The sequence below is a fragment of the Marinobacter alkaliphilus genome (assembly GCF_055394375.1).
In genome coordinates, this window is the sequence record NZ_AP043751.1 from 2,392,539 (window position 1) to 2,450,209 (window position 57,671).

Annotated in this window: 47 protein-coding genes and 1 tRNA gene (2 of these 48 cut by a window edge); 35 read left to right on the forward strand and 13 right to left on the reverse strand. The window is 57.5% G+C overall.

Going from position 1 to position 57,671, the window contains the following annotated elements; genetic code table 11:
* Positions 1–760, reverse strand: partial view of a protein adenylyltransferase SelO gene (locus tag ACZ5Q2_RS10970; RefSeq protein ID WP_432210119.1) — the 5' portion only. 695 nt of this gene lie to the left of the window's left edge; only the first 760 of its 1,455 coding nucleotides appear in the window; the start codon lies at positions 758–760; its stop codon lies off the left edge, out of view.
* Positions 761–868: 108 nt separating this feature from the next.
* Here ACZ5Q2_RS10970 and ACZ5Q2_RS10975 point away from each other — a divergent pair, with 108 nt between their 5' ends.
* The 11 genes from ACZ5Q2_RS10975 (at position 869) to ACZ5Q2_RS11025 (ending at position 19,041) form a co-directional block, all read left to right on the forward strand.
* Positions 869–1,672, forward strand: coding sequence for an HAD-IIB family hydrolase (locus tag ACZ5Q2_RS10975; protein ID WP_061333608.1), 804 nt, complete (start codon positions 869–871; stop codon positions 1,670–1,672).
* A gap of 13 nt (positions 1,673–1,685) precedes the next feature.
* The gene (locus tag ACZ5Q2_RS10980; RefSeq protein ID WP_061333607.1) at positions 1,686–2,909 is read left to right on the forward strand and encodes a glycosyltransferase family protein; all 1,224 of its coding nucleotides are present in this window, start codon (positions 1,686–1,688) and stop codon (positions 2,907–2,909) included.
* Entirely contained in the window at positions 2,906–4,630 is a 1,725-nt protein-coding gene (locus ACZ5Q2_RS10985; protein ID WP_061333606.1) for a sugar phosphorylase, read from the forward strand. Before ACZ5Q2_RS10980 ends, ACZ5Q2_RS10985 begins: the two co-directional genes overlap by 4 nt.
* Before the next feature lie 153 nt (positions 4,631–4,783).
* Positions 4,784–7,186 carry a hypothetical protein gene (locus ACZ5Q2_RS10990; protein ID WP_061333605.1) on the forward strand — a complete coding sequence of 801 codons (2,403 nt, stop codon included), beginning with the start codon at positions 4,784–4,786 and terminating at the stop codon, positions 7,184–7,186.
* Between the two features lie 30 nt (positions 7,187–7,216).
* A complete protein-coding gene (locus ACZ5Q2_RS10995; RefSeq protein WP_061333604.1) occupies positions 7,217–8,842 on the forward strand; it encodes a toxin-antitoxin system YwqK family antitoxin in 1,626 nt (541 codons plus the stop codon).
* Between the two features lie 58 nt (positions 8,843–8,900).
* Positions 8,901–10,997, forward strand: coding sequence for a YCF48-related protein (locus ACZ5Q2_RS11000; RefSeq protein WP_061333603.1), 2,097 nt, complete (start codon positions 8,901–8,903; stop codon positions 10,995–10,997).
* 128 nt (positions 10,998–11,125) lie between these two features.
* Positions 11,126–13,246: a type VI secretion system Vgr family protein gene (locus ACZ5Q2_RS11005; protein WP_082780647.1), complete on the forward strand. Its 2,121-nt coding sequence runs from the start codon at positions 11,126–11,128 to the stop codon at positions 13,244–13,246.
* Positions 13,243–16,617: a toxin VasX gene (locus tag ACZ5Q2_RS11010; protein WP_432210118.1), complete on the forward strand. Its 3,375-nt coding sequence runs from the start codon at positions 13,243–13,245 to the stop codon at positions 16,615–16,617. The genes ACZ5Q2_RS11005 and ACZ5Q2_RS11010 overlap by 4 nt, the downstream gene beginning before the upstream one ends.
* Positions 16,614–17,684 carry a hypothetical protein gene (locus ACZ5Q2_RS11015; RefSeq protein WP_432210117.1) on the forward strand — a complete coding sequence of 357 codons (1,071 nt, stop codon included), beginning with the start codon at positions 16,614–16,616 and terminating at the stop codon, positions 17,682–17,684. The genes ACZ5Q2_RS11010 and ACZ5Q2_RS11015 overlap by 4 nt, the downstream gene beginning before the upstream one ends.
* Before the next feature lie 381 nt (positions 17,685–18,065).
* Positions 18,066–18,479, forward strand: coding sequence for a TA system antitoxin ParD family protein (locus ACZ5Q2_RS11020; RefSeq protein ID WP_061333451.1), 414 nt, complete (start codon positions 18,066–18,068; stop codon positions 18,477–18,479).
* Positions 18,457–19,041 carry an AAA family ATPase gene (locus ACZ5Q2_RS11025; RefSeq protein WP_061333450.1) on the forward strand — a complete coding sequence of 195 codons (585 nt, stop codon included), beginning with the start codon at positions 18,457–18,459 and terminating at the stop codon, positions 19,039–19,041. The genes ACZ5Q2_RS11020 and ACZ5Q2_RS11025 overlap by 23 nt, the downstream gene beginning before the upstream one ends.
* A gap of 25 nt (positions 19,042–19,066) precedes the next feature.
* On the opposite strand, the gene ACZ5Q2_RS11030 is transcribed toward ACZ5Q2_RS11025, so the two are convergent.
* A complete protein-coding gene (locus ACZ5Q2_RS11030) occupies positions 19,067–19,963 on the reverse strand; it encodes a DUF1853 family protein (RefSeq protein ID WP_432210116.1) in 897 nt (298 codons plus the stop codon).
* A gap of 59 nt (positions 19,964–20,022) precedes the next feature.
* Here ACZ5Q2_RS11030 and ACZ5Q2_RS11035 point away from each other — a divergent pair, with 59 nt between their 5' ends.
* From ACZ5Q2_RS11035 to ACZ5Q2_RS11050, 4 genes are all read left to right on the forward strand, one after another.
* Positions 20,023–20,463, forward strand: a complete 441-nt coding sequence (locus ACZ5Q2_RS11035) for a VOC family protein (RefSeq protein WP_044384638.1) — start codon at positions 20,023–20,025, stop codon at positions 20,461–20,463.
* Positions 20,464–20,624: 161 nt separating this feature from the next.
* Positions 20,625–23,258 (forward strand): DUF6351 family protein, encoded by a 2,634-nt coding sequence (locus tag ACZ5Q2_RS11040; RefSeq protein WP_432210115.1) that lies wholly within the window; start codon positions 20,625–20,627, stop codon positions 23,256–23,258.
* 203 nt (positions 23,259–23,461) lie between these two features.
* The gene (locus tag ACZ5Q2_RS11045; RefSeq protein WP_432210114.1) at positions 23,462–24,874 is read left to right on the forward strand and encodes a hypothetical protein; all 1,413 of its coding nucleotides are present in this window, start codon (positions 23,462–23,464) and stop codon (positions 24,872–24,874) included.
* On the forward strand, positions 24,846–25,220 hold the full coding sequence (locus ACZ5Q2_RS11050) for a hypothetical protein (protein ID WP_072676890.1): 375 nt from the start codon (positions 24,846–24,848) through the stop codon (positions 25,218–25,220). Before ACZ5Q2_RS11045 ends, ACZ5Q2_RS11050 begins: the two co-directional genes overlap by 29 nt.
* Before the next feature lie 66 nt (positions 25,221–25,286).
* Here the strand turns inward: ACZ5Q2_RS11050 and ACZ5Q2_RS11055 are convergent, their stop codons facing one another.
* Positions 25,287–25,829, reverse strand: a complete 543-nt coding sequence (locus ACZ5Q2_RS11055) for a cold-shock protein (RefSeq protein ID WP_058090268.1) — start codon at positions 25,827–25,829, stop codon at positions 25,287–25,289.
* 150 nt (positions 25,830–25,979) lie between these two features.
* Here ACZ5Q2_RS11055 and ACZ5Q2_RS11060 point away from each other — a divergent pair, with 150 nt between their 5' ends.
* Complete coding sequence (locus ACZ5Q2_RS11060) at positions 25,980–26,198, forward strand: SlyX family protein (protein WP_058090267.1); 219 nt, start codon at positions 25,980–25,982, stop codon at positions 26,196–26,198.
* Positions 26,199–26,320: 122 nt separating this feature from the next.
* On the opposite strand, the gene dapE is transcribed toward ACZ5Q2_RS11060, so the two are convergent.
* From dapE to map, 6 genes are all read right to left on the reverse strand, one after another.
* Complete coding sequence (gene dapE / locus ACZ5Q2_RS11065) at positions 26,321–27,451, reverse strand: succinyl-diaminopimelate desuccinylase (protein ID WP_432210113.1); 1,131 nt, start codon at positions 27,449–27,451, stop codon at positions 26,321–26,323.
* Positions 27,452–27,564: 113 nt separating this feature from the next.
* The gene (dapD, locus tag ACZ5Q2_RS11070; RefSeq protein WP_061333443.1) at positions 27,565–28,593 is read right to left on the reverse strand and encodes a 2,3,4,5-tetrahydropyridine-2,6-dicarboxylate N-succinyltransferase; all 1,029 of its coding nucleotides are present in this window, start codon (positions 28,591–28,593) and stop codon (positions 27,565–27,567) included.
* Between the two features lie 126 nt (positions 28,594–28,719).
* Positions 28,720–29,061, reverse strand: a complete 342-nt coding sequence (locus ACZ5Q2_RS11075) for an ArsC family reductase (RefSeq protein WP_061333442.1) — start codon at positions 29,059–29,061, stop codon at positions 28,720–28,722.
* Positions 29,062–29,164: 103 nt separating this feature from the next.
* Positions 29,165–30,361, reverse strand: coding sequence for a succinyldiaminopimelate transaminase (dapC, locus tag ACZ5Q2_RS11080; RefSeq protein WP_061333441.1), 1,197 nt, complete (start codon positions 30,359–30,361; stop codon positions 29,165–29,167).
* Positions 30,358–33,003 (reverse strand): [protein-PII] uridylyltransferase, encoded by a 2,646-nt coding sequence (locus ACZ5Q2_RS11085; protein WP_061333440.1) that lies wholly within the window; start codon positions 33,001–33,003, stop codon positions 30,358–30,360. The genes dapC and ACZ5Q2_RS11085 overlap by 4 nt, the downstream gene beginning before the upstream one ends.
* Entirely contained in the window at positions 33,004–33,774 is a 771-nt protein-coding gene (gene map / locus ACZ5Q2_RS11090; RefSeq protein WP_061333439.1) for a type I methionyl aminopeptidase, read from the reverse strand.
* A 273-nt stretch (positions 33,775–34,047) separates the two neighbouring features.
* Here map and rpsB point away from each other — a divergent pair, with 273 nt between their 5' ends.
* The 17 genes from rpsB to ACZ5Q2_RS11175 all read left to right on the forward strand — a co-directional run bounded on the left by rpsB (position 34,048) and on the right by ACZ5Q2_RS11175 (position 49,530).
* Positions 34,048–34,800, forward strand: a complete 753-nt coding sequence (gene rpsB, locus ACZ5Q2_RS11095; protein ID WP_058090260.1) for a 30S ribosomal protein S2 — start codon at positions 34,048–34,050, stop codon at positions 34,798–34,800.
* Positions 34,801–34,894: 94 nt separating this feature from the next.
* Positions 34,895–35,764, forward strand: coding sequence for a translation elongation factor Ts (gene tsf / locus ACZ5Q2_RS11100; protein WP_061333438.1), 870 nt, complete (start codon positions 34,895–34,897; stop codon positions 35,762–35,764).
* A 180-nt stretch (positions 35,765–35,944) separates the two neighbouring features.
* Positions 35,945–36,673 carry a UMP kinase gene (gene pyrH, locus ACZ5Q2_RS11105; protein WP_058090258.1) on the forward strand — a complete coding sequence of 243 codons (729 nt, stop codon included), beginning with the start codon at positions 35,945–35,947 and terminating at the stop codon, positions 36,671–36,673.
* Between the two features lie 70 nt (positions 36,674–36,743).
* Positions 36,744–37,301, forward strand: a complete 558-nt coding sequence (frr, locus tag ACZ5Q2_RS11110; protein ID WP_061333437.1) for a ribosome recycling factor — start codon at positions 36,744–36,746, stop codon at positions 37,299–37,301.
* A 63-nt stretch (positions 37,302–37,364) separates the two neighbouring features.
* A complete protein-coding gene (gene uppS / locus ACZ5Q2_RS11115; protein ID WP_061333436.1) occupies positions 37,365–38,135 on the forward strand; it encodes a polyprenyl diphosphate synthase in 771 nt (256 codons plus the stop codon).
* A gap of 19 nt (positions 38,136–38,154) precedes the next feature.
* On the forward strand, positions 38,155–38,994 hold the full coding sequence (locus ACZ5Q2_RS11120) for a phosphatidate cytidylyltransferase (protein WP_061333435.1): 840 nt from the start codon (positions 38,155–38,157) through the stop codon (positions 38,992–38,994).
* Positions 38,995–38,996: 2 nt separating this feature from the next.
* The gene (gene ispC, locus ACZ5Q2_RS11125) at positions 38,997–40,181 is read left to right on the forward strand and encodes a 1-deoxy-D-xylulose-5-phosphate reductoisomerase (RefSeq protein WP_061333434.1); all 1,185 of its coding nucleotides are present in this window, start codon (positions 38,997–38,999) and stop codon (positions 40,179–40,181) included.
* Between the two features lie 49 nt (positions 40,182–40,230).
* The gene (gene rseP / locus ACZ5Q2_RS11130) at positions 40,231–41,580 is read left to right on the forward strand and encodes an RIP metalloprotease RseP (RefSeq protein WP_061333433.1); all 1,350 of its coding nucleotides are present in this window, start codon (positions 40,231–40,233) and stop codon (positions 41,578–41,580) included.
* A gap of 45 nt (positions 41,581–41,625) precedes the next feature.
* Entirely contained in the window at positions 41,626–43,944 is a 2,319-nt protein-coding gene (gene bamA / locus ACZ5Q2_RS11135; protein WP_061333432.1) for an outer membrane protein assembly factor BamA, read from the forward strand.
* A gap of 45 nt (positions 43,945–43,989) precedes the next feature.
* Positions 43,990–44,487 carry an OmpH/Skp family outer membrane protein gene (locus ACZ5Q2_RS11140; protein WP_061333431.1) on the forward strand — a complete coding sequence of 166 codons (498 nt, stop codon included), beginning with the start codon at positions 43,990–43,992 and terminating at the stop codon, positions 44,485–44,487.
* A gap of 45 nt (positions 44,488–44,532) precedes the next feature.
* Entirely contained in the window at positions 44,533–45,555 is a 1,023-nt protein-coding gene (gene lpxD, locus ACZ5Q2_RS11145) for a UDP-3-O-(3-hydroxymyristoyl)glucosamine N-acyltransferase (protein WP_227510274.1), read from the forward strand.
* An 11-nt stretch (positions 45,556–45,566) separates the two neighbouring features.
* A complete protein-coding gene (fabZ, locus tag ACZ5Q2_RS11150) occupies positions 45,567–46,004 on the forward strand; it encodes a 3-hydroxyacyl-ACP dehydratase FabZ (RefSeq protein WP_058090249.1) in 438 nt (145 codons plus the stop codon).
* The gene (gene lpxA / locus ACZ5Q2_RS11155) at positions 46,004–46,795 is read left to right on the forward strand and encodes an acyl-ACP--UDP-N-acetylglucosamine O-acyltransferase (RefSeq protein WP_061333429.1); all 792 of its coding nucleotides are present in this window, start codon (positions 46,004–46,006) and stop codon (positions 46,793–46,795) included. The genes fabZ and lpxA overlap by 1 nt, the downstream gene beginning before the upstream one ends.
* Positions 46,796–46,834: 39 nt before the next feature.
* A complete protein-coding gene (lpxB, locus tag ACZ5Q2_RS11160; RefSeq protein WP_061333454.1) occupies positions 46,835–47,992 on the forward strand; it encodes a lipid-A-disaccharide synthase in 1,158 nt (385 codons plus the stop codon).
* Complete coding sequence (rnhB, locus tag ACZ5Q2_RS11165; protein WP_061333428.1) at positions 47,992–48,678, forward strand: ribonuclease HII; 687 nt, start codon at positions 47,992–47,994, stop codon at positions 48,676–48,678. The genes lpxB and rnhB overlap by 1 nt, the downstream gene beginning before the upstream one ends.
* Before the next feature lie 83 nt (positions 48,679–48,761).
* Positions 48,762–48,838, forward strand: a tRNA-Met gene (locus ACZ5Q2_RS11170).
* 242 nt (positions 48,839–49,080) lie between these two features.
* Positions 49,081–49,530 (forward strand): fibronectin type III domain-containing protein, encoded by a 450-nt coding sequence (locus ACZ5Q2_RS11175; RefSeq protein WP_228263728.1) that lies wholly within the window; start codon positions 49,081–49,083, stop codon positions 49,528–49,530.
* A 14-nt stretch (positions 49,531–49,544) separates the two neighbouring features.
* On the opposite strand, the gene ACZ5Q2_RS11180 is transcribed toward ACZ5Q2_RS11175, so the two are convergent.
* The 4 genes from ACZ5Q2_RS11180 to ACZ5Q2_RS11195 form a co-directional block, all read right to left on the reverse strand.
* Positions 49,545–52,112: a CHASE2 domain-containing protein gene (locus ACZ5Q2_RS11180; protein WP_230715541.1), complete on the reverse strand. Its 2,568-nt coding sequence runs from the start codon at positions 52,110–52,112 to the stop codon at positions 49,545–49,547.
* Positions 52,113–52,145: 33 nt separating this feature from the next.
* Entirely contained in the window at positions 52,146–53,783 is a 1,638-nt protein-coding gene (locus ACZ5Q2_RS11185; RefSeq protein WP_061333106.1) for a FecR domain-containing protein, read from the reverse strand.
* Positions 53,776–54,504, reverse strand: coding sequence for a response regulator transcription factor (locus tag ACZ5Q2_RS11190; RefSeq protein ID WP_061333107.1), 729 nt, complete (start codon positions 54,502–54,504; stop codon positions 53,776–53,778). Before ACZ5Q2_RS11190 ends, ACZ5Q2_RS11185 begins: the two co-directional genes overlap by 8 nt.
* Before the next feature lie 131 nt (positions 54,505–54,635).
* Complete coding sequence (locus ACZ5Q2_RS11195; RefSeq protein WP_061333108.1) at positions 54,636–56,780, reverse strand: DNA topoisomerase III; 2,145 nt, start codon at positions 56,778–56,780, stop codon at positions 54,636–54,638.
* 148 nt (positions 56,781–56,928) lie between these two features.
* Here ACZ5Q2_RS11195 and ACZ5Q2_RS11200 point away from each other — a divergent pair, with 148 nt between their 5' ends.
* Positions 56,929–57,285, forward strand: coding sequence for a BolA family protein (locus tag ACZ5Q2_RS11200; RefSeq protein ID WP_061333109.1), 357 nt, complete (start codon positions 56,929–56,931; stop codon positions 57,283–57,285).
* Positions 57,282–57,671 carry the 5' portion of an L-threonylcarbamoyladenylate synthase gene (locus ACZ5Q2_RS11205; RefSeq protein ID WP_061333110.1) on the forward strand. The gene runs 234 nt beyond the window's last position, so the window shows 390 of its 624 coding nt (coding positions 1–390); it begins with the start codon at positions 57,282–57,284; its stop codon lies off the right edge, out of view. The genes ACZ5Q2_RS11200 and ACZ5Q2_RS11205 overlap by 4 nt, the downstream gene beginning before the upstream one ends.

The following is a 57,671-nucleotide window of genomic DNA, read 5'->3' on the forward strand; positions in this document are numbered from 1 at the left end:
ACATGTTGTCGCTGTTCATCACGCCGTGGCAGAAGCCAACCGCCTGCCAGTCTGCGATCAGCCGGGCGGTGCGCTCGACCACCTCTTCAAACCAGCGTTGATAGCGCTGTTCTTCCGGTAAGCTGATCAGGTGCGGGAAGTGCAGGGTGATCACGTGTTCCAGCAGGGTTTTCAGTGCCTCGGGGCCTTCATGGTGGGCGGCGAATTCGAAGTGGCCGAAACGGATATGACTTTGCGCCACTCGCATCAGCGCGGCGGCGGTTTCGATGGATTCCCGGCGCACCGGGTCTTTCGCGCTGATCATAAACAGGGCGCGGGTGGTCGGAATGCCAAGACCGTGCATGGCTTCCGAGCACAGATATTCGCGTATAGTGGAGCGCAGCACCGCCCGGCCATCGCCAAAGCGGGAGTAGGGCGTGGTGCCCGCCCCCTTCAGGTGCCAGTCCCAGCGGGTGCCGTCTGGCGCCACGGTTTCCCACAGTAACAAGCCCCGGCCATCGCCCAGTTCCGGGTTGTACACGCCAAACTGGTGCCCGGTGTACTTCATCGCTACCGGGTCCATGCCTTCCAGCAGTTCCGCCCCGGCACCCACGCCGGCCCACTCGGCCTCATCCTGAACATGAAAACCCATCTGCGCCGCCAGTTTGTGGTTAAAACACACCATAGCCGGCTGCGACAAAGGCGTCGGCTTCACCCGCGTATAAAAGCTGTCCGGCAATTCCAGATAACGGTGTTCCACCTTGAAAGCATTCGTGTTCATAGTCTGGCCTGGTTCTTGAATCTAATTTGGGGTCAGACCCCAGAACATTTCACCGCATCAAATGTCTTGGGGTCTGACCCCAGTTACATTGCAGAGCGGGGTGGGGAAATGCAACCACGGTTGATTGTTTTTACGGATCTGGACGGCACCTTGCTGGATCACGACAGCTATAGCTGGCGGGCGGCGAAGCCGGCGATGGCGCGGTTGGGGGCCAATGGCATTCCATTGATTTTCAATTCCAGCAAAACGGCGGCGGAGATCAGTGAGTTGCAAAGCATGATGGGGCTGCGGGGGCCGTTTATTGCGGAGAACGGCGCGGCGGTGGTGATTCCTGCTGGCTGCCTGGGCAATGCGGAGGAAGAAGTGGTCCATGTCGGCAGATCCTATGAGGAGGTTGTTCGCACTATTTTGGTGCAGAGGGAATCCGGTGCACAGTTTCGGAGCTTTGATGACCTGTCTGCGGAGCAGGTGGCGTCGCTTACCCGGTTGACGGTAACGGAGGCGGCCCGGGCGAAACAGCGTTTGGCGACGGTGCCGCTGGTGTGGGATGGCACGGAGGAAGAGCTGGCGCAATTCCGCGCGGCGCTTGAGCTGGAGGGCCTGAAGTTGGTGCAGGGCGGGCGCTTCTGGCATGCCATGGGCACCTTTGATAAGGCGGAAGGGGCCCGGTTCTTGCTGAAGCGTTATCAGGAGCACTTTGGTGAAGAACCGATTGTGACCATTGCCCTGGGCGATAGCCCCAACGACCAGTGCATGCTGGAGGCCGCCGACGTACCGGTGGTGATTCGCGGGGTGAACAGTGATCAGGTTCAGTTGCCGTCGTCCCGGCACGCCATGCGCTCCCTCAAGCCCGGCCCGGAGGGTTGGAATGAATGCGTGCTCAATCTGCTCTTTGAGTACGGCTACCAGTAAAGGAGGAGCCGCCATGGGCGACTTTTACCAGAATGGCATTATCACCACCCTGCACAACCTTGTGCGCCGCCCCGTGGAGGATGTTGAAGCGGACCTGATGAGCTTTCGTAAAGCCCGGCCTATGTCTTTGGTGTTGCCGTCTTTGTGCTCGGAGCTGGAAGGGCCTGCGCTTAAAAACATCGTCCAGGAGCTGACCAAGGTTCCGTATTTGGATGAGATTGTGATCGGTTTGGACCGTGCCGATGAAACCCAGTATCGCCATGCCCTGGAGTATTTTTCCGAGCTGCCGCAGCCGTTCAAGGTGCTCTGGAACGATGGCCCCCGGTTGCGGGCACTGGATATGAAATTGCGGGAGCAGGGCCTGGCACCCACGGAGATGGGGAAGGGCCGCAATGTGTGGTATTGCTTTGGCTACGTGCTGGCCTCGGGTGTGAGTAAATCCGTGGCCCTGCATGATTGCGACATCCTGACCTATTCCAGGGATTTGCTCGCGCGCCTGATCTACCCGGTGGCCAACCCCGGTTTTAACTACATGTTCTGCAAAGGCTATTATGCACGGGTGGCGGACGGCAGCATGAATGGCCGGGTCAGCCGCCTGCTGGTCACGCCACTGATTCGCGCCCTCAAAAAAGTGTGTGGCCCCAACGATTTTCTGGATTACCTGGACAGCTACCGCTACCCGCTGGCGGGCGAGTTCTCCTTCCGTACCGATGTGATTAATGACCTGCGTATTCCCAGCGACTGGGGCCTGGAAATTGGCGTCTTGTCCGAAATGAAGCGTAACTACGCCACCAACCGCTTGTGCCAGGTGGACGTGGCGGATGTTTATGACCACAAACATCAGGAGCTGTCACCGGAAGACGCCAGCCGGGGCTTGTCCAAGATGAGCGTGGACATCTCCAAGGCGCTGTTCCGTAAGCTGGCCACTAACGGTGAGATTTTCTCCAACGAAAAGTTCCGCACCATCAAGGCAAGTTACTTCCGTATTGCCCTGGATTTTGTGGAGACCTACCAGAACGACGCCATCATCAATGGCCTGAGTTTCGATCGTCACAAGGAAGAGAAGGCGGTGGAGCTGTTCGCCCAGAACGTGATGCGCGCCGGCGCCTATTTCCTCGACAATCCCATGGACACGCCGTTCATCCCGAGCTGGAACCGGGTAACCAGTGCCATTCCGGATATCCGGGAGCAGTTGCTGGAGGCGGTGGAACTGGATAACCAGGAGTTCCGGCCATGAGCCAGACCCTCGACAGCAAACTGGTGGCCATGCTGGAAGTGGTCTACCCAGCGGTGGACTGTGCCTTTGTGGCGGAGCAGTTAATAGATGCCATGGCACTGGCGCCCGATGCCGAGGCCCCGCCGGCGCACCAGAACCATTGGGACCCATCGGACATTGTGCTGATCACCTACGCCGATACCGTTCAGCAGCCGGATGAGAAGCCATTGGTGACTTTGAAGCGGTTTCTGGACGACTGCCTGCAGGACGTCATCAGTGCCGTGCATATTCTGCCGTTTTTCCCGTACAGCTCGGACGATGGCTTTTCGGTGATGGATTACCTGGCGGTGAACGAGTCCCACGGTGGCTGGGAAGACATCGAGGCCATCGCCGCGGACTACAAGCTGATGGCCGACCTGGTGATCAACCACATGTCCGCCCGCAGCCGCTGGTTCGAGAACTTTCGCAAGCGCGTGGGGCCGGGCAAGGATTACTTCTTTGAGGGCAACCCGAAAGACGATTTAAGCATGGTAGTGCGCCCCCGAACCTCGCCGTTGCTGACCCCGGTGCAGACCGATGACGGCGAGCGCCACGTATGGTGTACCTTCAGCGAAGACCAGGTGGACCTGAATTTCGCCAACCCGGAAGTGCTGATCGAATTTGCCCGGATTATCCACTATTACCTGGAACGTGGGGTCAGGATCTTCCGGCTGGATGCGGTGGCGTTCTTGTGGAAAGAACCGGGCACGCCCTGCATTCACCTGCAGCAGACCCACGAGCTGATCAAGATTCTGCGCCTGCTGATTGAGCACCACACGCCAGATGCGGTGGTGATCACCGAAACCAACGTGCCCAACCGGGAGAACCTGACTTATTTCGGCAACGCCAACGAAGCCCATGCAATCTACAACTTCTCGTTACCGCCACTGCTGATCAATACCCTGGTCACCGGCAATTGCCGGCACCTGAAAACTTGGCTGATGAGCATGCCGCCGGCGCAGATGGGCACCACCTACCTGAACTTCATTGCCTCCCACGACGGCGTTGGCCTGCGGCCCACTGACGGCCTGTTGGACGAGGACGAAAAGCAGCGGCTGATCAACACCATGGAATCCTTTGGCGGCAAGGTATCCTACCGGCGCACCGCCGATGGCCGGGACCAGCCCTATGAAATGAACATTGCCTTGTGGGATGCCCTCAAAGGCACCGCCAAGGGTGGCGCAGACCACTGGCAGTTACAGCGATTCCTTTGCGCCCACACCATTATGCTGGCGCTGGAAGGTATTCCTGCGTTCTATATTCACAGCCTGCTGGCCACCGAAAACGACCATGCCCGGGTAGAACACACCGGCCGCTTCCGCTCTATTAATCGCGGCCAGTGGCAGCTGGATGCCGTGGAAGCCGCCCTGGCGGACCCACTCAGCCACCACAGCAAAGCTTTCACCGAACTCAAGCGCCTGATCGCCATCCGCCGCGCCCAACCCGCCTTCCACCCCAACGCCACCCAGTTTACCCTGCACCTGGGCCTGCAGCTGTTCGGCTTCTGGCGCCAGAGCATGCGCCGGGAGCAATCCATCTTCTGCATCCACAACATAAGCGACGAAGTGCAGCAAGTGGCCCTCACCGACATCAACCTCATCGGCACCGACCAGTGGACCGATCTGCTTTCCGGTATGGCCGTTGACGACCTGGCCGGCGTGCTAACCCTGAAACCCTACCAAAGCGTCTGGCTCTCCAACTAAGTTGGGGTCAGACCCCAGAACATTTGATGGGGTGAAATGTCTTGGGGTCTGACCCCATTGCGAGCCTGTTGCATTGAGTTCTGTGGAGGCAGCCCCTATAATCCCGCCGCATTAACTGACTGATGACCCACGGAGGGGACAGAGACGATGAGGATGTTCGTCGCAGTAGCTTTGTTACTGTCGTTAGGTTTGGCCGGAATGTTCTGGTTCACCGGCGACAGCCTTGCCTTTAAGCCCGAGCCGGGCGACAGCCGCCATTTTATTCTCGAACAAACCGCCGAACTGCAAACGCCCAGCGGGTTTCGCAGGGAGCCGACTCGTGTCCGAATGGAAAGCCTGCTGCGCAGTGACGTACTGGCGGTAGACAATGATGTGGTTGAGTTGCAATCCCGCTCTTTGCATACCCAGCTTTGGGAGCAGGATCGACTCGGTCTCGATACGGAGCAGATTCCGGAATACAGTGACCGGCTGCAGTCTATGGCGGCATTGCTCAAGGCCGGGATTGTTGAACGGGTTGCCAGCGATGGTCAGGTACTTGAAACCAATTACGTGAATGAGTCCGCCCTGGCCGAGCTCACGGAAGATTCCCGGTTGCCTGAACCCGTTCGGGATATGCTAAGCCGCGATCTCAGCGTGATGCACACCTACCAGCCAGCTTTTCCTTCGGGTAAGCCCCGAGTAGGCGTGAGCTGGCAGGTGCCGGCACGCGATATGGGCGGTCAGTCGCTGCCAGCGGTGCAATACGAAATCAGCCATGTGAATGACGACACCGTTTCTTTGAAGTTCCGTTCGGTGACAACGGAGGGAGCCACTGACTCTGCTGCCGTTGAAATCGAGGGCTTTATGGAGCTTGAGCGCCTGACCGGGTGGCCGAGGCGCGCTGCTGCGCGAATCAGTGGGGTATTTGAATACGCCGACCAGCACCTGGCGTTGAAAAGCACGATGACGTTGACCCAGACCGGTATAGAGCCGCGATTCAAGGCGGGGCAAGCATGGTACCGGGCACTGGGGGCGCTGGATAGCCGGGTTGTCGATACCACCGATCCGGAGTTCGAAACCTATTACCTGCCGCCGTTTGCCCTGGCCACGCCCGAAGAATCCTTTGAACAACTGGAGAGGTCTCTGCTCTGGTTCGGCAGTGAGGAAGTTGATGGTCGCCTGGGGCTGGATTTCCAGATTGAGCATTATCATTTCGCAGCCGTTGAGTTTGAGCCTGCGAGCGCCGTCCGGCTGCTGGATGCCGAGGGTGAACCTGTGACCGATTCGGTACCGCGTGATCCGCGTTACACTCTGTATTCGATTGACAGCGCCGACCATCGCCGAGTGCCGTTTATCGCCAGTGAGTTAACGCGCGATCAGTTGGATGCGATTGCCTCGGTGGAGGTGGATGCCACGGTTATCGTGCCCGGAGAGCTGCACAGCTTTGTGCTGACGCCGGAAACCCCATCCCGCCACATCGAGAGCCTTGGGCTGACGCTATCTGTAGAAGATTGGGATCCCGATGGGCTCCTGGTTCGGGCCCATGAGCCCGGGGGTTCGCTACCCACCAGCTTTCCGTTGATTGGCGCCTATCCTGTGAATGCCGAAGGCGACTTTCTGCCGACGTTCAGCCTGCGGCTGACTCATACGGCGATTGAACCTCTGCGGAATGCCTTTCTGGAAACCTCGGATGAGGGTGATCACTGGGCCAGGGCCGAGCAATTTGCGCATTCAGCCACCGACACACTCATAACCTCCCCTATGGAAGAGCGCTACGGTGACTGGATCTATGAGTTGGGGGCAGAGGGTGGCCAGCCCATTGAAGGCGTTCAGGTTTATGTGTACGGCCGTGAGGTGGAGCAGCGTACGTTTGTAGCCCCGAACGCGCTCCCCACGTTAGATGGCGGGCCGGTGGTTGGTGAGCGAACTCTGGAGCAGTACCGGGAGCCGGTGCTGGAGTTTTCATCATTTGAGTTGGATGAGGTGGTACTCGAAGGCGTTCGTCAGAACAGGCTCAGTGCCGTGGTTCCTGGTGAGGGCGCCGGGCGCTGCGACATTTCTGTGGCTGGCGAACCAATGTACCAGGGTAGCCCTGTCCGTTTTTCTGCCGAGCAAAGCTATGGAACGTCGCAACTACTGTTTGCATCCGGCGCCTATAACGATCAGCCCGGCCGTGAGTTGGTTACCGAGCATGGCCTGAAATATTTCTACGACCTTGAGATTGACGTCAATGTTGACTGCATAACCAAGGTAGTGCTGCACAGGGGGACCGTTCCTGATAGCGGTCAGTTATTCCGGGTAGACCCCAGCACCCTGAGGCTGAGCAAATCCCAACACCAGACTCTCAAGCAGATCCAGCAGCGATTCAATCTAAGAGAGCTGCCTTTGATCGCCTACAACCGGGACGGTAAAGTTCTGGAGCCTCTGTCTCCTGCCTACTCAGGGAACCCTTCGGAAGGTTGGGATGGTGATGGCATGGATCTCCGTTTCTGGGGCGAAATCGCTGAGGTCCGTTACCCCGTGAGTATGGAGCGGGAAGCCAGGCAGGTGTCTGTGCAGTTCCCGCCACTGCCTTGATTCAACCGGTCAATAACTCAGGATGAGACCATGACCAAAAAGCTGTTGTTTACTGTATTGCTCTGTATGCCGCTGATTGTGCAAGCCGACCAACGGGTATGGTTTGCTGAAAATGGCGATTACTACGACCCTGCCAATCCCTGGCACCGGAAGGCGAGTTACCTTGAGCTGCCACTTCCCAAGGTGGATGAGTTTTATCAGGTCAAACTCTTCTACGCTGACGGCCAGGTTGCGCTGGAAGGCCTCTCACCCACGCCGGATTTTAACCGCAAGGACCTGTTGGGTGATGCGGTGGAATATTACGCCGATGGGCAGGTTTCAGTGCAGGCCAGTTACGTGGTTCGTGACCAGATCTGCGACTGCGGCAACAATTACCCGGTGCTCCACGGTGCCTACAAGGCTTATCACCCGAACGGCCAGCTTGAGCGCTCGCTTGACTATTATGGCGGCGGCATCGCCGATGGAGACTACACCGAATATGACGAGGCAGGCCGGGTAACCCGTCGCTATTCCATCCGGAATTATCGGCGCCATGGCGATTATGCCGAGTATAAAAATGGTCAGCTGACCAAAGAGGCCCACTACGTGAATGGGGCCAGGGAAGGAAATTACCGGGAGCTGGATGAACAGGGCCACCTAATCCGGAAAGCCACCTTCTTGGATGGCAAGTATCAGGGAGTGCTGGAAACCTATCGAGATGGAATTCTGGCCAGTGAGGAGCATTACCACGAGGGTAACCGGCTGGGTTTGCAGAAAACCTACTACCCCGACGGCACACCCGAGCGTGTGTATATTGCCAGTAAGTTCCGGTCTCAGCCGGTGGGTGAGGATCTTTACTACCGAATGGACGGTAGTCTGTCTCGCAAGGTGATGCGCGTTCTGGATGACAACGGCCGGCTTGTTGAGTCCCGGGATGAGCAATATGGCGACGGTGAGCGGCTGGTCAAGCTTAAACACAAGGTGGGTGATTGGCAGCTTGAGGAAGAATACAGCGAGAGTGGTGAGCTCATCGCCCGGCGGGAGCAGGATGACAAAGGGCTACAGGGTCTGCTCCTGACCCGGCAATGGTCGACCCTGGTGCGGGAGCACTACAAGGACGGGGAAAAACATGGCGATTCCCTCCGGGAGGGCAGTGGTGGTGCCCGCGAGGAAGGGCGTTACGAGAATGGCCTGAAAACAGGCCCGTGGCTAATGCTACAGAGCAATGGCATAACCGAGAAAGTGAACTATCGTGCCGGCAAACGCCACGGCCGTTACGAGCGCTTTGACGAGACCGGAGAGCGCTCAGATGTCATCCATTATGAAAATGGACAGAAACATGGACCGGCCGATTTCAGCGACGGATATGGCCATCGCGTGGTGGCTAACTTCTACAAAGACGAGCCGGATGGCGACTATCTGGAAACGACCGAAAACGGGCGTATCGTACGCCAGGGCAATTACCGGCTCGGGAAACCGGAAGGCGTTCACTACGAGTTCTCCAGCGTTGGCCAGATGTTGAAGAAACGCAGCTATCGCGACGGCGAGCCCCACGGGGAGTGGATTGAAGTGGGTTACGGCGGTATGTCTGTGATTCGCAAGCACTACGAAAATGGAACGCTCATCAGTGAGGGCGACATAACCCTGGACTCCCTGTCGACTTCGCGGGTGCGCTGATGAAAAAGCATGGTTTGAGGCTGTGCAGGAACACGGACGGTTTGAGGACAAAGGTATCATGTTGAAAATCCGCTCTATCGGAGTGTTTGCCGCAGGCCTGCTGGCGCTTGGGGTATTGGGTGGTTGCAGTAACAGTGACAATACGGATGCGTCTGGCGATGACCAGCGGGGTGCGTCTGATAGCGGGCTGGCTGCAACGTCCGAGGTGTTTCCTTCGCAGGTATTCATTGATCTTGATCGTGCGGGTTCCCGCATCGTGGCAGTGGGTGAATCCGGTGCGATTAGGGTTTCGGATGACAACGGTAGTTCCTGGCGAGTGGTCAGTTCCGGGGTGAATAGCACCCTGACCGCGGTTAGCTTTGTGTCTGATCAGACCGGTTGGGCCGTTGGCCATGATGGCACGGTGCTGCGAACGGATAGTGGGGGCGACACCTGGGAGCCTCTTCAACTGGACCAGCAGATAGATTCTGATCAGGCGCTGATGGACGTGGCTTTCGATAGTCACGGCAAGGGCATTATCGTTGGGCCCAACCGCTTTATTCTCACGACGCTTGATGGTGGTGAAAACTGGACGCGGGAGCGTCTGGCGGCGAGGTCTTACGGCTCAGACCTCAACGGAGTGGCCATTCTGGAGAGCGGGCATCAACTGATTGTTACCGATGGCAGTGACATTCTTTCCCGTTCGGAGTGGGGCGACGACTGGCAAGTGTTTCGTGAGGGGTACAAGCCACTATTGGGCGTAATAGGCTTAGGTGGCAGTGAGGCTCTGGCCTTTGGAGCAGAAGGCACGGTAATGCAAAGCCCGGACGGCGGAGTGAGCTGGAATAGCATCAAAAGCGCCAGCAAGGTGGGCTATTTCGGTGGGCGCCTTTTGTCTGACGGCAGTGTGATCCTGGTTGGAAGTGAGGGTATCGTGGCCCGGCGCGCTGCGGGCGGAGAGATGTTTTATCCGGAGCTTGATCTCCCGTTGGGGGCCCTGACGGGGGTCGCTGAGGGTGAGAACAACAGGTTGTTGCTGGCGGGTATTCAGGGAGTTGGATATCGGCAGGACAATCAGTATTGGTTCCATGGTGTTGAGAATGGTGCGACCGGCCAGTTGATGGCGAGATCATTGTTGGGGCGGGTTGAGACATCGGCAGTATTGCAGCTTGCAGAATCGGGCAGTCGTTCTTACCAATGGCAGGAGTCAGGCAGGGCGGTTGAGTGGGTTGAGATATCTCTGTCTGCAGCGGGCGCCGGTGATGATGTACTGACTCCTGCCGTTTTTAACGGGATGGGAGAGTTTTTTCAGGAGATTCGATCAGACTCTGGTTTACCGTTAAAGGAACTCAGATCCGTATGGGATGACCGGTATTTCAGCTATCTGCTTCTGCAAGGCCCCTACGGTTATCTGCAAAGCTATCCGATGGTTCCGGACAAACCCGGATATAGCGAGGCCGAGCGGCCTTATCTGGAACGTCGGTTAAAGCAGGCCGCGCTGTTGGACAGTGTGGTCAGTTCTGACTACAGCACAGTGACCATTTTCGCGGATGTGCCCTCTCATGTGGTTGCTGGGAGAGGGGGCGCGGATCAGGAGTCTATCCACGAGTTTCTGGCCGGCCTGACTGAAACACCGGAGGAGTCATCCCGGCCTTTCAATGTTTCCGGCATCGAGACCATTCGCCTCGAAGAGGTCGACCATGGCCCCAAGGTTGAAAACGGCGTCGATTCGAAGGAAGCCAATGAAGAGCAGGGCGCGAACGAGCCTGGCGACTATCTCTATGTGATCAGCCGCAGCAAATCGTACGGTTGCGAGAAACCCCGGGTTCTGAAACTGGCAGATAGCCTTGCCGGATACCTCAAGAAAGAAGACGCGCCCGGGCCGGTATTGTCTGTAGCGGATCTGGCCAAGCTCAACCAGGTGAGCCGTAAGGATGAGAACTGGAAGTGGTATACAACGTCTGGGTACCGTAGTTATGGCAATGAGGTGTATCGGTTGTGGGAGCAATCCTATTGCCCTAATCCGCTGGCGATAGTGTTCGGGCATCGAGGTGACGAAGAACAGGGTGAGGTACTTGAGGGGCTTCTGGAACAGTTTGGTGGCCAGGTGGGGTTGGATGACACCGCAGAGCAGCTTGAGATGAAAACCTACCGTGTTCGGCGGTCTGCCATCTGATCAGGAATTATGATTTTGTTGAGGAGTAGCGCAAGGAACGGTGGTTTGTAATCCACGACTGTGCGGTTATAATCGGTAGGGCTCAGGATGAGTCAGTTACAAACCACTATTCTTCAGGGACCGAAGTCATGCCCCAGGCAAGCGGATTGCAGTTCACCGCCCGTGTAGGCGAATTCCCCTCAGATCACTTTTCGGTAGTTGGCTTTAAGCTGGCCGAACAGCTGTCTTCCTTGTTTCATGGCCGGTTAGAACTGGCGAGCACCGACCCCGATGTGGCTGCTGCTGACGTTCTGGAGCAACCGGTGGACCTGGTAGTCTGGCAAGACGGCCAGCCGGTACGGCGGTTTACCGGCGTGGTCAACGAATTCGTCCGCGGCAACACCGGCCACCGCCGCACCGCCTATCAAGTGGTCATCCAGCCCCCGGCCTGGCGCCTGGACCTGATGCACAACAGCCGCATCTTCCAGACCCAGAGTACCGACACCATCGTGCGCACCTTGCTCGAAGAGCGGGGCATCATTGATACGGTCTTTGACTTCAAGCGCTCCCCTGAAGAACGGGAATACTGCGTCCAGCACCGGGAAAGCGACCTGCAGTTCATTGAACGACTGGCCGCCGAAGAAGGCTGGCACTACCGTTACCAACACGGAAGCGTGGATGGCGAAGAACAACCGGCGTTAATCATTGCTGACCACCACGGCGACGCCCCGAAACTGAACCCGGTGCCCTGCAACACCCAGGCTGGAGGCAGCAGCAAGCAAGCCTGTATATTCAGCTTCGCCTACGAAGAGCGCATCAAAGCCGCCTCCGTGGCCATGAAGGACTACACCTTCAAAAACCCCGCCTACGCCCTGATGCACGAACACAGCGCGGGCGGTGTGAACCACCGAGAAGACTACCAACACTACGACTACCCCGGTCGCTACAAGGCTGACGCCAGTGGCCAGCCCTTCACCCAGGCCAAACTGGACGCCCTGAGAAACGACGCCTCCCTGGCCAAGGGCGAAAGCAACCGCCCGGACTTCACCCCCGGCGCCAAAGTGGAATTGGAGGAACACGACAGCCAGAGCCTGAACCGGGAATGGCTGCTGACCGCCATCACCCACACCGGCAAACAGCCCCAGGCCATGGAAGAAGAGGGTGGCAGCGAACCCACCAGCTACCACAACGACTTCACCGCCATTCCGGCCGATAAAACCTGGCGGCCCCTGTGCGAACACAAGCCCATGATGGACGGCCCTCAGATGGCCATCGTCACCGGCCCCGAGGGTGAAGAGATCCACTGTGACCAGTACGGCCGGGTGAAAGTTCGTTTCCCCTGGGACCGCTATTCGAAAAACGACGAACACTCCAGCGCCTGGCTACGCGTCGCCCAGGGCTGGGCTGGCGGCCAATACGGCTTTATGGCCCTGCCCAGAATCGGCAATGAAGTGATTGTCTCCTTCCTGGACGGCGACCCGGACCAGCCCATCATCACTGGAAGGACTTACCACGCCACCAACACACCGCCCTACGCGCTGCCGGAACACAAAACAAGAACCACTCTGAAAACCAAAACCCACAAGGGCGAAGGCAGCAACGAACTCAGATTTGAAGACGAAGCGGACCAGGAACAGATCTACCTCCACGCCCAGAAAGACCTGGACCTGCTGACGGAAAACAACCGCACCGAAGTCATCAAGAACGACAGCCACCTGACGGTGGAGAACCACCAGTTCAGCCATGTGAAAGCGGCAGACCACTGCACCACCGATGGTGAAAGCCGAGTCTCTGTCGGCGCCGATTGCAGCCAGACCATCGCCGGCAGCTATCACCAGAAAACCGGCCGCACCATGGCCTCGGAAGCCGGCACAGAAGTTCACCACAAAGCGGGCGCGAAAGTGGTGCTGGATGCCGGGGCGGAGCTGACGATTTCTGGTGGTGGTAGCTTTATCAAGCTGGACCCAAGCGGGGTTACCTTGGCTGGGCCTGGGATCAAGATTAATTCTGGTGGGGCGCCGGGGAGTGGGGCTGGGCAAAGTTCTGCTAATCCGGAACTGCCAAATCTTGTTGGCAAAGATGGGGCGGCAACGCCACAGCCTCCCGAACTGGCAATGGTTGGCCAGCGCAAAACTGCCTCTCCTGACCAAGTGGAGTTTGATCAGTTACCGGGCTCCGATCGGAAACTGATCATTGATGTGATTGGCGGGCATCTTGAGCGAGATTCTGTGGAAGCGATTAAAGGGACTGATGGGGAGGAAACTGTATGACGGATACTGTGGATTTTTCAGATGAATCCCGGGATCGCTCGATTTTACGAACAGCAGATTACGACGATACCGACCCCGCGGATCTCGTACTGACTGTGCCCAAGCGCGAAGGCGGCAAGATCTCGATTCCTCTCCTGAAGCACGCAAGATCTAACATCGAGCGTGAAGATTACCAGGATAATACCCTCGTAAGGATCAAGCCCCTGGCAGAGATCGCCAGCAACTTGCCTGTTAGAAGTGGCTCCAATGCCCCCGTTTATCAAGGGAAAGGCGTAGCACTGTTGCGGCCTGGCTTTCTTTATATTTTCCGCGAAGACAAGCTCTGGCGAGAATTAGAGATCAGTCAGAACTCCCAATTCAGCGATATTGATCTTCAGGCAGTGCGGGCGGAGGTTGGTGACCCAGAATCTGACTTGAGAATGATACGCCCATCAGCCGGACAGTGGTTGGACGATGTGCTTGTTCCGGTGTTTCTCCAGGGGCAAGCGGTGATGCACGATTTCCGCATGGCCTACAGTGAAATCCAGTGGGATTGGGCCTACATCCAAAAACTTGAAGAGAGTGCAGCGACTCGTAATGCAAGGACGACGGGTGTGGGTCACGCCTGGGCTGTCACATCGGTTGATACATTGAGTTTTGAAACCGGATTCCCGGCATCACGTGTTGAGGATGCACCCGAGCTCAGGCACAGGGATCTGGGCATTGAACTGATGATAGAGAATCCCAGCGACTTCGTGCTCAGTTTTGAGCGGCCGGGTGAAGACGAACTATGCAGCAAGCTTGCGAAGTTATTGGAGAGCAACGAGAAGCAGGCGAGGGAGTCGGCGAACATTCTTGACCTTACCTGCCCACCTGGAGCGGATCTTTTGCAGCATCTTCGCTCGCAGAAGGGGGTCGTTTGCGTGGCCATCCCGGACCCTTTTTTCCTGTTCCGCCACGCCCTGGCCCAGTTGCACTTGGCCATGCATTATCTGGATGCAATCGATATTGCTATAAAGGATAAACCCCTGGTCCATTCCGCCATGTTAATCCGCCAGGCAGTGTTCGACCCGGCGCCGAGCGGTCAGAGTGGAGACCTTGCGAACTACCGGAACGCTATCAACCGGGAACAGCTGGATGACATTCTGGAAACGGCCGAAAGGAATCACGCTGTTCGGAACATAGAAGACCAGGCGCGCCGCCTGAAGAAATTGATGAAGAGCTCGTCATTCAACTCGGTGTTCGACGATTATCTGCAAAGCCCGGATGTAGCGGCTTGTGAAGCCTTTTTGCTGTGCGCGGACAACTTGAATGTACTGCAGCAAATCCCAGGGGTGCTCAAAGCACAGGGAGTGGATGATGATCAGGGGATCCCTGGCGCTCTGGCAAAGTGGCTATCGGACGAATCAATGTTGGCAAAGTGGTCGCCGGGAATCGCCGCCGAAACAGGGGAGGAAGGCACGCAGTCATCTCCCTACGAACAACTTCGGTCGCTCGCCAGCGACCAGACGGAGATTAACGATCAGCACCTGGGCCGCCTCAACCTCCAGGCCCTGGCGTATGCTGAGAAACAGTTCCAGTACGACGAGGAGTCCACTGGCGAGCAAGTGGCCGGGGAGGTTAAGGATGCAGGGCGCGTTGGGGCACTGGTAAGTGGGGTGCTGGGGGAGTGGAGTGCCTCAGTACTGACCGCCTGCAGAAGGCTGATGGAAGATGGTAGCGTGGAGGCCATCCAGGTCCACAGGATCATGCAGGCCGCGTCTGCCAATGCCATCCTTTCTGACCCCGGTCTGGCGGGGGTGGATCTGATGCGTCGAGGCGACGTAGACCCTACCAAGCATACCATTATTGGCGTGGAGGGTGACGGCATTCGCCGTGGCCTGACCGACTTCGACCGCAGCCAGGGTGGGCTGCTCACTCGCGCCAATGACTACCTCTATGCGGATCTTGTGGATCGATCTGGACAGGTCCAGGGTTCTACCAGCCCCGCCCGTGCCTCTAATGAGCTGGAAGAAGCTATCAAGAAAATCGCTGGCAATACTTGGGTCTACGTGGTGCCTGCCGGACACCCGGAGGCAAGGAAGCTCAGTGTATTAAAGGTGGACCTCGCCAAGCGTGTTGGGGCGGTGGTGGATGGCCCGGGCGTGTCTAGTGGATTGGTGGCGTTGGCGGTATTCAATGTGTTCTTGGAGAGTCGGGCCACTATACATGCAGTAAAAAGCAACCAGGACTGGGGTATAAGCTCTTTAAAAGCATTGGGAAGCTTGGTTGATCTGGTCGCTGCTTCAATGAAGCTTAGTATCGTAGCTAATGAAGTGGCAAGTATTGACTCTGGTCATGCATCACGACTCTACAAGTTTTCAAGCCGCCCTTGGTTTGACCTGAAGGGATGGCCGTTGATTGGAAAAAGGCTAGCCAAAACTGGGGCAGGTACCCTCGTCAGAACGGTTGGCCTTGCCAGTTTCGTAGCAGGAGGTGTGGCAGTTGGGTTGAGCTATTGGGATATGAGGATCAGTCTGAGCCGGGGGGATCTTGATGCTGCGAATGGGCACGGAATAGCGGTCGCCGGTGGTTTGATCTTCCTGTCAGTACCATTGATAGGCGGGCTGCTGGCGATTCCGGGTTGGGGGTGGGCCGTTCTCGGAATGAGCATGGCTTTGGGTGGGTCATTGTATGCGGGAAGCGTGGCCGACGACCTCTTCGAAAGGGTGCTGAAACAGGGGCCATTGGGGACGCACCCGCAGGACTCCTTGGTGAACCTGGACGATTTGGCCTATTACGGGCAGTTGCTAACACTGCTTTCCCCGGTCAATATCTCCGCACAAAGATACGGGGATGTCGATCCGGATCCGGCGTTGACTAGCCCGGACCATTCGCCACAGCCGGATGATTATGTCATCACTTTACAAACTCCAGTGGTCAGTCGGTTGAAGGTGCTACAGGAGTGTCGTCCAGACCTGCCAACCCAGCCTTTCAAGATTGTGGTACAGGAAGTGGCGTACATGAATAGCCGTGCCGAAACCTCCAACGCAGCGGTTGGCACAGTGGAGCAGGAAGTCATGTTGTCGACTACTCCCCTTACACAGATTGCCGCGAGGCAGTCCCTGCCTCATGAATCCGCCGTGCGTTTTCTGGTTAAACGGGAGCTCCAGAGCAGCAGCTTCCAGAGTTTTGGATATCAGGAAGAAGTCACTACAACGATACGGGTTGGATTGCAGGCTGTGGTTGGTACAGAACAGGGACCTGTGGTCTTTCCCACGCCTGTGATGGAGAACTACGAACCCTATAATGATACCCGTCATGGCGGGGCGCCGGATAAGTCCCGTAGTGTTTTTAATCCGCATTCCGAGCCAGTAGTACCCTATTGGTTCCTTAAGGAAGTTTCTGTATGACCATGCCGATGGAGACACAAGAATATGCTTCGACCGCCTATCGGTCTGATCAGGCGGTGGAGCTACCCGAAACCCGAGCTAAACGTGAACGAGTTGGGGACGAGCTTCAGCCGTATGGTGCCTACGCGAACCTTAACCCGTACCACCGAACCGTGGAGGATATTGATACAGTCCAGTGCAGTGAGAGCGAGGATCCGGAGTTCTATAAGGAAAACTGGTGGTGGGACCACCAGCGGCTTCGCTTCCTTAATGAGAAGCTCGGATTAAAGGCGTTAATACTCATTGTTCCATTCATTTGGGCGTTGTTGGTACTTATTGGTGGCTTGGTGCTAATCAGTTGGAGTATTGGGACTTTCCTGATACCTATTTTGCCGGCGACTGCTGTGGTTGTAATACTTATAATTCTGGGGGCAGCGTGGATATTCTTTTCTTTTTGGATCATTCCCCCCACCACCAATTGGCTCATGATTAATGGCGTTGGATTGATTCTCAAACCCTTTGAGAAAACCTTGGAAAAGAAGTTAGACGAAACTCTGGAAGATGGCTGCAGCGAGTTCAACCGGGTCACCGGGCAGGTAAAGTTCGCCTTGGGCAAGGGGCGTTCTTTTGAGGCACCGCTTGTGGAGTTCGATGCCTACGTGGAGCGAGTGGTCCAGCGGGGCGGTATCTTCTACCGGCTGATGTTCGTGCATCGTTACACCCAGAAGCAATTCAACAAAACCTCCCTGAGCAACATTGAAGCAGAGAAAACTGAGGTGCTAGCCCTGTGGGATATGTTGCAACGCTACATGGATGTCACCCAACCCCTGCCAGACATGCCCCGGTTGGAGCCGTTTCGCCACCTGGACCCGGTGACCGCCAAGTACGACCAGACTACTGGCCGTAACCCCCGCTACTGGCGAGACCTGGATATTGAAGCTTGGCAAAAAAGTGAAGGTGCGGAGCTGTTGAGAAACCAGCAGCAGTTTGCTTGGGGCCGCAGGCAATGCAGAGTCACTCCGCAATTGGGCCGTGTAGATATGCCCACCTATCGCCAAAGTCGACCTGAAACAGCCTGTGCCATGTAAGGCCACTCTTTCCGGTTGTCGTGGGAGCTCGATTGGCACTTGTTCTCTTTGAGGCAGGTGCATGAAGAAAATGGCAGATACCAAGGCACCTAGAGCCGGCAACTCGGACGCTTTCAAAAGCGGCAAGGTGACCTATCTTTCGCCGCTTCCGCTGCCGACCGGGTTGCCTCCCGTTGACCACTACACTTTCGTACACGATCAAGGTTCGACTTTTTCCTCACATGGGCTTTATGGACGTAAGGAAGGATGAAAACGGGAAGCACATCTTCGAGTAGTCGAAGCTGTATTCTCCGAGTTATGATCAGGCTCGCCCTGTTGCAAAATGCAACTCCTGTAGTAATCTGTACGCATGGTTCGCGGCAATCATTTCAGGAGGGCACCATGGCAACTGCAATTCGAATCGATGACAAACTGATCCGGGAGGCGGCTGCAGAGGCTCAGGTTCAACGTCGTTCTACGCCCAAACAGATCGAATACTGGGCGGAGATTGGCAGGATTGTCGCTGGCGAAGTCTCGGCTGAGGATCTGATGTCCATTGCGCAGGGCAATCGTCGGGTAAAGGTGGAGCCGTTAGTTCCGGAGCCGGTATCCGGTGATGAATTATGGGCTGAGGTGGATGCTGCCCGTGATTCCGGTGAGCTAGCTAAGATTATTGCTAATAATCGTGTTGTCTATCAGCGTTCACCAAACAAACCGGGCTATCTGCAGGCTATCCATCCTGATGGTACCCGGCAAACCGGTGTTTTCAGAAATGGAGTTTTTGAGGCGCTGAATGATCGAGACAACGCAGCCTGAACTTTGGATATTGGTCGGCGGCAATGGGGCCGGCAAGTCGACTTTTTATGAAAAATTTCTGGCTCGCCGAAATTTTCCGTTCATCAACGCAGATAACATTGCCAGGAGCCTCTGGCCGGATGAGCCAGAGAAACACAGCTATGCGGCGGCTTTAATTGCCGAAAAGGAAAGATTTCGTTTTCTGGAGGAGGGCAGCAGCTTTTGCTTTGAAACAGTGTTTTCTCATCCATCGAAGCTGGACTTTCTGGGTGCTGCCAAAGCGGCGGGCTTTCGAATCCGAATGGTTTACTTCCATCTCGATTTTGTGGCGCTGAACAAGGCTCGGGTGTCCTCTCGGGTAAAGGCGGGAGGGCATGGAGTTCCTGAGAAGAAGATCGAAGATCGCATCCCTCGTACCATGCAGAATGTGAAGGCAAGCATTGGCTTGGTAGACGAACTTTATCTTGTTGACAACTCCAGTGCCGAGAAGCCGTTTTTGCGAGTGGCCGAGCATCGTGGGGCAAAGTGGGTGCTGCATCAGGACGTCTTGCCGGAGTGGGCTGAGGTTTTTATCAGGATGTAGTTCCGTCATACTTTACTCTTGGGCGTCAAGCAGGCCACTCCCCCGGCACCACAAACCACCGCTCCCTCTCAACCCAACACCCAATCCCTGGCTGCCACTCCACCCGCGCAAACAACACCGGCACGCCCTGGGCCTCCACAAATGCCACGGCCTCCCGCGCCACCTCACTATCGGGCCGTTCATCCTGTCTCCAAGGCCCAATCCAATGTGGCTTTTTCAGGGGCACCCAGTCCGTCAGATCCAAGTTCACCAAATTCCGGGCGTAGCACCATCGCCCCTGCCTATGGCCCGCCGGCACATAGTCCGGAAGTGCCACCCTGTCATCCGGATAGAACAGATACCCCGGCAGAAACACTCGCGGAATAATCGGCTCTGAAATCCCCAGATCTGCTAACAGCGCCTGCGCTTCCTCCCGCTGTGCCATGGGGCTCTGGTGGCTGAGCATTCTGTCTACTTTCAGGTCCAGGCGGTCCTTGGCGTTTGGCCCGTACCACTTGGTAATGTCGGGGCGTTCGTTGACGCCCAGGTAGTATTTGATGGCAATTTCATGGTGTTCCAGGCACCGGGTGTGTGGATTCCGCACCAGAAAATCCAGCTCGCCGATGGTTCGGTTGCCGGCCTTGATCTGCTGGTTTTTTAGCAGCAGTTCCCAACCTAGAAGGTCGACCAGGAGCACTTCGTACAAACGCTCAAAGTAATGGCCAAGGCGGCGCTCGGTAGTGGCCGCGAGTCTTGCTGGCATGGTGTCCGGGTGCTTGTCCCAGTGTTTGAGTTTGTCGAGGTAATCATCGGGCAGCCACTGCAGTGGCTCAAAGCTCACGGGGGTGGCCAGGAGTTGCGGTGCCGTGCACAGCCAGGCGAGATGCCGGATGGCTGGTATCTGCAGGTTGAGCAGGGTTTCGGTTTCTGCGTTTGTCGTCATGGCCTGAGAATAACGTAAACTGGGCGTGTTTGAGAGTCACGAAACCACAGGAGCCCTATATGCAATACCTGCACACGATGATTCGGGTCAGCAATCTGGACGACACCCTTCACTTTTTCTGCGATCTGTTGGGCATGGTGGAGATTTCCCGCAAAGACAGTGAGAAGGGCCGTTTCACCCTGGTGTTCCTGGCAGCTCCGGAAGACGAAGCCCGCGCCCGGGAAGACAAGGCGCCAATGATTGAGCTCACCCATAACTGGGACCCGGAGGAGTACACCGGTGGCCGGAATTTCGGGCACCTGGCGTTCCGGGTGGATAACATTTATGCGCTGTGCGAAAAGCTTCAGGCCAACGGCGTTACTATCAATCGCCCGCCTCGGGATGGCCATATGGCCTTTATCCGCACGCCGGATAATATCTCGATTGAACTGCTGCAGAAGGGCGACGCACTGCCAGCGCAGGAGCCCTGGGCCAGTATGGAAAACACCGGTACCTGGTGAGGTCGTGGAGTCTATTGGTCAGACTAAAGTGAGACTCGGTTCACATTTTTGACGCAGGCCTCGGGCGATTTGACCAAGGCCCTGAAACATAACACTCGCTTATCATTTGTTGCGCTATGTAACGCTCTGTTACTAAAACAACAACAAATGAGGTGGTCGTTATGTTCTCCAGAAACGCTCTGGTTGCAGCCGTTATGCTGGGTTTGGTGGGGTGCGGGGGTTCCGGTTCAGAGAACGCCTCCGAGAATACCAATGCCCAGGGCCCGGGGCCGACGGTTCCGGGCACTACGCCGCCCGGTCAGTCTGATGGCAACAGGGGTCTGCCAATAGGTGAGGGCGAGGTGCGGGTTCTGTCCAATCGCGCCGATCTGATCAGCGGTGGTGACGCTCTGATCGACATCGAGGCTGCCAACCCGGGGGCGGCCCGTGTGTTGCTTAACGGACAGGACGTAACGGCGAAGTTCGCGTTGATGGAGTCTGGCCAGCTGCGAGGCCTTGTTACCGGCTTGGCGTTGGGTGATAACACGCTGGAAGTGCTGCTGGATAATCGCAGTAGCCGGCTGGTGAAGACCATCACTAATCACCCGAAAGGTGGGCCGGTATTTTCGGGCCCCCAGGTTCAACCCTGGACCTGCACCAACGCCGCTGCGGTGGACGAGCAATGCAACCAGCCTGCGGAATACCGCCTCAAATATGTTCCTGCGGAGCGCTTTACGCGGTTGTTCACTGAGTTTGATCCGCAAGGCCCTGGCCTGCCGGATGCTTTTTTGCCTTACGACCCGGAAAACCCTCCCGCCGATGACGACATCGCCACTGTGACCACCGATGAAGGCGTTGAAATGCCGTTCATCGTTCGTGTGGAAACCGGTGTGCTGAACAGGGACCGTTACCAGGTAATGTCATTGTTCCAACCTGGAAACGACTGGACCGCCCTGAATCCCCAGGAGCAGTGGAACGGGAAAGTACTGGTTCATCACGGCGGTAACGTAGGGGTGAGTTACGGTATGGGCAGTCCGCCCAACGGTGACATTTCCGGCCTGACTAGCGGTAACGAGCTGTTGCTGGGAGACAGTATTTCCGTGGCGCTGGCCCGGGGTTTTGTAACCCTGTCGACCGCCCAGGCCAACCTTGGCCACAACGTGAACCTGGTCACGGCTGCCGAGTCTTTGATGATGGCCAAGGAACACATCATCGAGAACTATGGCCCGGTTCGTTACACCATTGGCACTGGCTGCTCGGGCGGGGCGATTGCCCAGCAACATATTGCCAATGCCTACCCCGGTATCTATCAGGGGTTGATTGTTCAGTGTTCCTATCCGGATGTCTGGACCACCGCTACCCAGTTCGCGGACTACAACCTGATCAGCAACTACCTTGGGCTGCAGATGCCGGAGGGGCCGGAAGGGTTCTTCTCCTTCATGGCGGATCTGCTAACGAACGGCTTGCTGCCAACCCAGTGGCCTTTTATCTACGGGCACCTGCCGGTCAATCCAGTGGTTTCAGACCTGGCTTTCTTCCCGGCGGCCTACCCGGATCAGGAGGATTGCCGGCGCCTGAAAGACGGCGTTGAGGTCTATCATCCGGAGGAACGACCGGGCGGCCTGCGCTGCGGGTTGATCGATTACATGGTCAACCAGTTTGGCGAGCGGCCACCGGAGGTGTGGTCTGAGAATGAGCAACTGCTGGGCCGGGGTTTTGCCGGTATTCCGCTGGATAACGAAGGGGTTCAGTACGGCCTCAGAGCCCTGCAGCGGGGATTGATTACCGGCCCACAGTTCCTGGATCTAAACCGGGGGATTGGTGGCTTCAACGTGGACATCAAGTATCAGCCAGAGCGCACCCGGGGAGACATCCAGGCCATCACCAATGCCTATCGCACCGGCGCCATCAACACGGCAGAGAATCTTGCCGGTGTGCCGATGATTGATCTGCGAGGCCCGGACCCCGGCTTTGCCCACGATGCCTTCCACTCCTGGCAAACCCGTGCCCGCATTGAGGAGGTTCAGGGCCATTCGCTCAACCATGTCATCTGGTACGGCGCCTTCCCGATCGCCGGGGATACCGTGTTTACCACTGAGGCCCTGTTGACCATGGACCAGTGGCTGGCGGGCATCGAGGCGGATGAGCGGCAGGATAGCCTGCCGGAGAAAGTGATTCGTAACCGGCCCGGCTTCGCCCGTGATCGCTGCCTGTCATTGTCGGGCGCTACCGCCGAATGGGGTGTGATGTTGCCGCTCACCGGTGGCCTGTTGTACCCGGACCCGGTTTTGCCCGGCCTGGAATACTTGCCAACCAACCGATTGCCGGCCGAGATGGGTGAGATCCTGGACGTGGCCACCGGACAGGTGTGCGGCCTGGATCTTGGCGCCCTTGGCTTGCCCTCGCTGGTGACTGATTTGTTGGCGCCGATCACAGACCCGATTGTTGAAACCCAGGCCCTGCTGGTGCAAACCCGGTTTGGTACCCCAAGAACAGTGGCTGGAGATGACATTCGCACCCTGAATAACAAGTGTCAGCTCAAGCCGGTTGACCCTGCGGATTATCCCGCCAATCTGCTCCAAGGTATTTTCACCTCTGAAAACTTTGCCCAGAAGGTTGCGGAGATTTTCCCGAACGGTGTGTGTGACTACAGCAAGCCACCGGTTGGCCAGGTGCCAACCGTCACCTGGATGCACTATGGTGATGCCGAGACGGTGGTGCATGGCGGCGCGCCGCTGAGCAGCAACGATCAGCCTGTTCCGGGGTGGGCTTCACCGGCGTTTGCGGTCACCCTGTCATCCAATCAAGCTGAGTGATCAGGGCCACAGGGTCGGGCTGCGCCTGGCCCTGTGATTGGCTTGCAAGGCATCGGCCCCAACCCCAACCTGAACAGAGTGCGGCCGACTCAGCAAAACCGGCGGCTAACCGTTGCTGTTGGTCGCTCTTCCCCCTAAAATTCCTCGCTGATCAAACACGCATCAGGATGATGCTGCCCCAAACCCAAGGAAGGAGAATGCCGATGGACGATTGGCAAGGGTGCCTTGCGCCCCAGTGTCAGACTGCGCTCTTGCAGGCCCGCAACAATGTCGCCAGCCGCGGTGGTTCGGTGATTACGGTTGAAGACTACCTGTTGGCATTGCTCGATGCCGTTCCTGAGGCAGTTGCGTTTCTGAAACGGCAGGGGGTGGACCTGGACGAACTGATTCGCACCATCCAGGGTGAACAACCCATTGTTGCAGAAGTACGTGGCGATGGGGACCTGTCTTCCCAGCTTATCTACTGGATTTCCAGCACCCGTGAAGCGACCGATCAGCCCTGGCTGGACTGGCCTGTACTGTTGCATGGGCTGGTTCACCTTGCCGAGCGCCTGCAAGACAAAGCCTATGTGGCGGTGCTGGAACTGGTCAGCCACTGGCCGAGTGCGGAGGGTGAAGCCTGCACGCCTCCGGCTTCCCCTGACCAACCTTTCAGCCCCGTTACGGTGACTGATCCAGCCTGGTTGCAGCTGGCTGAGGACGTTGTGGTGGCTTTATCCGCAAACCGGAATGGGTTGATCTGGGTAGCAGGCCCCAGTGGTAGCGGAAAAACCGCCTGGCTGAGGATGTTGCTGGCGACGCCGGGATTCTCGTGGGTGCAGATGGACTTGCGCCGCCAGGCAGAGGTGATGGCGTCCGATCAGCCGGTGGTCCCATCAGGCGGGGGCGGAGTCGCACAGTGGCCAGCGATGATTCTGGACAATGTGGCACCGCTCGACCTACTGGAACTGATGAGCATGCCGGATGGTGCTGTTCGGGAACTGGTGACAGGATGGCAGGGGCCAATCCTGATGCTGGCATCAGACGACAGGGGTAAAGGACGAACAGACAACAGCCGGTTGACCGCCATTCTGGGCCGGGAGTTGGAAACCATGGCGATGCCGGGTGTTAGCGAGGCGCAGAGAAGAGCGATCTTGACAGCACACCAGCCAGCCATCGAAAAGCGTTGGAACCTGCAATTGTCGCCGGCAGCGATGGAGTACGCGGCGTCCCGCCAAACACGAAGTATAGCAACGCCCGGCGGTATGCTCGAATGGTTGCACCGGGCAGCCGCCAGGCTTGACCTGTTTGCCAGCCGGGGACCGCTGGAGGCGGTGGCTCTGGCGGCAGAACACGACACCCTTCGGCGCCAGTCCCTGGTGGCCCTCGCCCGGGGTGAGTGTGCTGAGCGGGTAGAGCTGCAGATACAACAACTGGATCTTGAACAAGCCGCCGCTGAGGTGGTTTGGCACGAACGTAAGCGTTCCGGCACCCTGCGCCGGTTATTGGTGGAGGATCTTCGCCAGGAACTGGAACGATGGGTTGCAGCCAGGCCCGGGCCGGTTCACTATGTGCTGAATTGTGAACAACAGCAGGGAGATACCTTGGGTGCAGGACCTGGAAATTTATATTCGTGATCTGGAACCGGCGGCCATATCCGGTTGGCTGGAGAACCAGCTTGATGACGTTCAACTGGACGATTCGGATGTCACGTCGGTGGTGAAGGGAAGTGCGTTGTTCAATGGTACCCGTTTGCGGATTACCCTGTATCCCGGCGCCTTTGGAAAGCGGTTTACCTCTGTGCTGATGGAAGGCGACGATTTGCCCTGGAACAGTGACCTGGACTGCGCCCGAAGTGCCTGGCGGGCCATGGAAGGGGAGATACGGTGCAGCACCGGTGACTGGAAAGAGGGCGATCCGGTGGAAGATGAGAAGTGGTGGCGCCTGGACCACCGGGGTGAACAACGGGTGGTTTGGAACTGAACCGATCGCCAGAAGGTAAAAAGGCAGCCATTGGAGGCTGCCTTTTTCGTATTCCGTGCTTTGAAATTACTCGCTCAGGATAGACACGTTGTCTGCTTGCAGGCCTTTGTCGGCTTCCACAACGTTGAACCGAACCAGTTGGCCCTGACGCAAGACGCGACGACCACGACCGCGAATGGCGCGGAAATGTACGAAGATCTCGTCGCCGCTGTCGCGGACGATGAAGCCAAAGCCTTTCTTGACGTTGAACCACTTGACGGTGCCTTCTTCATCACCTTCCGGTGTGGTGTCGTCAAAATCGTCTTCTTCGTCATCATAAACGTTGTTCTGGCGACTGTTGCGTGCCGGGCGGCTCTGGCTTCTGGAAGCCGGCGCTGCGGAGGGCTGCTTGGTGGCAAGCGCGATGGCCAGAAAACCGGTGATGGCAAAAATAACAAAGGCAATCAGGTACGCTGCAAGGCCTCCAACACTGCCCAGTGCCTCGGCGAGGTTGCCAGCGCTCAGCGCGGCCAGGAATTGCGGTGTGACAGACAGCAGCAGAAACAGTACCAGGGGTGCCGGAATGGCGATCATAAGGGAAAGACGGATCGCTTTGGCTGGATTACGCATTGGCTGAATATTCTCCATGGGTTAACACTAACGATAAAAAGCCAGACATCGGGTAACATGGCATGCCCGGCCAATGAACGCCGCCAATGTTCAATGTTGGCGGTAAAAGGCGGCATCATACCAGATTACCGAAAGGGCTGACCAAATCTCATGAGCAAAAAGACACTGGAAGACAGGCTTGCAGAGCTGGAAATGCGACTTGCGTTCCAGGACGATGTGATCAATACCCTGAGTGAGCAGGTGGCGAAGCAGGAGATGGATATTCGGGAGCTGTGGGATGCCAAGAAGGTGCTGCACAAGCAGTTGAAGGATATTTCGCCTTCGAATATCAAGGCGGAGGAGGATGAGACTCCGCCTCCGCATTATTGAATTTGGAGAAGGTCCGAGAATCCGGGGTCAGACCCCAGCGCGGCCTTAGGGCCCACTGACGCGCCGGGGTCTGACCCCTCGGAGTATGTGGCCCAAGCGCGCTGGGGTCTGACCCCTCAGAGTTAGCCTAGCAGTTCTTCCAGTATCTGTTCGTAGATTTCAGAAAGGGTATCCAGGTCTTCGGCCTTTACGCATTCGTCCACTTTGTGGATGGTGGCGTTGATGGGGCCGAGTTCTACTACCTGTGCTCCAGTCGGTGCGATGAAGCGACCATCAGAGGTGCCGCCGGAGGTGGACAGCTCGGTCTCGCGGCCGGTGACGGAGCGGATGGCGTTCTGGCTGGCGGCAACCAGGGCGCCCTGGTCGGTGAGGAAGGGGCGGCCGCTTAGGTGCCACTGCAAATCGTACTTGAGCTGGTGCCGGTCCAGAATGGCCACTACCCGCTCTTCAAGGCTTTCTGCGGTGTTTTCCGTGCAGTAGCGGAAGTTGAAGTGCACCAGGCATTCGCCGGGAATGATGTTGCTGCCCACGCCGGATTCAATCCGGGTGATCTGGAACGTGGTCGGCGGGAAGAAGTCGTTGCCGTTGTCCCAGAATTCCCTGGCCAGTGCGTCCAGCGCCGGCGCCACCGTGTGTACGGGGTTCTCTGCCAGGTGTGGGTAGGCCACGTGGCCTTGTACACCGTGCACCGTCAGGTAGCCGTGCAGGGAGCCCCGGCGGCCGTTCTTGATGACATCACCCACTTGATGGGTGCTGGAGGGCTCGCCAATCAGGCACCAGTCCATCTTTTCGTTACGGGCTTCCAGGGTTTCTACCACTTTCACCGTGCCGTCCTGGGCGGGGCCTTCTTCATCGCTGGTGATCAAGAGGGCAATGGAGCCGCGGTGCTCAGGGTTGTTCGCCACAAACCGTTCGCAGGCGGTAATGAAGGCCGCCAGACTGCCCTTCATGTCTGCCGCGCCCCGGCCATACAGATAGCCATCTTTGATCACGGGATCAAACGGCGGGTGGGCCCAGTTTTTCTCCGGGCCGGTTGGCACCACATCGGTATGGCCGGCAAACGCCAGTACCGGGCCGTCTGAGCCCTTGCGGGCCCACAGGTTATCCGTGTCACCAAACCGCAGGTTCTCGCCTGCAAAGCCCAACGGCGCCAGGCGGGACATCATTAGCTCCTGACAGCCGGCGTCATCCGGCGTAACCGAGCGGCGGCGAATGAGGTCCATGGCGAGTTCTAAAGTGGGTGATAATGACATGCGGGAAACCTGTGTAAAAAAAGAAAATTTGCCACGGACAACACGGACGTTCACGGACATCAAGGAGGGTTTTGTCCGTGATTGTCCGTGTCGTCCGTGGCTAAATCACGCTTTTAGTTGTTAGCGTGCAGCTCTTCGTTCAGTTCAATGGCAGACTTATTGGTTTTGCACTCGACCGCGCCGGTCAGGCTGTTGCGACGGAACAGCAGGTCGTTCTTGCCGGCCAGGTCGCGGGCCTTGATGACTTCTACCTGCTCGTTGTTGTCATCCAGCAGGTTCACCTTGGTGCCAGAGGTGATGTACAGGCCAGCTTCAACGGTGCAGCGATCGCCCAAGGGGATGCCGATGCCGGCGTTGGCGCCGAGCAGGCAGTTTTCGCCCACGGAGATGATGATGTTGCCGCCACCAGACAGGGTACCCATGGTGGAGCAGCCACCGCCCAGGTCAGAGCCCTTGCCGATCATCACGCCGGCAGAAATGCGGCCTTCGATCATGCTGGTGCCTTCGGTGCCGGCGTTGAAGTTGATAAAGCCCTCGTGCATCACGGTGGTGCCTTCGCCCACATAGGCGCCCAGACGAACACGGGCGGTATCGGCAATACGCACACCTTTGGGTACCACGTAGTCGGTCATCTGCGGGAACTTGTCGACCGATTTCACTTCCAGGGTGCGGCCCTCAATACGGGCCTGCAGCTGGCGCTCTGGCAGTTCGTTCAGGTCGACGGCGCCTTCGTTGGTCCAGGCCAGGTTCGGCAGCAGGCCGAAAATGCCGTCCAGCTTTACACTGTGGGGCTTGGCCAGCCGGTGGGAGATCAGGTGCAGCTTCAGATACACTTCCGGGGTGCTGGAGGCGGTATCGTCGGTAGCCAGCACGGTAACAACCACAGGGCGCTTGCTCTCGGCCGCTTTTTCCGCAAGTTTCGCCTGGTCGGTTTGGCCCAGCTGGCGCAGGGCGTTGGCAAACCTGGTCAGTTGCTCGGCTTTAACATCAATGGCCTGGTTACCGCCTTTGTAGTCCAGCGCGGTTTCAACCACGTCGATCAGGTCTTTGCCTGGGGTCATGATCGGCTGCTGGTAATACACCTCCAGCCATTCGCCCTGGTTATTCTGGGTGCCGATGCCAATGCCGAATGCAAAACTCATCTGATCTGCTCCTGTGCTCAATAATTGAAAGAATGTTTGCCACCGACACTCACTGACCTGCACGGACAAAAAAGAATTCTTAATCACTTGTCCGTGTGCGTCTGTGAGTGTCCGTGGCTGAAATAATTAATCAGTCCACGCAGACCATTGGTCTGCGTTAAAGCCCACGGTCACTTCGTCGCCCCGCTCAACCACCGGGCGTTTGATGATGGAGGTATTCTCCAGCATGATCTGGTGGGCGCTTTGGGCGCTAATGGTATCACGAAGCTCGTCGGGAAGTTTTCGCCAGGTCGTGCCCCGCTTGTTGATCAGGGTTTCCCAGCCTATGGCCTGCGCCCACTGGCTCAGCTTCTCGCTGGTCAGGCCGTCTTTCTTGAAGTCGTGGAATTCGTAGGCGATGCCGTTGTCGTCCAGCCACTTTCGGGCTTTTTTCACCGTGTCGCAGTTTCTAATGCCATATAGCTTCATAGTTTTAATGCCTTTTTTGCCACGGACACACACGGACCGGCACGGACAATATCAGTAACTCCTAATCACTTGTCCGTGAGCGTCTGTGAGAGTCCGTGGCTAATCAGTAATTTCTGACGAACTCCGCGATTCGCTGGGCTGCTTCCACACACTCCTCCAGTGGTGCTACCAGCGCCATGCGCACTCGGTTCTCACCTGGGTTGTGGCCATCTACCGTTCGGGACAGGTACCGGCCGGGCAGCACGTGCACGTTCTGTTGTGCAGACAGCTCCTTGGCGAAGGTTTCATCATCCATCGGCGTTTCCGGCCATAGATAGAAACCGGCATCCGGGAAGTCCACGTTCATCACTTCGCGCAGGATGGGCACCACCGCTTCGAACTTGGCCCGGTAGGCGGCGCGGTTTTCCCGCACGTGGTCTTCATCACTCCAGGCGGCAATGCTGGCCAACTGGTTGTGAACGGGCATGGCGCAGCCGTGGTAGGTGCGGTACTTCAGGTAGCCGGTCAGTACCTCGGCATCACCGGCCACAAAGCCGGAGCGCAGGCCGGGCAGGTTGCTGCGCTTGGACAGGCTGTGGAACACAATGCAGCGCTTGAAGTCGTGACGACCGATGGCCGCGCAGGTTTGCAGCAGGCCTTCGGGCGGGGTGGCTTCGTCCGGGTAGAGTTCGGAATAGCATTCATCGGAGGCGACCAGAAAGTCGTGACGGTCGGCCAGTTCGATAACCTTTACCAGAGTCTCCCGGGGGATGACTGCGCCGCTGGGGTTACCCGGGGAGCACAGGAACAAGACCTGGCAGTCTTTCCAGACTGATTCCGGCACCGCGTCGAAATCCGGAATAAAGTTGTTGCTGTTATCACAGGGCAGGTACACGGGGTCGGCGCCGGCCAGGAAAGCGGCACCCTCGTAGATCTGGTAGAACGGATTCGGGCTTACCACGGTGGCCGGTTTGCTGGTATCGACCACCGCCTGAACCAGGGCGAAAATGGCCTCACGGGTACCGTTGACCGGAACCACGTTGCGCGCTGGGTCGAGGGTGCCCTCGGCCAGTTGAAAGCGCTTGCTGGCCCATGTGGCGATGGCTTCGCGCAGTTCGTCGATGCCTTTGGTGGTGGGGTAGTTGGCCAGTTTGTCCAGGTTGTCGGCGATCACCTGTTTCACGAATGCGGGTGATGGGTGCTTGGGCTCGCCAATTCCCAGAGAGATGGGTTTCAGGTGTTCAGGCACCGTAATGCCGGCTTTCAGTTTGGCCAGCTTTTCAAACGGGTAAGGGTGAAGTCTTTCGAGATTCGGGTTCATTGAATGTCGTCCAGCATTTTGCAAAGGTCCTGTTGCAGGGCCTGGCACACGCCCGGGTCGCGCAGTGGCTCTCCGTGTTCATCGGTGATGAAGAACACGTCTTCCACGCGCTCGCCCAGGGTGGCGATCTTGGCGTTGGTCAGTCGCACCCGGTGTTCCAGCAGCACCTGGCCGATGCGGGCCAGAAGGCCGGGGCGGTCCGGGGTGATGACTTCCATCACCGTGCGCTGATTGATGGTGTCATTGGAAAACGTCACTTCGGTTGGGAAAGCAAAGTGCTTCAGCTGCCGGGGCGTGCGCCGGTGGATGATGTCCGGGTAGTCTTCCGGGTCATCGAGTTCTTCGATCAGGCGCTTGCGCACTCTTTCCTTGCGGGCCGGATCAACGCCCAGTGGCTGACCCTGTTCATCCAATACCACGTAGGAGCTGATCGAGTGGGGGCCTTCGCTGGAGTTGATGCGGGCATCCACGATGTTCAGGTTTAGCTGTTCCAGCACCGCCGTGGTTGCCGCAAACAGGGCAACCCGGTCTTTCATGTAGATAATGATCTGTGAGTAACCGTCTGTCGGCCCGCCCCGGGTGTCACGAATCAGCACCAATGGGTCCGGGTTGTCGCCGTGGCGAATGATGGCTGCCGTCTGCCAGGCAATATCCACGGTGGAATCCTGCAGGAAGTAGTCCTCGTCTACGGTTTCCCAGATAGGATCAATCTGCTCATCGGTCATATTCTGTGCGTGCAGGATTTGACGGGCTTCTTCCCTGGTGGCGCGTATCCAGGCCTGGCGGTCTACTGGCGTGTCGGTGCCACGGCGCAAGGCGCGCTTGGCTTCAATGTAAAGCTGGCGCAGCAAGGATGCGCGCCAGGTGTTCCAGAGTTTTGGATTGGTGGCGCTGATGTCGCACACCGTAAGAATGTACAGGTAATCCAGATGGGCCTGGCTGGGCATTGCGCGGGCAAAGGCCTGGATGATGTCCGGGTCTGAAATGTCCTTGCGCTGGGCGGTCATGGACATCAGCAGGTGGTTTTCCACCAGCCATGACACCAGCTGGGTGTCCCGCTCACTCAAGTGGTGGCGTTCACAGAAGGCTTCTGCGTCAATGGCGCCCAGTTCTGAGTGGTCACCGCCACGGCCCTTGGCCACATCGTGATACAGGCCAGCAATAAACAGCGTTTCCAGTTTGGGCAACCGATGAATCAGCCGGGAGGCCAGGGGGTATTCATTGCGCACGTCGGTACTGTTCAGCCGCGCCATATTGCGGATCACGCGCATGGTGTGGGCATCGACCGTGTATATATGGAAGAGGTCGTGCTGCATCTGGCCGATGATCTGGCCAAACTCCGGCAGGTAGCGGCCCAGTACGTTGTACTTTTTCATGGCAGACAGAGTCTGGTCCAGGGCGTGTGGCGTGCGTAACAGTTCCATGAACAGGGTGGTGACTGCCAGGTCGGACCGGAAGGCGTCGTCAATCAGGTGCCGGTGAGCCCTTAAGGAGCGGATGGTGGTCGCACGGATGCCCTTGATTTCAGGGTGCTGGGCCATCAGTACGAAGATTTCCATGATGGCGTAGGGGGCGTAGGCGAATACCTGGTTGTTGATGGCTTCTATATACAGGTTGCGAATTTGGAAGCGTTTGTTCAGGGGGCGGATTTCGTCTTCACTGCCCTCGCCGATAATGGCTTCGTCGTAGTACTGCAGGATAACGTCAGCCAGCTCCGCCAGGGCCAGCACCGTGCGGTAGTAGGACTGCATCATCAGCTCTACGCCCAGCCGTTTGCCTTCATCTTTGTAGCCGAGCATTTCCGCGAGCGCACGTTGATGGTCAAACAGCAGCCGGTTTTCATTGCGGTCGGCGATCAGTTGCAGGCCATAACGCAATTGCCAGAGGAAGGTTTCGCCCTGGTGCAGGATCTGGTGTTCTTCTTCGGTCAGAATGCTGAAGCGGGTGAGGTCGGCAATGTTCTGCAGGCCAAAGTGGCGTTTGGTGATCCAGCCGATGGTCTGGATGTCCCGAAGCGCGCCGGGGGAACCTTTAACGTTCGGCTCCAGGTTGTATTCGGTGTCGCCGTACTTTTTGTGGCGCTGTTGCTGCTCTTCCCGCTTGGCCAGAAAGTAGTCACGATCCGAGCTGACCTCGTCGGAATAGACCAGCTCACTGAGCTCTGCCCGCAGTCCATCGGGGCCGGCGATGGTTCGGGTCTCCAGCAGGTTGGTCAGGATGGTGATGTCCTGCCGGGCGGAGGAGAGGCACTCTTCCATGCTGCGCACACTGTGACCGATATCCAGCTTGAGGTCCCAGAGCAGGGTAACGAATGCGCCCAGGTCATCCTGCCAGGCCTCTTCTATGCCGTGGCGGGTCAGGATAAGCAGGTCTATGTCTGAGTGGGGGTGTAGTTCGCCGCGCCCGTAGCCGCCGACGGCGACCAGGGCAATGTCGGAGGAGCGGGAAAATGGGTACCGATTCCAGATCAGCCTGAGCACTTTGTCTATGGTGTTGGCTCTGGCATGAACCAGGGCTCTTACATCGGCACCCTGGCGGAAAGCTTCGGCGTCAGCATTATAGCTTTCCCGTAACAGTTCCCTGGCGGCAAATACCGGTGAGGTGTCGTTGCTGATACGGGATTCCAGCTCGCTTCGGTCCACTTAGAATGACTCTTCCGATCGTTTGGTCAGCACTTCATAGCCGTCAGCGGTCACCAGGATGGTGTGCTCCCACTGGGCAGACAGTTTGTGGTCCTTGGTGACCACCGTCCAGCCATCGGCCATCAGCTTGGTTTGGTATTTGCCCTGGTTGATCATCGGTTCGATGGTGAAGGTCATGCCTTCCTGCAGTTCCATCCCGGTGTCGGGCTTGCCGTAATGCATCACCTGCGGCTCCTCGTGGAACACCTTGCCAATGCCGTGGCCGCAGTAGTCTCTTACCACGGAATAACGATGTTTCTCGGCATGCTGCTGGATGACGTGGCCAATGTCGCCCAGGCGGGTGCCGGGTTTGACCAGTTCAATACCTTTATATAGGCACTCCTGGGTGATCTGGATCAGGCGTTCGGTACCGGGCTTGGGTTTGCCAACGACCCACATCTTGCTGGTGTCGCCGTGGTACTCATCCTTTATAACGGTGACGTCAATGTTAATGATGTCGCCGTCTTTCAGAATTTTCTTTTCGGTCGGGATACCGTGGCAGATCACATGATTGACCGATGTACAGATGGATTTCGGGAAACCCTTGTAGTTGAGCGGCGCCGGAATAGCCTGCTGTTTGTTGACGATGTAATCGTGGGCGATGCTGTTGAGCTCCTCGGTAGAAATTCCGGGCTTTACGTGTTCGTCCAGCATTTCCAGAACTTCGGCCGCCAGCCGGCCGGCCACGCGCATTTTTTCAATTTCTTCGGGAGTCTTGATGGATACTTGCATCGCTATACCTGTTGATTTGCATCAAACAGGCATTTTAAGGGCCTGAGGGGTCAGGTACAAGGCGAGCTGCCTGCTATCGTGACTATAGGGTTGCGCTAAAAATAATGGCACCCCGGTGTCGCTTTATGGTATAAACGCGCCCGCCGGAAACGAATCCGGCAAATTCACACACGTGTCAGCACGTTGTCCCAGGGTGCCAGCTCCTGTTTAAAGGAGGCTGGTTGGGGCAATCGGACGCGTGGAGGACTAACCCGAAGCTAAAAGGTAAATATCATGGCTCAGGTAAATATGCGTGACCTGCTCAAAGCAGGTGCTCACTTTGGTCACCAGACCCGTTACTGGAACCCGAAAATGGGTAAGTACATTTTCGGTGCCCGCAACAAGATTCATATCATCAACCTTGAGCAGACTGTTCCTGCCATGAACGAAGCGCTGAATGTGATTCAGCAGCTGGCAGAGAGCAAGAACAAGATCCTGTTCGTTGGCACCAAGCGTGCTGCGTCCAAGATCATCAAGGAAGAAGCTCAGCGTTCCGGCCAGCCCTACGTTAACCATCGCTGGTTGGGTGGCATGCTGACCAACTACAAGACCATCCGTCAGTCTATTCGCCGCTACCGTGATCTGGAAGCCCAGAGCAAAGACGGTACTTTCGACAAGCTGACCAAGAAAGAAGCCCTTGAGCGTACCCGTGAAATGGACAAGCTCGAGCGCTCCATCGGTGGTATCAAGGATATGGGCGGCCTGCCTGACGCGCTGTTCGTTATCGACGTGGATCACGAGCGTATCGCTATCAAGGAAGCCAATAAGCTGGGTATTCCTGTTATCGGTGTTGTTGATACCAACAGCGATCCGGACGGCGTTGATTACGTAATCCCGGGTAACGATGACGCCATCCGCGCCATCCAGATCTACGTGAAGGCTGTTGCCGATACCTGCCTGGAAGCTTCCCAGTCTGCAGGCGCTGGCGCTGACGAGTTTGTTGAAGTCAGCGAAGACGCTGCGGGCGCCGCTCCGGCTGCCGAGTAACACTTAAACTTCACGTTTGAGTTGTAAGGTATGCCCGCTCGTTAATCCGGGCATACCTCCCCACCGAATTCGGAAACGATTAAGAGGACTGAACATGGCTGCAATTACCGCTGCAATGGTCAAAGAGCTGCGTGAGCGTACCGGCCTTGGCATGATGGAATGCAAGAAGGCACTGGTTGAAGCCGGTGGTGACGTTGACGCCGCAATCGAAGAGCTGCGCAAGTCTTCCGGTCTGAAAGCCGCCAAGAAAGCCGGCCGTACCGCCGCTGAAGGCGTGTCTCTGGTTAAAGTGTCTGACGACAACACCGTTGCCTACATTCTGGAAGTGAACTCCGAGACAGACTTTGTTGCTCGTGACGACAACTTCATGAACTTCGCCAACGACGTTCTGAACGTTGCCTTCGAAAAAGGTGAAACCGACGTTGCGGCCCTGATGGCTGGCGATCTGGAAGCCAAGCGTGAGGCGCTGGTTCAGAAGATCGGCGAGAACATCACGGTTCGTCGCATCATCAAGGTGGAAGGTCCGGTTGTGGGCGGTTACGTTCACAGCAACAACAAGATTGCCTCTGTTGTGGCCCTGACTGCAGGTAACGAAGAGCTGGCTCGTGACATCGCGATGCACGTGGCTGCTGTTAACCCGCGCGTTGGCAAGCCCGACGACATGCCGGCTGAAGAGCTGGAAAAAGAGAAAGAGATCATCAAGGCGCAGCCGGATATGGAAGGCAAGCCTGCTGAGATCATCGAAAAGATGATGGGTGGCCGCATCAAGAAGTTCCTGGCTGAGAACAGCCTGATTGAGCAGCCGTTCGTCAAGAACCCCGACCAGAAAGTGGGCGACCTGATCAAAGCGGCCGGTGGCGAGCTGGTTGGTTTCGTTCGCCTGGAAGTGGGTGAAGGCATCGAGAAAGAAGAAGTGGATTTCGCTGCTGAAGTGGCTGCTGCCGCTGGCACAGGCAAGGCCTGATCCTCTTCTGAGCGCTGTCACGCAAGGTGGCAGTGCTTACCTGAGTCTGCCACGTCAGTCGGGTACGCCCGGCTTTCGTGGCGGGCTTGTATCTGAGATACCCCTTTTTCGAGGAGTATGTCAGATACAAGCCTGCAACGGGTTTGCGCCGGATAGCCAACAGACGATAAGGGGATCACCATGCCGACATCTTCAAAAAACCAGCCCAGATACAAGCGTGTTCTGCTGAAGCTCAGTGGCGAGGCCCTGATGGGCGATCACGATTTCGGTATTGATCCCAAAGTTCTTGATCGCATGGCGCTTGAAATCGGTGCCCTGGTCGGTATTGGCGTACAAGTGGGGTTGGTGATTGGCGGTGGTAACCTGTTCCGGGGGGCAGCGCTAAGTGCCGCAGGCCTTGACCGTGTGACGGGGGACCACATGGGTATGCTGGCCACGGTCATGAATGGTCTGGCCATGCGTGATGCGCTTGAACGTTCCAATATCCGGACCCGTGTGATGTCTGCCATTCCAATGAGCGGCATTGTTGAGCATTATGACCGCCGGCGCGCAGTACGTGACCTGAAAGAGGGTGACGTGGTTATTTTCAGCGCAGGTACCGGTAATCCGTTCTTCACCACAGACTCCGCCGCTTGCCTGCGGGGTATCGAGATCGAGGCCGATGCCGTGCTGAAGGCCACCAAGGTTGACGGTGTCTACAATGCGGATCCCCATCTTGACCCCAGCGCTGTAAAATACGATTACCTGACCTACGATGAGGTTCTGGACAAAAAGCTCGGGGTGATGGACCTCACGGCTATCTGCCTGGCCCGGGATCATGGTATGCCGCTGCGCGTGTTCAATATGAGCCAGCCGGGCGTTCTGACCCGCATTGTGACTGGCGAGAAAGAAGGCACATTGATTGAATAATTGGTTGCCGGCTGCGGAAAGATGGCCGGATACTGCACTATAACCAGACGAACGTTTCGAGGATGCTGACGTGATAAACGATATCAAAGCAGATGCCGAGAAGAAGATGAAGAAGAGCCTGGAGGCTCTGCACTCGGCTTTCAACAAGATTCGCACCGGCCGTGCCCACCCTGCGATTCTGGACAGTGTGATGGTGAACTACTACGGTCAGGAAACGCCGCTGAAGCAGATTGCCAGCGTTAACGTTGAAGACAATCGCACCCTGATGGTTGCCCCTTGGGAGAAGAATCTCGTTCCCACCATCGAAAAGGCCATCATGACGTCGGATCTGGGACTGAATCCGTCTACCAGCGGTGATGTGATTCGTGTGCCCATGCCCATGCTGACCGAAGAAACCCGTAAGGAAATGGTCAAGCAGGCGAAAGCGGATGCCGAGCATGGTCGGGTGTCCATCCGTAACGCTCGCCGCGATGCCAACAGCATGATCAAAGACCTGCTCAAAGAAAAAGAGATCAGTGAGGACGATCAGCGCCGGGGCGAAGACGAAGTCCAGAAACTGACTGACAAGTACATCGCTGAAGTCGACAAGATGCTGAAGGCGAAGGAAGAGGACCTGATGGCGGTCTGACCGCCAGGTCCATTCAGTAGAAAGCACGCGGCGGGGTGGATGCTCCGCCGCACAGAGGGTTTCATGACGGCACAAATAACCGCAGAAATTCCGGTGATGGCAGACAACTGTCCCCGGCATGTGGCCATTATCATGGATGGCAATAACCGCTGGGCCAAGGCCCATCGGCTCAAAGGAGTGGCTGGTCACAAGGCTGGTGTGGATGCGGTAAAGGCCGTGGTGGAAACCTGCGCCAGGGAAGGGGTGGAGGTGCTCACCCTGTTCGCTTTCTCCAGCGAGAACTGGCGTCGCCCGAAAGACGAAGTGTCGGCTTTGATGAGGCTTTTCCTGATTGCCCTTGAGCGCGAGGTCCGGAAGCTTCATCGCAACAATATCCGCTTGCGCATAATAGGCGATCGCTCGGCTTTCAATCCAACGCTTCAGGAGCACATGGAGAAAGCCGAGACGCTGACCCGCGACAACACGGCGATGACCCTGGTGATTGCGGCGAACTACGGAGGCCACTGGGACATAACCCAGGCAACCCGGAAGGTGGCAGAGCAGGTTCGGATTGGTCAACTTGAACCGTCAGACATTACCGACGACCTGATCCAGCAGCACCTCAGTATCGGCGACCTGCCCATGCCGGACCTGATGATCCGTACCGCCGGCGAGCAGCGCATCAGCAACTTCCTGTTGTGGCACCTGGCCTATACCGAGTTCTACTTTTCCAGCGTTTACTGGCCGGATTTCAAGGCTGAGGAAATGCGCAAGGCACTGGAAGCCTACAGCCGTCGCCAGCGTCGTTTCGGGCAAACCGACGACCAGATCGCGGCGCGAGCTTCACAACAATAACGATACAGCGACTTATACCGTGTTAAAAACCCGCATCATCACAGCTCTTATTCTTGCTCCCATCGCGATTGGCGGCATCTTTTTTACATCACCCCTGGGGTTTGCCCTGTTCACCGGCGCGATCATCACTCTGGGTGCCTGGGAATGGGCGAATATGTCCGGCATTGAGGCGCAGCCGGGCCGGGTTATCTACGCCGCTGTTGTTGCAGCGTTACTCTATGGGCTGCTGAACGTGCCTTCGGTGGCTGTGCTCTGGCTTGCCGTGATTTGGTGGCTGGTGTGCTTCTGGCTGGTGCGCCGGTATCCGGCTGGATCGGATTCCTGGGGTGCCGTGCCAGTGCGAGCGGTGATGGGCCTGCTGGTGCTGATACCGGCCTGGGTGGGGTTGAACCACCTGCGAACCGGAGGCTTTCAGTTTGGTGACCTGGCAGATAACCGCCTGGCGATTCTCTATATATTTCTTGTGGTTTGGGTGGCGGATATTGGCGCCTATTTTGCGGGCAGAGCGTTCGGCAAGGCCAAACTGGCGCCCCGGGTCAGCCCCGGTAAGTCCTGGGCCGGTGTGTGGGGTGGCCTGGCGGCGGTCGCCTTGCTTGCCGTTGTCGCCAGCCAGCTGGCTGGCGCCACGCCTGTTCAAATGGCTCTGTTGATCGTTGCCACACTGGTCACCGGTTTTGTGTCGGTGCTGGGCGACCTTCTTGAAAGCATGCTCAAGCGGTTCCGGGGTATCAAGGACAGCAGTCAATTGCTGCCCGGCCATGGCGGGATCATGGATCGCATCGATAGCCTGACTGCCGCCATTCCTGTATTTGCCCTGATAATCACCCTGCTGGGTTGGTTGACCACCGGTCACTGGTAACTATGACAACACGTTGCATTACCGTATTGGGGGCAACGGGCTCCATCGGGCTCAGCACCCTGGATGTGATTCGCCGACACCCGGGCCGGTTCTCGGTCTACGCGCTGACAGCGGGCACGCGGGCATGGGAGTTGGCAACCCTGTGCCGGGAGTTTCGCCCCAAGGTAGCTGTCATGGCCAGTGAGCGCGCTGCGGACGAGCTCAGGGAGTTGCTGGCCGATTGCCCGGATACCCAGGTGCTCGGGGGTGAGGCAGGCCTCTGTGCCGTGGCTGCTGCGAGCGACGCCGATACAGTCATGGCCGCCATTGTTGGCGCTGCGGGCCTGGCGCCAACCTTATCGGCAGTGCGGGCCGGAAAGCGGGTACTGCTGGCCAACAAGGAAGCGTTGGTGATGTCGGGCCAGTTGTTTATGGACGCGGTAATCGCCTCAGGCTCGGAGTTGCTGCCCATCGACTCTGAGCACAACGCCATTTTCCAGTGCATGCCAGCAGACAAAATTCGGGATCCGAAGGCCGCCGGTATTACCCGGATCCTGTTGACCGCCTCTGGTGGGCCGTTTCGAACCATGGCAGCAGAAGAGCTCCGCAGTGTTACTCCGTCTCAGGCCTGTGCGCACCCGAACTGGTCGATGGGCCAGAAGATTTCGGTCGATTCCGCCACGCTGATGAACAAAGGGTTGGAGCTGATTGAAGCCTGCTGGCTGTTCAATACCACGCCAGACCGGGTTGAGGTTCACGTTCATCCGGAGAGTATTATCCATTCCATGGTGGAGTACGCGGACGGCTCTGTTCTGGCTCAACTTGGAAGCCCGGACATGCGTACGCCAATTGCCAACGGGCTGGCCTGGCCCGAGCGTATTGAGGCGGGGGTTGCACCTCTGGACCTGTTTGCCATTGGTAAATTCCATTTTGAACGACCGGATCTCCAGCGCTTCCCCTGCCTGCGGCTGGCCGCCGAGGCTTTCGCCAGTGGTGGCACGGCACCAGCGGTGCTGAATGCCGCCAACGAAGTGGCGGTGGAGGCGTTTCTGGACGGTAAGCTGTGCTTCGCCGATATCCCCGTTATCATAGAGCGGACTTTGGCGGCGACACCGGTCGTCCCAGCGAGCGACTTCGACACCATATTTACCAAGGATGCCGAGGCTCGTAGCCGGGCCAGGGAACAGATAAGCCTGCTGTCTGTCTGAGTCCTGCGAGAATGTTCATGTTGGCCGACGGCCTCAAACCGGAAACTCTATGCAGATTATTCAAACCGTACTGGCACTTGCATTAACACTGGGAATCCTGGTGACCCTGCACGAGTATGGTCACTTCTGGGTGGCTCGGCGGTGTGGCGTCAAGGTGCTCAGATTTTCCGTGGGCTTCGGTAAACCTCTGTTTTCCTGGTACGACCGCCACGGGACCGAGTTTGCAGTGGCGGCGATCCCGTTGGGCGGCTACGTGAAGATGCTTGATGAGCGGGAAGGCCCCGTACCGGAGGGCCTGAAAGATCAGGCCTTTACCTCCAAGCCGCCGTCCCAGAGAATTGCCATCGCTGCTGCCGGCCCGCTGGCAAATTTCCTGTTTGCCATCTTCGCCTACTGGTTGCTGAGCGTAGTGGGCGTAACAACCGTTGCTCCGGTGGTAGGGGATGTGACGCCCGGCAGTGTGGCCGAGAGGGCAGGGTTGCAGCAGGGCATGGAAATCCATGCTGTGGATGGTCACCGGGTGACGTCCTGGCGTGATATTAATATGCGCCTGTTGGAGCGAACCGGAGAACAGGGCCTGGTGACACTTGAGGTGTCACAGAATGGATCAAGAGGCACAGTCGACGGAGCCCTGAATGGCTGGCGTCTGAGCAATGATACGCCTAACCCCCTGGCAGAATTCGGTATCACGCCCTGGCGACCGGCGGTGCCGGCTGTGTTGGGGCAGGTCACCAGTGATGGCCGGGCTGCTGCCGCAGGGCTTCGGAGCGGCGATCGTATTGTTGCCGTGGACGGCGAGCCGGTGGCCGACTGGTTTGCCCTGGTGGACTACATCAGGAATGCGCCGGAAACCGACCTTGAGCTGTCCATAGAGCGTGATGGCACTCCCCTGGAGCTTACCGTTCGCCCGGCTACCCGAACCCTCGACGACGGCCAGGAAATTGGCTTCGTGGGTGCAGGTGTCGAAGCGATCACCTGGCCAGACGAGTTGCTGCGTGAAGTCCGTTACGGCCCCTTTGCGGCCATTCCGAATGCGGTGCATGAAACCTGGGCGGATACCCGACTGACGCTGGTGGCCATCAAGAAAATGGTCACGGGCCTGTTGTCGCCCACCAATCTGAGTGGGCCGATAACCATTGCCCGGGTGGCTGAGGCCAGTGTCAGTTCCGGGTTTGAAGATTTTATCCGTTTTCTGGCCTACCTGAGTGTCAGCCTCGGGGTGCTGAATCTTTTGCCGATTCCTGTATTGGACGGTGGCCACATTGTGTATTACACCATCGAGGCTATACGCCGAAAGCCGGTATCTGAACAGGTTCAGGCACTTGGATTACGAATTGGTATGGCTTTGATTCTGACTTTAATGGTGTTTGCTCTTTACAACGACCTGATGCGGTTGTGAGAATTGCGGGCTCCTTACCGCACATTAACCAGGCGATATAACTGAATGAGACGTTCCCTTCTAGCTGTAGCCGTTGGCCTAGCCATTACCGCAACTGGTATCAAGCCTGTGCTGGCGGATGAATTCACGGTAGCGGATATCGAGGTAGAAGGCCTTCAGCGGGTTTCAGCGGGCTCCGTCTTCTCGGCTTTTCCGGTAAACATTGGCGAGCAGATCGACGAGACCCGTCTGGCCAATGCCATCAAGGAGTTGTTCAGGACCGGTCTGTTTACCGACATCGAAGCCAGCCGTGACAGCGGTGTACTCATTCTGTCGGTCAAGGAGCGCCCTTCCATTTCGTCCATTGAGATCGACGGCAACAAGAACATCGAAACCGATATGTTGATGGATGCGCTGGCGGGCGCCGGGCTGGAAGAAGGTCAGGTTTTCCGTAGAGCGACCCTCGAACGGCTGGAGCTTGAGATCCTGCGCTCCTATATCGCACAGGGCCGTTATAACGCGCGAGTGCGTGCCACGGCTGAAGAACTTCCCAGAAACCGGGTAGCGGTTCGTCTCGATATCAACGAAGGCACTGTTGCCTCAATCAAGCACATTAATATTGTTGGAAATCAGGATTTCAGTGATGAAGAGCTGATCAGCCTGTTTGAGTTGCGCACCAGCAGCTGGTGGAATTCCATTACCAATAAAGACAAGTATGCCCGGGAGCGCCTGAGTGGTGACCTGGAATCGTTGCGTTCATTTTACCTTGACCGCGGTTATCTGGATTTCACCGTAGAATCCAGCCAGGTGTCCATTTCACCGGACAAGCAGCAGGTATTTATCGCCATCTCCCTGGATGAAGGCCCCCAGTATACGATTTCGGACATTCGCCTTCGCGGCAACCTGATCGTCGAAGAAGAAGAGTTGCGCAAACTGATCCCGGTTAAGGAGGGAGATGTATTCTCCCGCGCCCAGATGACCTCCATCTCTGAGGCGTTGTCGTTCCGCCTGGGGCGCGAGGGCTATGCCTTTGCCAACGTCAATGCGGTCCCGGAACCCGGCGAAGACAATACAGCGGCGGTGACCTTCTTTATCGAGCCGGGCAAGCGCGCTTACGTCAGGCGTGTGAATTTTGAGGGCAATATCTCCACCAAGGATGAAGTGTTGCGTCAGGAAATGACCCAGATGGAAGGGGGCGTTGCGTCATCTGATCGCATAGAATTCTCAAAAACCCGATTGGAGCGATTGGGCTTCTTCCAGACTGTAGACGTCGAAACCGTCCCAGTACCTGGAACCGATGATCTGGTGGATGTGAATTACAGTGTCCGTGAACAGCCGACGGGCAGCTTGTCAGCGTCGATCGGTTTTTCCCAGAACTCCGGTGTGATCCTCGGTGCTGCAGTCTCCGAGAACAACTTCTTCGGTACAGGTAAGCGGGTGTCGTTTGGTGTAAACGTCAGCGATTCTGTTAAAAGCGCCAATATTTCCTATCTGGATCCCTACTACACTGTCGACGGCGTCAGCCGTGGTTTCAGTTTGTTTGCCAGAGAAACCGATTTTGAAGAGCAGGATATCTCCTCCTACTTGCTGGATGAATATGGCGCCAGATTAACCTTCGGGTATCCGACAGATGCCATCACCCGGCTCAATTTCGGTGTGGGTGTCACTCAATCCAACCTCAAACCCGGCATCTTTTCCTCGGTTGAGGTGCGTGACTTCATTGCCGACGAAGGTGATTCGTTTACCAACTATTTCCTGTTCGGCAGCTGGCGGCGCAGCACACTGAACCGCGGCGTACTGCCTACTCGCGGTTATAGCCATTCTCTATCGCTGGATGTGGCGGTGCCCGGAAGTGACCTCACGTTCTATAAGGCCACCCACAGAACAGATTTTTATTTCCCGCTGGTCGATACGCAGCGGTGGGTGGTGAGGGCTCGCACTGAGGTGGGTTACGGGGATGGCTATGGCGATCGTACCCAGATGCCGTTCTTTGAGCACTTCTACTCGGGTGGCTATGGTTCGGTGCGTGGTTACCGGGCAAACTCCCTTGGTAATCGTGCTGAGCCGGCAGAGTTTGATTTCTCCAGTCCGGACCCCTTCGGTGGCAACCTGCTGACTGAAGCCGGCCTGGAGCTGATTTTCCCGACACCTTTTGCGGGCGACACCCGTTCCATGCGTACTTCCTTCTTCCTTGACGCAGGCCAGGTGTTCGATACCGATCGCGGCTTCGACCCGGAATTGAAGGAAGTGAGGACCGCGGCTGGTGTGAGTTTCCAGTGGATTACGGCAGTGGGTCCGCTTGCTTTCAGCCTGGCGAAACCGCTTAATGACAAGCCGGGCGATGATACTCAGGTGTTCCAGTTCTCGCTGGGGCAAACCTTCTGATTGCAGTAAACAGAAAAACAAAGGATGAAACACAGGAGATTCCCGATGAAACGTCTATCTGCCATTGTTGGCGCAACTCTGATGGCATTCTCGCTGCAGCTCGCAGCGGAGACTAGAATTGGCGTGGTTGACCTGCGCCAGGCGTTGTTTTCGTCCAACGACGCCCAGTCTTTCAGTGAGAAACTTCAGCAGGATTTTGCTGGCGAAGAAGCCAAGGTTCGTGAGGCCCAGGAACAGGCCCGCAGGCTGAAGGATCGGATCGAGAAAGACGGCGCCATGATGAATGAAAGCGAGCGCAACAAGCTGACCGGTGAGTTCCAGGAGAAAGTGCAGGAGTTCAACTTCCTCAAACAGCGCCTGGACCAGACCGTTGCGCAGCGCAAACAGCAGTTTCTGGAGAACGCTCGTCCTGAAGTAGATGCGGCCGTCAAAGAGCTGCTGGAAGAGCACAATCTGGACCTGATTCTGCCGAGCGAAGCGGTTGTCTACGTTAAGCCGGAGATGAACCTGACCTCGGAATTGCTCGAGAAGCTTAACCGATAAACCTGGCCAGGCACTGTTACTACCGCATCGGGAGAAGGTTCAATGGTGCAAAAATCCTTTCGTTTGCAGGAACTGGCCGAGGCGTTGGGTGCTGAGCTGAGGGGGGATCCGGACACAGCCATTTCCGGTTTGGCAACGCTGCAGGCTGCGGGCCCCGGGCAGATGAGTTTTCTGGCTAATCCCGCCTATGCCAAGTATCTGGCGCAGACCAAGGCCTCTGCGGTGATTGTGTCGCCGGCTAATGCGGCCGATGCTCCGACCAATGTCCTGTTACTGGACAACCCCTACCTGGGCTACGCTCGCATCAGTCACTGGTTTGACGCCACGCCGGCACCGGTTGCCGGTATTCACCCTACCGCCGTGGTTGATCCCTCGGCAACCGTTGCGGACTCTGCCTGTGTCGGCCCGCACGTGGTGATTGAAGCGGATGCGCAAATCGGTGATCAAGTTGTCATCGGGGCCGGCTGTTTCATCGGAGCCCGTTCCCGGATCGGTGATCAGTCAGTCCTGCGCCCGCGAGCTACCCTGGCCCATGATGTAGTGCTTGGGCAGCGTTGTCATATTCTCAGCGGGGCAGTCATTGGTTCAGATGGCTTTGGGTTTGCCAACGAGCGTGGTGTGTGGCACCGCATTGCCCAGGTTGGGGGCGTGGTGCTCGGAGATGATGTAGAGATTGGTGCCAATACCACGATTGATCGGGGTGCGGTTGACGACACAGTAATTGGCAATGGTGTAAAGATCGATAACCTGGTTCAGGTTGCGCACAACGTGCGCATTGGCGACCACAGCGCCATGGCCGCGAAAGTGGGCATTGCCGGCAGTACAAAGATTGGTCGACATTGTGTGTTCGGGGGCGCCGCTGGTGTTGCCGGCCACCTGGAAATTACGGATCAGGTGCAACTGACCGGTATGACGATGGTCACAGGCGACATTGCAGAGCCCGGGGTGTATTCGTCGGGTACCAGCGCAGATACCAACCGGCAATGGCGAAAAAATGCGGTACGCTTCAGGCAGTTGGACGTTCTGGCGAGGCGGGTCAAGGAACTGGAAAAAAAGCTAGAGGGCTGAGGCCAAGCAAGATGATGAAAATTGATGAAATCCTGGAGTATCTGCCGCATCGCTATCCGTTTCTGCTGGTGGACCGGGTAACCGAAGTCGAAAAAGGAAAGTCGATTAAGGGATACAAGAATATCTCCTTCAATGAGCCTTTCTTCACCGGGCATTTCCCGGACAACCCCATTATGCCCGGGGTGCTGATTATTGAGGCCATGGCGCAACTTTCCGGAATTCTCGGTTTTGTGACCGTGGAACGGAAACCGTCTGATGGCGTGATACAATATCTGGCTGGCTCCAGTAAAGTACGCTTCAAGCGTCCCGTGCTGCCGGGAGACCGCCTGGATATGGAATCCGAGTTTGTGTCTGGCAAGCGTGGTATCTGGAAATTCGAATGCCGCGCATTGGTGGACGGAGAAGTCGCGTGCGTTGCAGAAATATTGACCGCTGAGAGAGAAGTTTGATGGCGACAAATGACTGGTCGGGTGTCCATCCTCAGGCGATTGTGGACCCGTCAGCCAAACTGGCGGATAACGTTACGGTAGGTCCCTGGAGTTACATTGGCCCGGGGGTGGAAATCGGTGAGGGCACCGAGATTCTTTCCCATGTGGTGATCAAGGGCCCGACAGTTATCGGTCGCAATAACCGTATTTTCCAGTTCTCCAGTATCGGGGAAGAGTGTCAGGACAAGAAGTACGCCGGTGAGCCAACGACACTGGTGATCGGCGACAACAACGTTATCCGCGAGAACTGCACCATCCACCGCGGAACCATTCAGGACCGGGGCGAAACCCGCATTGGCAATGGCAACCTGCTAATGGCCTACGTGCATGTTGCCCATGACTGCTGCGTTGGAGACAACACCATTCTGGCGAACTGTGCCACCCTGGCTGGTCACGTTACGGTAGGTGATTACGCCATCCTCGGTGGCGGCACCATGGTGCATCAGTTCTGCCATATCGGGCCTCACAGCATGGCGGCCGGTGGCAGTATCGTGCTCAAGGATATCCCCGCTTATGTCATGGCCAGCGGACAGTCAGCCCAGCCCCACGGCATGAACGTGGAGGGGCTTAAGCGCCGGGGTTTCGGCAAGGAAGTTTTGTTGACCTTACGCCGGGCCTACAAGGTGATCTACCGTCAGGGCCTGACCACAGAGCAGGCACTGGAAGAACTTGAGGGCAGCTTTGCTGACGTGCCAGAGGTTCGCCCGCTGATCGACTCGCTCCGGGGAGCGGATCGCGGCATCATCCGCTGATCCGGCAGGAGGCTGCCGGTGACGCACGCACAGGCTGACATGGTCAGTTCCCGCAAGTTGACCATTGCCATTATCGCCGGTGAGGCATCGGGGGATATCCTCGGTGCCGGCTTGATCCGGTCTCTCCGTAATCGCTATCCGAATGCCCGCTTCGTTGGTATTGGCGGCGATGAGATGAACGCCGAAGGGTTTCATTCCCTGGTCCCCATGGAGCGGTTATCCGTTATGGGGTTGGTGGAAGTGCTGGGGCGTATTCGGGAGTTGTTCAGTATCCGCGCCCGGCTGTTGGACTATTTCTTTACCACTCCGCCGGATGTCGTGATTGGCATTGATTCACCGGATTTCACCCTGGCTATCGAGCGGCGGTGTCGGGAGGCGGGTATCCCCTCGGTTCATTATGTGAGTCCTTCGGTCTGGGCGTGGCGCCAGAAGCGTATTTTCAAGATTGCCAAGTCTGTGGACCTGATGCTCACGCTGTTTCCCTTTGAAGCCCGTTTCTACGAAGAGCACCAGGTGCCGGTCGCTTTTGTGGGGCACCCGCTGGCTGATCGTATTCCCATGGAACCGGATACCGGTTCCGCCCGGGAGAGCCTTGGGCTTGAGCCAGACAAGCCGGTACTGGCCGTTTTGCCAGGCAGTCGGGGTGGGGAGGTGGAGCGCCTTGGTACACTGTTCCTGGAGGCCTCCCGTTGGCTACAGACCCGCAGGCCAGACATTCAGTTGGTGATTCCCTGTGTAAACCGGGATCGGGAACGGCAGGTTCAGGCGTTGGTGGAATCCCTGGACGTGAAACTGTCGGTTACCCTGGTGCGTGGTCGCTCTCGTGAGGTGATGGCTGCCAGTGATGTGGTGCTGCTTGCCTCAGGAACTGCCACCCTCGAAGCGATGTTGCTCAAAAAGCCAATGGTGGTGGGCTACCGATTGAGCAACTTCAGTTACAAGCTGCTGTCGCGGCTGGTAAAAGTGCCCTGGGTGGCGTTACCGAACCTGCTCGCCCAGAAACCATTAGTGCCGGAACTGTTGCAGGACGATGCCACTCCTGAAAGCCTGGGTGCTGCTGTGCTTGAGCGACTGGAAAATGAACAGGAGCGGGCTGCATTGAAGCGAGCCTTTTCCGAGCTTCATCAGTCGCTGAAACAGAATGCCGATGAGCGGGCCGCCAAGGCTGTTTCTGAGTTGTTGGAGCGGCACCGCTAATGGCTGGTAAGGCGCTCCCTCCGTTTGAATGCAGTTATCAAGGCTGGCGACTCGCCGGGGTGGACGAGGTAGGCCGGGGCCCTTTAATCGGTGCCGTCGTCACCGCAGCGGTTATCCTGGACCCCGAGCGGCCTATTCAGGGCCTTGCGGATTCCAAGAAGCTCACAGAGAAGCGGCGCCTGGCACTGTACGATGAGATTGTCGAAAAGTCAGCGGCTTGGTGCCTGGGGCGCTGTGAGCCTGGCGAGATCGATCAATTGAATATCTACCAGGCCACGATGCTGGCCATGAAGCGGGCGGTGGATGGTCTTTCCATCGCTCCGGAATACGTTCTCGTGGATGGCAACCGTTGCCCGAACTGGCGCTGGCCATCGGAGCCGGTGGTAAAAGGGGATAGTCGACACCCGGCCATCAGCGCGGCATCTATCATTGCCAAGGTGACGCGTGACCGGGAAATGGCGTTGCTGGAGCAAACCTATCCCGGTTACGGTCTGGCGCAACATAAGGGGTACCCGACGCCGGTGCACCTGGAGGCGCTGATGCGTCTTGGGGCAACCCCGGAGCATCGCCGATCCTTTCGTCCTGTCCAGGAAGCAATTGACTCCGCAGGTTTCTTTCAGCCGGCCAGCGAGAAGGGTGCGCCCGAGTTGAGCTATCCCACCGACCTGTTTGAAAATATGGATTGACAGTCCCGGTGGTGCGCTGTAATATTCGCGCCACGTTGATCGGGGCAACCCCGGTAAACAAAAGATTTCGTTAAAAGTTTTGATGCGGGGTGGAGCAGTCTGGTAGCTCGTCGGGCTCATAACCCGAAGGTCGTTGGTTCGAATCCAGCCCCCGCTACCAATCAGAAAAAGGCCGGCTTTTTAGTCGGCCTTTTTCGTTTTCTGTGCCCGAAAACCTCCTGAGCCCACCTTTTATACAATCCGCGTTTGGCGTTTTGTCTGATCGCCTGCACAATTTTTCATCAACTGTAAAGTCAAAAAAATGACAATTTTATAACTTCAAAAATGACGTCATTCGCATCATCATCCGATCCGATTTTATAGAATTTCACAAAGTCGACGGAAAAATGGTGTAGATAGCCAATGAAACGCGTCATCAAAATGTCAAAGGCATGGATTGCCGCGTTTTTACTAGGAGTTCTTCTCACCGGCTGTGGCGGAGGCGGTTCCGATGCCGGGAGTGATGCAAATACCTCGGGCTCCAATACCTCCGGTAATGTAGGGTCAGGTCCTTCGGGTGTGCAGCCTGAGCCGGTCCGTGCAGCCGTCCTGAGTTGGTCGGCACCCTCTACCCGGGTCAACGGCGACGGTATTGCCATGGGCGAGCTCGACAAGTACGTAATCCGTTATGGTCAGGACGTTGAAAATCTGTCTGGTGAGGTGATCATTGGCGAGGCCGACGTCTACCCGGAGATGAGCTACACGGTGGACAATCTGGATTCCGGTACCTGGTACTTCACGATTCAGGTGCAAGATAAGCAGGGCCTGGTCAGTGAGCCCTCAGCGCCTGTCAGCAAGACCATTCGCTCCTGAGGGGCGTGAGCAAGTCATGGCATTGGGTCGGCAATGGGCAGTTTCAGGATGAAAGTGGTGCCTTCGCCTGCGGTGGATTCAACAGAGATGTCGCCCCGATGTTTTTCAACAACGGTTTTCACGAACGACAGGCCCAGCCCGGTGCCGTGGGTGCCTGCCAGCTCACTGCGCTTCTGCCGGTGGTAGCGATCGAACAGCATCGGTAGTTCTGCCTGATCTATCCCGCTACCCTCATCGGCGATGGCGAGGCATGCCAGGTGGCCAGCGCGGTATACCTGAACCGTGATCGCAGATCCCGGTGGGCTGTATTGGACTGCATTGGTCATCAGGTTAATGACTGCCCGCTCCAGCAATTCCGCATTCCCCTTCAGCCAGAGGTCTTCGGTGCCAATCACCTGCAGGCTTATCTGCTTTTCCTGTGCCTGCTCACACACGCTGTCCCGTGCGTTTTCTACAATCGCCAGAAACTCACACTCGTAGAACCGGGTTTCCGTCAGCTGCTCTGCCCGCGCCAGCTGTACAAATTCTTCCGCCAGGTGGTAGCTGCGCCGGGCCAGTCTGCCCAGCTGTTCAAGCTGGCGCTCATCAATATGGCTAGGGTCTCGTTTCAGTTGCTCAATCAATGCCAACTGAGACACCAGCGGAGAGCGAACATCGTGAGAGATAAAGTCGATGGCTTCCCGATGCTGCCGCTGCTGCTCCCGAAGCTCGGAAATGTCCGAGATGTTGGCGATGATTCCGAATTGATTGCTGTCTGGCAATGCGAACGGTGCCAGGTGAATCAGGAAATCCTTGTTGTGAATTTTTAGGTCAACGGTTCGGCTTTGCCGAAGGGTCAGCGTCTCAGACACGGTTTCATACCAGGGCGCCGCGTCCCTTGGGTCATGGCCTTCCAGCAGGCGCGTCAGGGGTAAGCCGCTGAGGCTCGGCATGGGCTCCCGGAACCAGGCTTCAATGTGCCGGTTGGCGAAGCGGATAACACCCAGCTCATCCGTTACGATGATGCCGTCTGGCATGCGCTCGAAGCTGTGGCTGATGAATGCCTGCATCTGGCTGAGGCGCTCGGTGGCGGTTCGGACTTTTTCAATACGCCGGGACAGGTTCTCCTGGGCGCCCGGCTCAAGGGCGGGCGCGCTTGGGTCTTCCAGTTTAAGGTTCTGCAAGTACAGCTGGATAACTTCCCGGCTCAGGTCATCCGGCAGGGTGAGCCCGAGCAGGTACCCGCTGCCGCCGCGAATAAGGCGTATCCAGCTCTGGTTGCCATGATGACTCCATTGCCCGACTTGGATGTTGGTCGGGACATCGGCCAGTGTCATTCCTTTGACTGCCAGCAGGTCTCTGCCTTCCGCCAGCAGCCAACCCTGGGGCTGGAGTAGCGCGCTCAGGTGTTCAAGAAGTTGGTGAGGGTGCCTGCGTGAAGGGTCTGGCAAGGCAAGTTGCGGTGTTCTGGCCAAGTCATCCAGTTGACGGTTCAGGAAACGGTTGGCCATCGCAAGCCGAAGGCCGCTGGCCACCGGCAAAGCGATCATGGGCAACAATAAGGCATTGGCGGCCGACAGGTGGTAATGCAAGCTGCGTAGGACCACAAAGTAGGTGACCAATACCAGAGCAAAACTGACGCTACAAGCGAGGACGGTGGCTGCGGGCTTGAGCCGTGGCAGGGAGTTGGCGAGGCCAAGGAGGATAACCAGTGCCAGTGCAATGGAGGCCCAGCCAGGTGCGGAGGAGATCAGTGTGTTCTGGCGACTGGCGGAATACACGTTGGCGTGGAACTCAACGCCACTCATGGGCCTGCCGAGGCCGGAAAACGGTGTACTAAGAATATCGCCAAAACCGACCGCGGTGGCTCCGATGAAGACGGTCTTGCCAGCGAAGGTCTCCAGGGATACCGCGCCGTTCAGCACATCGACGTAGGAATGGGCAGGGATTGTATCTGCTCCGCCGGCCAGTGGCACAAAGCGGAACTCGCTGCGGACGTTGGTATAGGCAGGTGCATCAGGTGCGTGGCCACTGGGGTTGACCCGATCCTGTGCCGCCAGTGCCAGCGCGGGCCTGCGATGATTGCCCAGGCTGTTGTACAGGTACAGGCCGCGGGCCACGCCATCGTCTTCCAGCTCAACATGCACGTGCCCAAGTGCAGAAGCTGTCTTCTCCAGCAGCGGTGCGGGCAATTGTTCGGCCATCCGTTGTTTTGGCGTTGCCGGCGAGTAGTGTATGGGCAGCACAACCCGGCCATGGCGCTCCATGGCGTCTGCAAGGGCCTGGTCGCTGGAGGAGGGTTCAGGAAACAGGATGTCCAGCACAATGACTTCCGCGCCGGCATCGGCAAGCTGGTCAATCAGCCGGGCATGGAGGTTTCGGTCCCAGGGCCAGCGCCCGAGTGCGTCCAGGCTGTGTTCATCGATGCCCACCAGAGCCAGGTTGTCATCAATGGGCGCGGACCAGGTGGTGATGGCCTTGTCGTAAAGCCAGAAATTGATGCGCTCTTCCAGGGTGGTTAACTGGAGTAATAGCAGGATGCCTGTGAGCAGCAAGCCCAGAGACCAGGGTGTCGTCTTTAAGGTTAACCAATCCCTTCTCATGGGCCGTGCGGTTCGTTCTTGTTGTGGAGGTGTTTAATCCAGGTAAAGCTCCCTCCCCGGGCCCCATCGGCTTGCCAGCGGACCATCAGAAAGAGCTTTGACGCGCACAAAATACCTTCTTCCGGGAATCAGACGCAAGGCCGCTGTGGTATCCGCCACGTTTGCTTCCTTGATAATGTTGTTGAATCCGGGCTCTTCCGCGAGTTGGAGACGATAGTCTTTTGCGGTATCAACCTTCTCCCAGAACACGCGCACCTGGTTGTCCAGGTAGTTGATGCTGATGATTCGTACCGGCGGCAAGGTGCCGTTCACAACCAGTGCCCGGGGCTGGGACGCGGCCACGGAGTTACCGCCGGCCTCGCTGACCACTCGCCAGTAGTACTGGCCGGGGCTTAGCGGTCGGGAGGGGAGGGCTCGGTTGTCTGGCGCCCATTCACTGGAGGTAATCAGCCGTCGGAATTCTTCATCTTCTGCGATTTCAACCCGAGCAACTTCGTTGGTACCGTTCAGGCGCCATTGGAACTCTGGCATGTCGTCATTCACGCTCTCACCGGGTTCTGGCGAAATCAGATCGGGCGTTCGTGCCTGCAGGTCAACTTCGATCGACGTGATGGCCGGCATTCCGGTGATGCCCTGACGATCCAGTGCGGCCAGGTGGAGTTCGTAGCGCCCGTTGTCCAGCTGGCTAATGTCAAAGCGATGGCCAGGCATTTCCCGACTTTGTAGCCAGGTGCCGCCATCCTCTTCAAAAATATCGACGCGATACCGGTTGGCGCCGTCCTGCTGCCAGCTGAGTTCAGCCGGTAGCTGTGTGAGAACCGGGGTGATGGGGTTGAGCACCGGGGCCGGTGGTAGCCGGCGGATGTTCATGGGGATGGCGCTCGCGGTGGATACGCTGGCGCCATAGCCCGCAGGAATCCGGCGTACCTGGCCCGGCTGGCCGAAATCAACCACGCCCTCGGTTACCTGAACGCTGCTGCCAGAGGCGGATGTCTGCATGGAAAACACGGTACCTCGAACAGCGGCGACCGCTGACGGGGTTTCGATTTCGAATCGGGCACCATCTTCCAGCACCGGTTTTATTCGGGTATGCACCTCGCCCCGTTGGAGGCGAACACGGGTATCTGCCATGCCGGCTTTGCCGTATTGGGTGAGGCGGTTGAAAATGAGTCTGGAATTGGGCGCCATGCGCAGTTCAGAGCCATCAGCCAGGACGATAGTCGCGGTGCCGGCAGAGGAGATCACTTCATCGCCCACCCGGATGACAGAATTTTCGGTCAGTGGCGTTTTCTGGCCGGTAGTGCCAGATACGTGCATAACATTACCGCTGGCGGAGCTAACCCTGGCAGGCTCGGGCTGGCGCTTCAACCAGGCCAGAGGAATGCGGATTTGTTCCCCGGCAGACAGTCTGGCGTTACCGGGGAGGTTGTTGTATTGCAGCACCTGGCCAATGGTTACCCGGTCCATCAGCAAGGACTGGCCGATGTCGCTGAGTGTCTCACCGGAGCGGAGCGTATACACCCATTCCGGGGCGCTTTCCGATTGCTGGGCGGGCGCGGCGGAAGAAGAGCCTCGGGCAACCGATATCTCGGCGGCAGCTACGCCGGGCAGCAGGCTGGTTACAATCAACAGGAGCAAACCTGTGACGCTTTGGCGTTTGCGGTCAAGCATTGGTTGCACTGTCTTCCCGGGGCTCGTCAGCTTCAGTGGCTTTGATCGCTTCCAGGCGATAGCCGCGCTGGTAAATGGTCTTGATGCGGAATCCGTTCTCCGGGTTGACACCCAGCCGACGGCGTAACCGGCTCATGTGGGTATCAACGGTCCGGGTGTTGATATCCCGGGCAAGGCCCCACACGCGTTCCAGCAGCATCTCGCGGGTCAGGAGCCGGCCCTGATTCTGAAACAGGAACAGGGTGAGGTCGAAGTCCTTGTCGGTCAGGGTAAGCGGTTCACCGTGCAGCAGGATGATTCGTTGCCGGGTGTTAACTTCAAACGGACCGTAAATCAGCACTTCTTTGTCGCTGTCGGGGTTGCTGCGGCGGGCCAGGGCATTGATCCTGGCGGTAAGCTCGGCCGCCCGGGCTGGTTTTGACAGGTAGTCGTCGGCGCCGGCATCCAGCGCCCGGACGATGTCCGCCTCGCTGTCCCGCTGGGTCAGGAAAATGGCCGGAATGGGCCAGTCCAACTGGGCGCGCACATTCTCCAGTACGTCGATACCGGTCATGTCTGGAATCTGCCAGTCCAGGATAATCAGGTCATAACTGCGGTGCAGAACGGCACCGAGAAAGGCCTGACCGGTGGGGAAGCTGTCACAGTGATGACCCTTCTCGGAGAGAATGGCTTGAATGTGTTGCGCTTGTTCGTGTTCGTCTTCCAGCAGAGCAATGCGCATTAAGCTTGGCCCTCGATGGTGTTGCCGATTTCGTGGTCTTGGCACAGAGCGGAGTGAAAATCCTCTGCATTAGAGGCCAAGTATCCCAAAAAATGAGGCTGCGTTCAGTAGTGATATGTAGAATTCCGTAACTACAGCGCAGGCTTGCCGTTGGCGTCGTTCACTGTTTGTCGGCAGGCGGGGAAATTACTGCAGCCCCAGAACCAGCCTTTTTTGCTTTGGCGCCTCACCAGGGGTGAAAAGCAATGGGGGCACGGCACGGGTTTCTGCCCGGTTCCGTCTGCCGGTGCACTGTCTTCCAGAGGGCGCGTGCCGTTACATTTTGGGTAGCGGGTGCAGGCAAAGAAACGTCCGAATTTTCCTTCCCGCTCGACCATGGGCGCCCGGCACTTTGGGCAATGCACCGACGTTTCGCTGACCGGAGTTCCGGTCGCATCGGGCGCCCGATGAATGAATTCGCGGATTTCCTGCTTTAGCGACTCCAGAAATGCCCTGGGGTCGTCTTCGCCACGGCGGATGCTCTCCAGTGTTGCTTCCCAGACCGCTGTACGGTCCGGGGTACGGATAGTGTCCGGCAGCGCCGCAATCAGCGCCTTGCCTTTGTCGGTGGCGCGGATGAATCGCTTTTCCCGGTACAGGTAATCTCGCCGGAACAGTGTGTCGATAATGGCGGCGCGGGTGGCTTCCGTGCCAAGGCCATCGGTCTCCCTCAGGGTTTTGCGCAGTTCCGGGGCCGCCACGAAACGAGCGATGTTGGTCATCGCCGACAGCAAGGTGGCATCGGTAAAGTGCTGGGGTGGCTGGGTTTTGCGTTCGGTTACCGTGGCGTTGCTGCAGGTGACCGGCTCACGACTCTCCAGCCTTGGCAGCGGTGGTTTTTCCGGCTCGTTGTTGTTCTCCCGAAGTTTCAGCTCCAGGGCTTTCCAGCCGGGGGTGAGTATCGCCGTCTCGGTGGCCCGGAATCTGTGTTCCTGAACCTGCACCGTCAGTTTTCCCTCACGGTGAACTGCATCCTGGGCGAACTGCATCAGATAGTAGCGGCTGATCAGGTTATAGATCTTTTCCTCGGCGGCCGTCAGCTTGCCATTCGGGGCAGGGCGGACGGTCGGAATGATCGCGTGGTGGGCGTCCACCTGTTTGTCGTTCCAGGCCGCGGAGCGCCGGTTACTGTCCAGTTGCCCGGTAAGCGCTTCCAGCTCGCCGGATACCCGACCAATGGCGCGAATCACCTGCTCCCGTTGATGAAAATGTTCCTCGGGCAGGTAACGGTTGTCGGACCGGGGGTAGGTGATCAACTGGTGCCGTTCATACAGATTCTGGGCGGTGTCCAGCACATCTTTGGCGCCCATCCGCAACAGCCGCCCGGCTTCTATCTGCAGTGCCGACAGGGACAGCGGCAGGGGCGGTGGCTCGGGCCGGTCCCGGAAGCGGGACTCAGTGATGGTGCCGGGCCGACCGTTCACGGCATGGGCAATTTGCTCGGCTACCTCTCGGCTGAGCAGGCGTTTCTCTTCGTCCAGGTGGTCCTCATAGCCTTCATCCGGCAGCCAGCGGGCGGTAAACGGGCGTTGGTCCGCGTCCTCTTCGGATGCCTGGAATTGTCCTTCAATGCGGTACCAGGGTTTGGGCTCGAAGTTCTCGATGGTATTGTCCCGCTCCACGACCAGGCCAAGCACCGGCGTTTGTACTCGGCCAACCGAGTAAACGCCGTCCTGACCCTGTTGCTGGTAGCTCAGGGTGTAGAACCGGGTGAGGTTGATACCATACAACCAGTCGGCCCTTTGTCGGGCCAGGGCAGAATGGGATAGCCGGCGGAATTCCTTGTTGTCTCTCGGTGCCTGAATGGAGCGTGCAACGGCGCTGGGAGTCAGGTCGTTAATCAGTACTCGCTTGACCGGAACGGTGGTGCCAACGTAGCGCAGCACTTCGTCGACGAGGAGCTGGCCTTCTCGGTCGGGGTCGCCGGCGTGGGTGATCATGTCGGCCTGTCGAATCAGGGATTCGAGCACCTTGAGTTGCTGTTTTACGCTGTCTTTGGGGATAAGCTGCCATTGTTTCGGGAACATGGGCAGGTCTTCCTGGCGCCACTTTTTCCATGCCGGGTTGTAGCGCGCGGGCTCGGCCGGCTCCAGCAGGTGGCCGATGCACCAGCTGACGGTGGCGGCTTCCTGGCCGTTTCCGCATCGAATCCAACCCTGGCCTTTCTGGTGCGGGCCGGGGAGGGCGGCGGCGATGGCTCTGGCCAGGCTGGGTTTTTCGGCGATGTACAGATGCATGGTGTTGGTGGTTCGCTGAGAGGCATCGGAATGTGTCTGTTTGGGGCTTTTGTGTCAAGGGCTTCGGGCTTATCGTTTGTTGTGTAGTAGACTGGTTGTGTTGGGGGAGGCGGCTGTGGTGACTTAAACGGACGGTTGTGGAGTAGTTATGAAAGTTCAGAACGCAATTGAAGCAAAACTTAAAGACGGGTTTGCCGCGCAGCTGCTGGCTGTGGAGAACGAGAGCCATATGCATTCGGTGCCGCCGAATTCGGAAACCCATTTCAAGGTGACGCTGGTGTCGCCGGAATTTGCCGGTCAGATGAAGGTTAAGCGGCATCAGGCCATTTATAAAGTGTTGGCGGATGAGCTGGCGGGGCCTGTGCATGCTTTGGCGTTGCATTTGTATACGCCGGAGGAGTGGGCGGCCAGTGGTCAGGCGGCGCCGGATTCGCCCGGTTGTATGGGTGGGTCTAAGGGCGATGACGCCATGGCTGAAAAATTGGGACAGGGAGTGAATTCATGAGTCAGTTTTTCCAGATCCATCCTGAGAATCCGCAGAAGCGGTTGATCAACCAGGCGGTTGATATTCTTCGTAAGGGTGGGGTGATTGTGTATCCCACGGATTCCGGGTATGCGCTGGGTTGTCACCTGGGTGACAAGCAGGCGGCGGATCGTATCAAGCGTATCCGGAAGCTGGATGACAAGCATAACTTTACGCTGGTGTGCCGGGATTTGTCGGATATTGGTGTGTACGCCAAGGTGGATAACACTCAGTACCGTTTGCTGAAGACGTTCACACCGGGGCCGTATACGTTCATTCTGCCAGCCACCAGTGAGGTGCCGCGCCGGTTGTTGCATCCCAAGCGTCGGTCTATTGGTGTGCGGGTGCCGGATAACGAGATTGTTCGG

Bases quoted from the DNA above. Each gene is read 5' to 3' on its own strand.
- pyrH (WP_058090258.1), top strand. From the start codon at position 35,945: ATGCCGACATCTTCAAAAAACCAGCCCAGATACAAGCGTGTTCTGCTG.
- ACZ5Q2_RS11040 (WP_432210115.1), top strand. From the start codon at position 20,625: ATGTTCTCCAGAAACGCTCTGGTTGCAGCCGTTATGCTGGGTTTGGTG.
- rseP (WP_061333433.1), top strand. From the start codon at position 40,231: ATGCAGATTATTCAAACCGTACTGGCACTTGCATTAACACTGGGAATC.
- rpsB (WP_058090260.1), top strand. From the start codon at position 34,048: ATGGCTCAGGTAAATATGCGTGACCTGCTCAAAGCAGGTGCTCACTTT.
- ACZ5Q2_RS11035 (WP_044384638.1), top strand. From the start codon at position 20,023: ATGCAATACCTGCACACGATGATTCGGGTCAGCAATCTGGACGACACC.
- ACZ5Q2_RS11200 (WP_061333109.1), top strand. From the start codon at position 56,929: ATGAAAGTTCAGAACGCAATTGAAGCAAAACTTAAAGACGGGTTTGCC.
- ACZ5Q2_RS11015 (WP_432210117.1), top strand. From the start codon at position 16,614: ATGACCATGCCGATGGAGACACAAGAATATGCTTCGACCGCCTATCGG.
- ACZ5Q2_RS11010 (WP_432210118.1), top strand. From the start codon at position 13,243: ATGACGGATACTGTGGATTTTTCAGATGAATCCCGGGATCGCTCGATT.
- ACZ5Q2_RS11005 (WP_082780647.1), top strand. From the start codon at position 11,126: ATGCCCCAGGCAAGCGGATTGCAGTTCACCGCCCGTGTAGGCGAATTC.
- dapC (WP_061333441.1), bottom strand. From the start codon at position 30,361: ATGAACCCGAATCTCGAAAGACTTCACCCTTACCCGTTTGAAAAGCTG.
- lpxB (WP_061333454.1), top strand. From the start codon at position 46,835: ATGGTCAGTTCCCGCAAGTTGACCATTGCCATTATCGCCGGTGAGGCA.
- dapE (WP_432210113.1), bottom strand. From the start codon at position 27,451: ATGTCATTATCACCCACTTTAGAACTCGCCATGGACCTCATTCGCCGC.
- fabZ (WP_058090249.1), top strand. From the start codon at position 45,567: ATGATGAAAATTGATGAAATCCTGGAGTATCTGCCGCATCGCTATCCG.
- tsf (WP_061333438.1), top strand. From the start codon at position 34,895: ATGGCTGCAATTACCGCTGCAATGGTCAAAGAGCTGCGTGAGCGTACC.
- ACZ5Q2_RS10990 (WP_061333605.1), top strand. From the start codon at position 4,784: ATGTTCGTCGCAGTAGCTTTGTTACTGTCGTTAGGTTTGGCCGGAATG.
- ACZ5Q2_RS11195 (WP_061333108.1), bottom strand. From the start codon at position 56,780: ATGCATCTGTACATCGCCGAAAAACCCAGCCTGGCCAGAGCCATCGCC.
- ACZ5Q2_RS11000 (WP_061333603.1), top strand. From the start codon at position 8,901: ATGTTGAAAATCCGCTCTATCGGAGTGTTTGCCGCAGGCCTGCTGGCG.
- ACZ5Q2_RS11075 (WP_061333442.1), bottom strand. From the start codon at position 29,061: ATGAAGCTATATGGCATTAGAAACTGCGACACGGTGAAAAAAGCCCGA.
- ACZ5Q2_RS11180 (WP_230715541.1), bottom strand. From the start codon at position 52,112: ATGAGAAGGGATTGGTTAACCTTAAAGACGACACCCTGGTCTCTGGGC.
- ACZ5Q2_RS10995 (WP_061333604.1), top strand. From the start codon at position 7,217: ATGACCAAAAAGCTGTTGTTTACTGTATTGCTCTGTATGCCGCTGATT.
- ACZ5Q2_RS11140 (WP_061333431.1), top strand. From the start codon at position 43,990: ATGAAACGTCTATCTGCCATTGTTGGCGCAACTCTGATGGCATTCTCG.
- ACZ5Q2_RS11055 (WP_058090268.1), bottom strand. From the start codon at position 25,829: ATGCGTAATCCAGCCAAAGCGATCCGTCTTTCCCTTATGATCGCCATT.
- ACZ5Q2_RS11020 (WP_061333451.1), top strand. From the start codon at position 18,066: ATGGCAACTGCAATTCGAATCGATGACAAACTGATCCGGGAGGCGGCT.
- rnhB (WP_061333428.1), top strand. From the start codon at position 47,992: ATGGCTGGTAAGGCGCTCCCTCCGTTTGAATGCAGTTATCAAGGCTGG.
- ACZ5Q2_RS11030 (WP_432210116.1), bottom strand. From the start codon at position 19,963: ATGACGACAAACGCAGAAACCGAAACCCTGCTCAACCTGCAGATACCA.
- ACZ5Q2_RS10980 (WP_061333607.1), top strand. From the start codon at position 1,686: ATGGGCGACTTTTACCAGAATGGCATTATCACCACCCTGCACAACCTT.
- uppS (WP_061333436.1), top strand. From the start codon at position 37,365: ATGACGGCACAAATAACCGCAGAAATTCCGGTGATGGCAGACAACTGT.
- bamA (WP_061333432.1), top strand. From the start codon at position 41,626: ATGAGACGTTCCCTTCTAGCTGTAGCCGTTGGCCTAGCCATTACCGCA.
- ACZ5Q2_RS11025 (WP_061333450.1), top strand. From the start codon at position 18,457: ATGATCGAGACAACGCAGCCTGAACTTTGGATATTGGTCGGCGGCAAT.
- ACZ5Q2_RS11190 (WP_061333107.1), bottom strand. From the start codon at position 54,504: ATGCGCATTGCTCTGCTGGAAGACGAACACGAACAAGCGCAACACATT.
- ACZ5Q2_RS11175 (WP_228263728.1), top strand. From the start codon at position 49,081: ATGAAACGCGTCATCAAAATGTCAAAGGCATGGATTGCCGCGTTTTTA.
- ACZ5Q2_RS11185 (WP_061333106.1), bottom strand. From the start codon at position 53,783: ATGCTTGACCGCAAACGCCAAAGCGTCACAGGTTTGCTCCTGTTGATT.
- ACZ5Q2_RS11060 (WP_058090267.1), top strand. From the start codon at position 25,980: ATGAGCAAAAAGACACTGGAAGACAGGCTTGCAGAGCTGGAAATGCGA.
- lpxA (WP_061333429.1), top strand. From the start codon at position 46,004: ATGGCGACAAATGACTGGTCGGGTGTCCATCCTCAGGCGATTGTGGAC.
- ispC (WP_061333434.1), top strand. From the start codon at position 38,997: ATGACAACACGTTGCATTACCGTATTGGGGGCAACGGGCTCCATCGGG.
- ACZ5Q2_RS10975 (WP_061333608.1), top strand. From the start codon at position 869: ATGCAACCACGGTTGATTGTTTTTACGGATCTGGACGGCACCTTGCTG.
- ACZ5Q2_RS11045 (WP_432210114.1), top strand. From the start codon at position 23,462: ATGGACGATTGGCAAGGGTGCCTTGCGCCCCAGTGTCAGACTGCGCTC.
- ACZ5Q2_RS10985 (WP_061333606.1), top strand. From the start codon at position 2,906: ATGAGCCAGACCCTCGACAGCAAACTGGTGGCCATGCTGGAAGTGGTC.
- map (WP_061333439.1), bottom strand. From the start codon at position 33,774: ATGCAAGTATCCATCAAGACTCCCGAAGAAATTGAAAAAATGCGCGTG.
- dapD (WP_061333443.1), bottom strand. From the start codon at position 28,593: ATGAGTTTTGCATTCGGCATTGGCATCGGCACCCAGAATAACCAGGGC.